The sequence below is a fragment of the Sulfuricurvum sp. genome (genome assembly GCF_049587615.1).
GTDB lineage: Bacteria > Campylobacterota > Campylobacteria > Campylobacterales > Sulfurimonadaceae > Sulfuricurvum.
In genome coordinates, this window is sequence record NZ_JBAVEF010000024.1 from 1 (window position 1) to 57,671 (window position 57,671).

55 protein-coding genes, 1 tRNA gene and 1 other RNA gene (1 of these 57 running past the window's edge) are annotated in these 57,671 nt (G+C 45.8%); 28 read left to right on the forward strand and 29 right to left on the reverse strand.

What is annotated here, in order from left to right; all coding sequences use genetic code 11:
* Positions 1-59: 59 nt before the first annotated feature.
* Positions 60-134, reverse strand: a tRNA-Gln gene (locus tag WB308_RS04320).
* Positions 135-293: 159 nt separating this feature from the next.
* On the opposite strand from WB308_RS04320, the gene WB308_RS04325 reads away from it, so the two are divergent.
* A complete protein-coding gene (locus tag WB308_RS04325) occupies positions 294-1,325 on the forward strand; it encodes a bifunctional 3,4-dihydroxy-2-butanone 4-phosphate synthase/GTP cyclohydrolase II (RefSeq protein WP_424189359.1) in 1,032 nt (343 codons plus the stop codon).
* A 101-nt stretch (positions 1,326-1,426) separates the two neighbouring features.
* Entirely contained in the window at positions 1,427-2,173 is a 747-nt protein-coding gene (locus WB308_RS04330; protein WP_424189361.1) for a complement resistance protein TraT, read from the forward strand.
* Here the strand turns inward: WB308_RS04330 and WB308_RS04335 are convergent.
* From WB308_RS04335 to flgA, 8 genes are read right to left on the reverse strand one after another with little or no spacing between them, the layout of a single operon-like run.
* Positions 2,170-2,523, reverse strand: a complete 354-nt coding sequence (locus tag WB308_RS04335; RefSeq protein WP_424189363.1) for a VanZ family protein — start codon at positions 2,521-2,523, stop codon at positions 2,170-2,172. The genes WB308_RS04330 and WB308_RS04335 overlap by 4 nt on opposite strands.
* Positions 2,520-3,221: a serine O-acetyltransferase gene (gene cysE / locus WB308_RS04340; RefSeq protein ID WP_424189364.1), complete on the reverse strand. Its 702-nt coding sequence runs from the start codon at positions 3,219-3,221 to the stop codon at positions 2,520-2,522. The genes WB308_RS04335 and cysE overlap by 4 nt, the downstream gene beginning before the upstream one ends.
* Before the next feature lie 9 nt (positions 3,222-3,230).
* Positions 3,231-5,060, reverse strand: coding sequence for a biosynthetic arginine decarboxylase (gene speA, locus WB308_RS04345; RefSeq protein WP_424189366.1), 1,830 nt, complete (start codon positions 5,058-5,060; stop codon positions 3,231-3,233).
* A gap of 10 nt (positions 5,061-5,070) precedes the next feature.
* Positions 5,071-6,288, reverse strand: coding sequence for a histidine--tRNA ligase (hisS, locus tag WB308_RS04350; RefSeq protein ID WP_424189368.1), 1,218 nt, complete (start codon positions 6,286-6,288; stop codon positions 5,071-5,073).
* Positions 6,285-6,866, reverse strand: coding sequence for a dTMP kinase (gene tmk / locus WB308_RS04355; RefSeq protein ID WP_424189370.1), 582 nt, complete (start codon positions 6,864-6,866; stop codon positions 6,285-6,287). The genes hisS and tmk overlap by 4 nt, the downstream gene beginning before the upstream one ends.
* Positions 6,851-7,342, reverse strand: coding sequence for a pantetheine-phosphate adenylyltransferase (gene coaD, locus WB308_RS04360; protein ID WP_424189372.1), 492 nt, complete (start codon positions 7,340-7,342; stop codon positions 6,851-6,853). The genes tmk and coaD overlap by 16 nt, the downstream gene beginning before the upstream one ends.
* 17 nt (positions 7,343-7,359) lie before the next feature.
* Entirely contained in the window at positions 7,360-7,884 is a 525-nt protein-coding gene (locus tag WB308_RS04365; protein WP_424189374.1) for a UbiX family flavin prenyltransferase, read from the reverse strand.
* The gene (gene flgA / locus WB308_RS04370) at positions 7,881-8,744 is read right to left on the reverse strand and encodes a flagellar basal body P-ring formation chaperone FlgA (RefSeq protein WP_424189376.1); all 864 of its coding nucleotides are present in this window, start codon (positions 8,742-8,744) and stop codon (positions 7,881-7,883) included. Before flgA ends, WB308_RS04365 begins: the two co-directional genes overlap by 4 nt.
* Before the next feature lie 86 nt (positions 8,745-8,830).
* Between flgA and WB308_RS04375 the strand changes: the two genes are divergently transcribed.
* Entirely contained in the window at positions 8,831-11,173 is a 2,343-nt protein-coding gene (locus tag WB308_RS04375) for a putative bifunctional diguanylate cyclase/phosphodiesterase (protein WP_424189378.1), read from the forward strand.
* Here WB308_RS04375 and WB308_RS04380 read toward each other — a convergent pair.
* The 5 genes from WB308_RS04380 to WB308_RS04400 all read right to left on the reverse strand — a co-directional run bounded on the left by WB308_RS04380 (position 11,139) and on the right by WB308_RS04400 (position 16,278).
* Positions 11,139-11,396: a thioredoxin family protein gene (locus WB308_RS04380; protein ID WP_424189380.1), complete on the reverse strand. Its 258-nt coding sequence runs from the start codon at positions 11,394-11,396 to the stop codon at positions 11,139-11,141. The two genes, WB308_RS04375 and WB308_RS04380, sit on opposite strands and share 35 nt — an antisense overlap.
* The gene (locus WB308_RS04385) at positions 11,393-13,063 is read right to left on the reverse strand and encodes a SulP family inorganic anion transporter (RefSeq protein ID WP_424189382.1); all 1,671 of its coding nucleotides are present in this window, start codon (positions 13,061-13,063) and stop codon (positions 11,393-11,395) included. The genes WB308_RS04380 and WB308_RS04385 overlap by 4 nt, the downstream gene beginning before the upstream one ends.
* A 102-nt stretch (positions 13,064-13,165) precedes the next feature.
* Positions 13,166-14,350: an MFS transporter gene (locus WB308_RS04390; RefSeq protein WP_424189385.1), complete on the reverse strand. Its 1,185-nt coding sequence runs from the start codon at positions 14,348-14,350 to the stop codon at positions 13,166-13,168.
* An 81-nt stretch (positions 14,351-14,431) separates the two neighbouring features.
* Positions 14,432-15,529, reverse strand: coding sequence for a SufD family Fe-S cluster assembly protein (locus WB308_RS04395; RefSeq protein ID WP_424189387.1), 1,098 nt, complete (start codon positions 15,527-15,529; stop codon positions 14,432-14,434).
* Complete coding sequence (locus WB308_RS04400) at positions 15,526-16,278, reverse strand: ABC transporter ATP-binding protein (RefSeq protein WP_424189389.1); 753 nt, start codon at positions 16,276-16,278, stop codon at positions 15,526-15,528. Before WB308_RS04400 ends, WB308_RS04395 begins: the two co-directional genes overlap by 4 nt.
* 223 nt (positions 16,279-16,501) lie before the next feature.
* On the opposite strand from WB308_RS04400, the gene nifJ reads away from it, so the two are divergent.
* Together nifJ and WB308_RS04410 are read left to right on the forward strand one after the other, a co-directional pair.
* Positions 16,502-20,065, forward strand: coding sequence for a pyruvate:ferredoxin (flavodoxin) oxidoreductase (gene nifJ, locus WB308_RS04405; RefSeq protein WP_424189391.1), 3,564 nt, complete (start codon positions 16,502-16,504; stop codon positions 20,063-20,065).
* A 2-nt stretch (positions 20,066-20,067) separates the two neighbouring features.
* Positions 20,068-21,063, forward strand: a complete 996-nt coding sequence (locus tag WB308_RS04410) for a dihydroorotate dehydrogenase-like protein (protein WP_424189393.1) — start codon at positions 20,068-20,070, stop codon at positions 21,061-21,063.
* Between the two features lie 112 nt (positions 21,064-21,175).
* Here WB308_RS04410 and WB308_RS04415 read toward each other — a convergent pair whose 3' ends face one another.
* The 7 genes from WB308_RS04415 to WB308_RS04445 all read right to left on the reverse strand — a co-directional run bounded on the left by WB308_RS04415 (position 21,176) and on the right by WB308_RS04445 (position 24,733).
* The gene (locus WB308_RS04415; protein WP_424189395.1) at positions 21,176-21,544 is read right to left on the reverse strand and encodes a thioredoxin family protein; all 369 of its coding nucleotides are present in this window, start codon (positions 21,542-21,544) and stop codon (positions 21,176-21,178) included.
* 9 nt (positions 21,545-21,553) lie between these two features.
* Complete coding sequence (locus tag WB308_RS04420) at positions 21,554-22,258, reverse strand: cytochrome c biogenesis CcdA family protein (RefSeq protein WP_424189397.1); 705 nt, start codon at positions 22,256-22,258, stop codon at positions 21,554-21,556.
* Positions 22,258-22,494: a thioredoxin family protein gene (locus WB308_RS04425; RefSeq protein WP_424189399.1), complete on the reverse strand. Its 237-nt coding sequence runs from the start codon at positions 22,492-22,494 to the stop codon at positions 22,258-22,260. Before WB308_RS04425 ends, WB308_RS04420 begins: the two co-directional genes overlap by 1 nt.
* A gap of 94 nt (positions 22,495-22,588) precedes the next feature.
* Positions 22,589-23,539, reverse strand: a complete 951-nt coding sequence (locus tag WB308_RS04430) for a permease (protein ID WP_424189401.1) — start codon at positions 23,537-23,539, stop codon at positions 22,589-22,591.
* Between the two features lie 2 nt (positions 23,540-23,541).
* Positions 23,542-23,946, reverse strand: a complete 405-nt coding sequence (locus WB308_RS04435; protein WP_424189403.1) for an arsenate reductase ArsC — start codon at positions 23,944-23,946, stop codon at positions 23,542-23,544.
* Entirely contained in the window at positions 23,943-24,266 is a 324-nt protein-coding gene (locus WB308_RS04440) for an ArsR/SmtB family transcription factor (protein WP_424189405.1), read from the reverse strand. Before WB308_RS04440 ends, WB308_RS04435 begins: the two co-directional genes overlap by 4 nt.
* 8 nt (positions 24,267-24,274) lie before the next feature.
* Positions 24,275-24,733 (reverse strand): ArsI/CadI family heavy metal resistance metalloenzyme, encoded by a 459-nt coding sequence (locus WB308_RS04445; RefSeq protein ID WP_424189407.1) that lies wholly within the window; start codon positions 24,731-24,733, stop codon positions 24,275-24,277.
* A gap of 179 nt (positions 24,734-24,912) precedes the next feature.
* Here WB308_RS04445 and WB308_RS04450 point away from each other — a divergent pair, with 179 nt between their 5' ends.
* Entirely contained in the window at positions 24,913-26,166 is a 1,254-nt protein-coding gene (locus tag WB308_RS04450) for an arsenic transporter (RefSeq protein ID WP_424189409.1), read from the forward strand.
* Here the strand turns inward: WB308_RS04450 and WB308_RS04455 are convergent.
* Positions 26,163-26,948 carry a hypothetical protein gene (locus WB308_RS04455; protein WP_424189411.1) on the reverse strand — a complete coding sequence of 262 codons (786 nt, stop codon included), beginning with the start codon at positions 26,946-26,948 and terminating at the stop codon, positions 26,163-26,165. The genes WB308_RS04450 and WB308_RS04455 overlap by 4 nt on opposite strands.
* A 107-nt stretch (positions 26,949-27,055) precedes the next feature.
* Between WB308_RS04455 and WB308_RS04460 the strand changes: the two genes are divergently transcribed.
* Positions 27,056-27,970 carry a cation diffusion facilitator family transporter gene (locus WB308_RS04460; RefSeq protein WP_424189413.1) on the forward strand — a complete coding sequence of 305 codons (915 nt, stop codon included), beginning with the start codon at positions 27,056-27,058 and terminating at the stop codon, positions 27,968-27,970.
* Between the two features lie 3 nt (positions 27,971-27,973).
* Here the strand turns inward: WB308_RS04460 and lolA are convergent, their stop codons facing one another.
* Complete coding sequence (gene lolA, locus WB308_RS04465) at positions 27,974-28,492, reverse strand: LolA-like outer membrane lipoprotein chaperone (RefSeq protein WP_424189415.1); 519 nt, start codon at positions 28,490-28,492, stop codon at positions 27,974-27,976.
* A gap of 118 nt (positions 28,493-28,610) precedes the next feature.
* Between lolA and secA the strand changes: the two genes are divergently transcribed.
* Both secA and WB308_RS04475 read left to right on the forward strand, forming a co-directional pair.
* The gene (secA, locus tag WB308_RS04470) at positions 28,611-31,178 is read left to right on the forward strand and encodes a preprotein translocase subunit SecA (protein ID WP_424189417.1); all 2,568 of its coding nucleotides are present in this window, start codon (positions 28,611-28,613) and stop codon (positions 31,176-31,178) included.
* The gene (locus tag WB308_RS04475; protein ID WP_424189419.1) at positions 31,175-32,371 is read left to right on the forward strand and encodes an ABC transporter permease; all 1,197 of its coding nucleotides are present in this window, start codon (positions 31,175-31,177) and stop codon (positions 32,369-32,371) included. The genes secA and WB308_RS04475 overlap by 4 nt, the downstream gene beginning before the upstream one ends.
* 107 nt (positions 32,372-32,478) lie before the next feature.
* Here WB308_RS04475 and WB308_RS04480 read toward each other — a convergent pair whose 3' ends face one another.
* Complete coding sequence (locus WB308_RS04480) at positions 32,479-35,655, reverse strand: AsmA-like C-terminal domain-containing protein (protein WP_424189421.1); 3,177 nt, start codon at positions 35,653-35,655, stop codon at positions 32,479-32,481.
* Between WB308_RS04480 and mltG the strand changes: the two genes are divergently transcribed.
* From mltG to WB308_RS04550, 14 genes are all read left to right on the forward strand, one after another.
* Entirely contained in the window at positions 35,654-36,529 is an 876-nt protein-coding gene (gene mltG / locus WB308_RS04485) for an endolytic transglycosylase MltG (RefSeq protein ID WP_424189423.1), read from the forward strand. The genes WB308_RS04480 and mltG overlap by 2 nt on opposite strands.
* Positions 36,530-36,629: 100 nt before the next feature.
* Positions 36,630-38,825: an NADP-dependent isocitrate dehydrogenase gene (locus WB308_RS04490; RefSeq protein ID WP_424189425.1), complete on the forward strand. Its 2,196-nt coding sequence runs from the start codon at positions 36,630-36,632 to the stop codon at positions 38,823-38,825.
* 283 nt (positions 38,826-39,108) lie between these two features.
* A complete protein-coding gene (gene mdh, locus WB308_RS04495; protein ID WP_424189427.1) occupies positions 39,109-40,068 on the forward strand; it encodes a malate dehydrogenase in 960 nt (319 codons plus the stop codon).
* The gene (gene fumC, locus WB308_RS04500; RefSeq protein ID WP_424189429.1) at positions 40,068-41,459 is read left to right on the forward strand and encodes a class II fumarate hydratase; all 1,392 of its coding nucleotides are present in this window, start codon (positions 40,068-40,070) and stop codon (positions 41,457-41,459) included. The genes mdh and fumC overlap by 1 nt, the downstream gene beginning before the upstream one ends.
* A gap of 20 nt (positions 41,460-41,479) precedes the next feature.
* Complete coding sequence (gene sucC, locus WB308_RS04505) at positions 41,480-42,649, forward strand: ADP-forming succinate--CoA ligase subunit beta (RefSeq protein ID WP_424189431.1); 1,170 nt, start codon at positions 41,480-41,482, stop codon at positions 42,647-42,649.
* Between the two features lie 3 nt (positions 42,650-42,652).
* Entirely contained in the window at positions 42,653-43,525 is an 873-nt protein-coding gene (sucD, locus tag WB308_RS04510) for a succinate--CoA ligase subunit alpha (RefSeq protein WP_424189433.1), read from the forward strand.
* The gene (locus WB308_RS04515) at positions 43,525-43,806 is read left to right on the forward strand and encodes a heavy-metal-associated domain-containing protein (protein WP_424189435.1); all 282 of its coding nucleotides are present in this window, start codon (positions 43,525-43,527) and stop codon (positions 43,804-43,806) included. The genes sucD and WB308_RS04515 overlap by 1 nt, the downstream gene beginning before the upstream one ends.
* Positions 43,807-43,829: 23 nt before the next feature.
* A complete protein-coding gene (locus WB308_RS04520; protein WP_424189437.1) occupies positions 43,830-44,147 on the forward strand; it encodes a 4Fe-4S dicluster domain-containing protein in 318 nt (105 codons plus the stop codon).
* Between the two features lie 12 nt (positions 44,148-44,159).
* Positions 44,160-45,305, forward strand: coding sequence for a 2-oxoglutarate synthase subunit alpha (locus WB308_RS04525; protein WP_424189439.1), 1,146 nt, complete (start codon positions 44,160-44,162; stop codon positions 45,303-45,305).
* Positions 45,305-46,162, forward strand: coding sequence for a 2-oxoglutarate ferredoxin oxidoreductase subunit beta (locus WB308_RS04530; protein ID WP_424189441.1), 858 nt, complete (start codon positions 45,305-45,307; stop codon positions 46,160-46,162). Before WB308_RS04525 ends, WB308_RS04530 begins: the two co-directional genes overlap by 1 nt.
* A gap of 10 nt (positions 46,163-46,172) precedes the next feature.
* Complete coding sequence (locus WB308_RS04535) at positions 46,173-46,730, forward strand: 2-oxoacid:acceptor oxidoreductase family protein (protein ID WP_424189443.1); 558 nt, start codon at positions 46,173-46,175, stop codon at positions 46,728-46,730.
* 134 nt (positions 46,731-46,864) lie between these two features.
* Positions 46,865-47,161 carry a DUF2018 family protein gene (locus WB308_RS04540; RefSeq protein WP_424189445.1) on the forward strand — a complete coding sequence of 99 codons (297 nt, stop codon included), beginning with the start codon at positions 46,865-46,867 and terminating at the stop codon, positions 47,159-47,161.
* A gap of 295 nt (positions 47,162-47,456) precedes the next feature.
* On the forward strand, positions 47,457-47,951 hold the full coding sequence (gene purE / locus WB308_RS04545; protein WP_424189447.1) for a 5-(carboxyamino)imidazole ribonucleotide mutase: 495 nt from the start codon (positions 47,457-47,459) through the stop codon (positions 47,949-47,951).
* 46 nt (positions 47,952-47,997) lie between these two features.
* The gene (locus WB308_RS04550) at positions 47,998-48,678 is read left to right on the forward strand and encodes a hypothetical protein (RefSeq protein WP_424189449.1); all 681 of its coding nucleotides are present in this window, start codon (positions 47,998-48,000) and stop codon (positions 48,676-48,678) included.
* A gap of 19 nt (positions 48,679-48,697) precedes the next feature.
* Here the strand turns inward: WB308_RS04550 and WB308_RS04555 are convergent, their stop codons facing one another.
* Positions 48,698-49,084 carry a nuclear transport factor 2 family protein gene (locus WB308_RS04555; protein WP_424189451.1) on the reverse strand — a complete coding sequence of 129 codons (387 nt, stop codon included), beginning with the start codon at positions 49,082-49,084 and terminating at the stop codon, positions 48,698-48,700.
* Positions 49,085-49,260: 176 nt separating this feature from the next.
* Here WB308_RS04555 and WB308_RS04560 point away from each other — a divergent pair, with 176 nt between their 5' ends.
* Positions 49,261-49,713, forward strand: a complete 453-nt coding sequence (locus WB308_RS04560) for a globin (protein ID WP_424189453.1) — start codon at positions 49,261-49,263, stop codon at positions 49,711-49,713.
* A 58-nt stretch (positions 49,714-49,771) separates the two neighbouring features.
* Here the strand turns inward: WB308_RS04560 and WB308_RS04565 are convergent, their stop codons facing one another.
* Positions 49,772-51,727 (reverse strand): nitrate- and nitrite sensing domain-containing protein, encoded by a 1,956-nt coding sequence (locus tag WB308_RS04565; RefSeq protein ID WP_424189455.1) that lies wholly within the window; start codon positions 51,725-51,727, stop codon positions 49,772-49,774.
* A gap of 119 nt (positions 51,728-51,846) precedes the next feature.
* Here WB308_RS04565 and rnpB point away from each other — a divergent pair.
* Positions 51,847-52,183: RNase P RNA component class A (rnpB, locus tag WB308_RS04570), an RNA gene on the forward strand.
* A gap of 49 nt (positions 52,184-52,232) precedes the next feature.
* Here the strand turns inward: rnpB and WB308_RS04575 are convergent.
* The 3 genes from WB308_RS04575 to WB308_RS04585 all read right to left on the reverse strand — a co-directional run bounded on the left by WB308_RS04575 (position 52,233) and on the right by WB308_RS04585 (position 54,850).
* Complete coding sequence (locus tag WB308_RS04575) at positions 52,233-53,120, reverse strand: cation diffusion facilitator family transporter (RefSeq protein WP_424189457.1); 888 nt, start codon at positions 53,118-53,120, stop codon at positions 52,233-52,235.
* Between the two features lie 70 nt (positions 53,121-53,190).
* On the reverse strand, positions 53,191-53,595 hold the full coding sequence (locus WB308_RS04580; RefSeq protein ID WP_424189459.1) for a DUF350 domain-containing protein: 405 nt from the start codon (positions 53,593-53,595) through the stop codon (positions 53,191-53,193).
* A gap of 64 nt (positions 53,596-53,659) precedes the next feature.
* Positions 53,660-54,850, reverse strand: coding sequence for an EAL domain-containing protein (locus tag WB308_RS04585; RefSeq protein WP_424189461.1), 1,191 nt, complete (start codon positions 54,848-54,850; stop codon positions 53,660-53,662).
* 201 nt (positions 54,851-55,051) lie between these two features.
* On the opposite strand from WB308_RS04585, the gene WB308_RS04590 reads away from it, so the two are divergent.
* The 3 genes from WB308_RS04590 to WB308_RS04600 all read left to right on the forward strand — a co-directional run.
* Positions 55,052-56,758, forward strand: coding sequence for a L,D-transpeptidase family protein (locus tag WB308_RS04590; RefSeq protein WP_424189463.1), 1,707 nt, complete (start codon positions 55,052-55,054; stop codon positions 56,756-56,758).
* 120 nt (positions 56,759-56,878) lie between these two features.
* Complete coding sequence (locus tag WB308_RS04595) at positions 56,879-57,412, forward strand: DUF882 domain-containing protein (protein ID WP_424189465.1); 534 nt, start codon at positions 56,879-56,881, stop codon at positions 57,410-57,412.
* Between the two features lie 80 nt (positions 57,413-57,492).
* Positions 57,493-57,671: the beginning of a citrate synthase gene (locus tag WB308_RS04600; RefSeq protein WP_424189467.1), read on the forward strand. 1,090 nt of this gene lie beyond the right edge of the window; 179 of the gene's 1,269 nt are visible here — the first part of the coding sequence; the start codon lies at positions 57,493-57,495; its stop codon lies off the right edge, out of view.

Sequence of the window (57,671 nt, forward strand, 5' to 3'; positions counted from 1 at the left end):
TTATGAGCCCGACGAGCTACCGGACTGCTCTATTCCGCGGTATTAAAAGTTGACAGTAGTGGATGGGGAGGAGGGATTCGAACCCCCGAATGACTGGACCAAAACCAGTTGCCTTACCGCTTGGCGACACCCCAATGTTCTCGTTAAGAGGCCGAAATTATAGACACTTTTATCAAATTTGTCAAGTGTTTCGCAAACATCGCCCTTAAAAAAGATCATTTTATGGATTGTGATAGATTTTTAATCCTTTTACCCTATAATTCTTTACTATATTAATAACAAAAGAGTATTGAATGTCAGCAGTGCAACGGGTATTGGATGCGATCGAAGAATTTAAAAAAGGGCGGATGGTCATCATGGTGGATGATGAGGATCGTGAAAATGAAGGGGATCTTGTTTACGCCTCTGTTTTCTCAACCCCTGAACATGTTAATTTTATGGCGACACATGCCAAAGGGCTTATTTGTGTTGCCATCAATCCTACGATTGCTAAACGATTGAATTTAGAACCGATGGTAAAATCCAATACCTCAATGCATGAAACGGCGTTTACCGTCTCTGTAGACGCTACAGCAGCAACAACGGGTATTTCGACAGCAGAGCGGGATATGACGATTAAAATTCTCGCGAATCCCTTATCTCAACCGACCGAATTGGTTGCGCCGGGTCATATCTTTCCCCTGATCGCAAAAGAAGGGGGAACGCTGGTACGCATCGGGCATACGGAAGGGTCAGTCGATTTGTGTCGTCTGTCGGGATTGGCCGAATCGGCGGTCATCTGTGAAATCATGAAAGAAGACGGAACGATGGCTCGTCGTGACGATTTGGATCTGTTTGCCGCTAAACATAATCTTAAAACCGTTTATATCTCTGATATTGTCGAATTTCGGTTGGCAAATGAAATGTTGGTAAAGGCGGTATCGGAAGAGGAAATCGAGTTTTTCGGTGTGCACGTCAAAAAATACGAGTTTGTGGATCATCAGGAGAACCGTCATACGGCATTGGTTTTCTACAAAGCGGGGGAAACGGCAAACGTGAAAGTCCATAACGTCGTCCCGGACATCGATTTGCTCTTAAACCAAAGCAAATACGGTCACTTGATCGATTCGATTCACTATCTTAAACACAACAGCGGTGTATTGCTCTTTATCAATAAACCGCATCATCAACACGTCAATATGAAAGAATATGGGATCGGTGCGCAGATCCTGAAATCCTTAGGGGTAAAACATATGCGTCTTATTGCCGAATCGAAAGTCTCTGATTTTGCCGGATTGAGCGGTTTCGGATTAGATGTTCTTGAAACACTCAATCCCACTGAATAACTGACCTTACGCACTTTTTTTCAAAAGAGCATGAAAGGTCAGTTTAGTCTTAAGGGGAGTTGGTTTACAATCAATCAAAGAATAAAAAAGGGGAAATGGGGATGGAATTCAAAACGATTGCAAAGTCACTTTTGATAGTGGGAATGTTCAGTATCGTCGCGATCCAGTTTACCGGATGCGGTGCTGCCCACACAGCGATAAAAAAACGCCATCTTGACGTACAGACAAAAATGTCTGAGACAATATTTTTGGAACCGACTACACCGGATAAAAAGATAATTTTTGTGGATATTCGGAATACGTCCGATATAGATATGAATGTTACCGAGACGATTTTATCTTCGCTTAAATTACGCGGTTACACGATCACCGCCAATCCGCAACAAGCCAATTTTATGCTTCAGGCTAATATTCTGCAAGTCGGAAAAAGTGATCTCCGTCAGGCACAAAGTGCTTTGGATGGAGGATTCGGAGGTGCTGTCTTAGGCGTCACAGCCGGTTATGCACTCAGCAGCGGCAACCGTGATGTAGCTGCCGCAGGTCTGATCGGAGCGGCAGTCGGTGTGGTAGCGGATGCTCTGGTGGATGATACTTACTACAGTATGGTTACCGACGTACAAATTCGTGAACGTCCCTTACTCGGCGAGGCGATTATTCAAAGCCAGACAGCGAATGTAAAGCAGGGGAGTGCAACCCATGTCAAACAAAACATCAACGGGGCGAAAGTCGAATGGAAAACCTATCGTACGCGTGTCGTAAGCACGGCCAATAAAGTCAACCTGAATTTTGAAGAGGCGCAGCCGGCATTGCAAGATGCATTGGGCAAATCCCTTTCCGGTCTTTTTTAAGAGACTCTTTTTCGCTCCCTGAGAGAGCGAAACATCTTCACTCCTGCTAATCCTGCAAGAATTCCGACACTGTCGGCAATGACATCTTCGATGGACGCAAACCGCGTCGGTAAAAAAGCCTGTACCAGTTCAATCAAAAGTCCATATCCGATCAGAGTAAGGGCAATGCGTCGGAAAGAATGGGAATAGGCAAGAGTGTAGAGGAAGCTCAGAAGGACAAATGCCGCTGCATGGTTCAGCAAATCACTTACCGATACGATAGGAGGCAGGGCATTATAATTCGGTAAGAGTGCTAGAATGGAGATCGAAAGAAGGGCACCCAAGAAAAGAAGACGATAAAAAAGGGTCAATTTTTCATAGCTTTAATAAAGGATTCGTAGATATTTTCAAGCTGCAAATCTTGCTCTAAAATCTCAGTATTGTCCTGCACCATATAGTGTTCCAGTACGGCGACCCGTCGGAGAAGATACTCGAACATCTCTTTGTTAATGTCGGGAAGTTTATTGTGGCTGAACGGATCTTTATCGCGTCCCTTTTGAATCACATGAGCCGGAATACCGATAGCGGTACTGTTATCGGGAACCTCTCGCACGACGACGGAGTTGGCTCCGATTTTGGAGTTTGCACCGATGGTGATATTCCCGAGAACTTTTGCTCCCGCACCGATAACCACACCGCTTTTGATCGTTGGATGGCGTTTTCCGGCCACCAGGCTGACCCCTCCGAGTGTTACCCCCTGGTAAATCAGGACATCGTCTTCAATGACGGCAGTTTGCCCGATAACGACGCCGAAGCCGTGATCAATAAAGACACGCCGTCCGATTGTCGCACCGGGATGGATATCGATATTGGTAACAATTTGGTTGATTCCCATCAAAGAGCGTGCAAGGGCACGGAAGCCGCTGCGATAGAGGCGGTTTGAGATGCGGTACCAAAAAATAGCCCAAACACCGGGATAGTTGAAGAGAAGTTCGATTCGTGAACTGATGGCGGGATCATTTTTATAAACGTTCGAAAAATCTTCGGCAATTTCAGAAAAAAGTCCCAAATTCAATCCTTATCGTGTGGTTCGCAGGTACCCGTTTTGGTAGAGGTACATTTCGAGTTTTTGTAGTGTATCACTTTTTTCTTCTTCTGTCCTAAACTCGCTTGAGGCAAGTTTATTTTTAAGGTTTGTCAGAAGTTTAGAGGCGTCATAGCCGATGTCTTCGAGGATATTTAGGACATTGTCGGACTCGGTAAAGTTTTCGATTTCATACCCTGTTTCGTTAATCAGAATGGTACACTCACTGGGGTGAGTGAAGAGATTGTGATTCATTCCCAATGTCTCTTGGTACGCACCGACGTTGAAAAAAGCGAGGAAATATTCCTCTTCATCCAAATCGATATCGTGCAGGTACAACGGTGTTTCGGGCTGAAATCGAATCTCACCGTCACTGTCGCAGGTGATGTCCCACAGACTTGCCGCACGGATTGCCGGAATATCGAGATGATCTAAGGGCATAATCGGAAATTGCTGCTGCAATCCCCAGTAATCCGGAATACTTTGGAAAATAGAGCTGTTGATCAAATAGCGCTCCTGGAGTTTTACCTGAAGCCGCTCGATCTCCGGCATCGGATTGTCCTGAGAGAGATAGAGTGATTTTTTGATAATCTGATGGACCAAAATCTCGGCGTTGGAACGGTCTTGGAGGTCGATATGTCCGAGATTGAACAAGGTGAGTAATGACTCCATATGATCCAGAGCATCATGCATGTATTCGATGCAGGTGCGCGGAGAAAGGAGGGAGTTCAGTTCACGCAGCTCCTCAATCAACGGCGGATTGTTATCTTTGAGTTTGAGCGATTTGGCTTGATAGTCATGGCTGAAAAGTTCTAAGACCGGTGCGATCAGTACTGAGTGGGAAGCAACGATAAAGCGGCCCGATTCCGTGAAAATATCGGGATGGGCTACCCCTTTGGCATTCATGATTTCACGAATCAGGAAAACAACGCTGTTGGAAAACTCCTCCAAGGTATAGTTACGCATCCGCGTCGAGGTATGTTGAGAATATTCCACCGCCAATCCCCCGCCGATATTGATAGCATGGAGATTGTCAGCGCCCATTTTTTTCAGTTCGGCGTAGATATTTCCCGCTTCGCGCAATACCCGTTTCAGGGTTGCGATCTCTTGCATTTGGCTTCCGACATGGAAATGGATCATATAAAAATGTTCCAGCATGTTGTTCTCTTGGAGCATCGACATCGCTTCAATAAGCTCAGTCGAGGTAAGGCCGAATTTGGCATTGAGTCCGCTGCTTTTTGCCCAAATACCGCTCCCCTCCGACTGTAATCGGACGCGGATACCGATTTTAGGGACTTTTAGACCGCACGATTGGGCAACGTCGATAATCCATTCGAGTTCACCCAACCCTTCAATCGTAATGGTGATATCATGACCCATCTGCGCTGCCATGAATCCCAAGGTGACCATCTCTTCGTCTTTAAACCCGTTGACGGTGATCGGAGAGCCGATAGGGGTCTTCGCCATTGCCAATGCGAGCTCCGCTTTTGAACCCGCTTCGAGTCCGTAGCTGTATCTTTCTCCGTGTTCGACAATCGCATCGACTGCTTCGGGGAACTGGTTGACTTTGAGAGGGAAAACGGCATGAAATTTTCCGGTGTAGTCGTTCTCGAATATGGCTCGGCGAAAGTTAGAATACAGTGCATCGATCTGCTTCCCGATCAGGTGGGGAAAACGGAGGATGAGCGGTCCGCGCAGGTTTGTTTTACGCACTTTTTGGGTGATTTCGAGCAAAGAGGGGGAGCTTTTATAATTAACTTTGATCTTCCCTTGGTCGATCATAAAGTTGTTTTCGCCCCAAATGTCTATTCCGTATGTTTTCACATCATCTCCCTTATACAAAAAAATCATTTAACGGGATCAAAGACTCGGTTTTTTCAACCAAATCTTTGACCCAGATACTGTTTTGCGCGAGTTCATTTTCACCGATGACGGCGCAATATCGGGCATTAATACGATCCGCCCCTTTGAGATGGGCCTTGAGACTGCGCGGTTCATACTCGACGACCGCTTTTCCGCTGCGGCGGATTTTTTCAGCCGCTAAAAGAACGGGGACAATCGCCTCGCTGTCCATTGCCCCGAGATAATACCCTTCTCGAACACTTTCCGGCATCACGATCAGTTCCATAAGCCGCTCGATTCCGAGGGCAAAACCGACCGCCGGAGTCGGCTTCCCGTCGAGAAATTCGATGAGGCGGTCGTAGCGTCCTCCTCCGGCGATCGCACTTTGGCTCCCGATGTCATCACTCACGAACTCAAACGCCGTTTTGGAATAATAATCCAACCCCCGTACGAGGTTGGTATCGATTTCATAGGCGATCGAGTGCTGATCGAGAATCGTTTTTAACGTTTCGAAATCGTTTTCGCACCCCTCACACAGGTGATTAATCAATTTTGGAGCGTCGCTATAGAGGTTTTGGCATTGGTCGTTTTTGCAATCCAATACACGTATCGGATTGGTCAACTTACGACGTTCACAGTCGCCGCATATTTTATCGCCGCAGCTTTCGATAAAGGTGATGAGCTTTTGGCGGTATGCGGGCATACAGTGCTGATCGCCCAGGGAGTTGAGTTTGAGTCGGTATCCGATTCCGAGTGCTTTGAGGATGTCGGCAATCATCATAATCATCAAACCGTCTTCATAAACCGAATCAACACCGAAGCTTTCTACACCGAACTGATGGAATTCGCGTAGGCGGCCCTTTTGGGGGCGCTCATAGCGAAACATCGGACCGTGATAGTAAAAGCGGTGGATCCCCCCTTTTTTATCGAGTTTGTGCTGGATAAACGCACGGACAACTCCGGCAGTCCCTTCGGGGCGGAGGCATACATCGTTTTCCCCTTTGTCGGTGAACTGATACATCTCTTTGCCGACGATATCGCTCGATTCGCCGACGGAGCGTTTGAACAGTGCTGTCTCTTCGAGTAGGGGAGTTTCGATGTAATGAAACCCGTACCGCTTGGCGATGGTGGATGCCGTGGCTAAAAAGTATTCGAAACGTTCATACTCTTCGGAAAGGATATCGTTCATTCCGCGCAAAGATTGGATCATAAGGCTCCTTTGATAAAGGTGGTAATTTCTTCTGTAATGGTATCGATGGATTGTGTCGCATCGATTACGACGGTTTGGATTCCCAGGGCATAGGCTGAGGCGATCAGGGCATCTTGGATCTGAAGCAGATAATCGATGCCGCGTGACTCGATGACATCGTGCTCTTTTTGGCTCAGGCGGCGGGAGAGCTCTTCGGATGTCAATTGGAGAATAAACACCGTATCAGGCAGGACACCGTTGGTGGCGAGACGATTCAACGATACTAGTGTCGATTCGTCGCAGAGGTTTTGGACACCTGCGTAGGCCATTCCCGATACAGCGGATCGGTCACTGATAATGAGTTTATTCATATTGGGCAATATAATTTCTTCGGTATGTTCGGCACGATCGGCTAAAAAGAGTAAAATCTCAGCCATTTTGCTTTTTAAATTCCCGAATAAAACCATATTTCGGATTTCAACACCTGCGGGGGTTCCACCCGGTTCTTTCGTGATGAGTGCATCGGGGAAGAGGGAACGAAGTGCTTCGATCTGGGTACTTTTTCCCGCGGTGTCTATCCCTTCTATCGCAACGTACATGATTTCATACTCCCGATAACATTTTGAACCGGTTCAGGAAGCAAATGAACCGTTTTGCCATTGAATTTGAGGAGATTGCGAACAATGGAGGAACTGATAAACGCGTGTTTGAGTTTGGGCATCAGATAGACCGTTTCGATATTGGGATCGAGGGAGTTGTTAAGATACCCCAGTTGAAGTTCAAATTCAAAATCACTCACCGCACGAAGTCCGCGAATAAGAACGGTAGCTCCGAGTGTGTTGGCGAGCTCGACCGTGAGATTGTCAAATCCGACAACCTGAACCCGTTCAAGGTCTCTAACTGCCAATTTAACCATATCAACCCGTTCTTGCAACGTGAACATCGGCTTTTTTTCATGAGAATCGGCGACGGCGATGATCACTTCGTCGAAGAGTTTGATCCCCCTCTCGATAATGTCAAAATGACCGTTGGTGATCGGATCGAAGGTTCCGGGGTAAAGGGCAATTTTATGCATAATAAGCCGTATTCATGTTATTTGTCATCCCATCGTTTGTAAAGATCATTTTTGATACCGAGAAGATCGAACCATTTGCCGATCATAAAGTTTTCCATAGACTCCAAATCCTCTTGATCCCCGTAGTAGGCAAGGACGGGAGGGGCAATGATGACCCCCATCATGGAAAGTTTGTGCATATTTTCCAATGCGATGGGGGAGAATGGGATTTCACGCGGTGCGAGCACTAAGGTGCGGCGTTCTTTGATCATAACGGCCGCGGCACGGGTGATGAGATTATCAGCAATTCCACACGCTATTTTGGCGAGGGTATTCATGCTGCACGGAGTGATGATCATCGTATCGGCACCGTACGATCCGGATGCAACGGAGGCCCAAATTTCGTTATTTTGGTGGACGGTGAGATTTTCTTCTTTCTCTAAGACGATTTGGGCATGCTCGGATAAAATGAGGTGCTTGTGTATCTCTGAGGGGAGGGCATGCAACAGCTTCAGGCCCAAATTGGCACCGCTGGCACCGCTGATCCCGACGACGATTTTCATTGCAATTCCACCCGATTTTCTCCGATCACTTTCGCTTTGGCCCGTTTGCCGTCGCTTTTTTGAATTGTAATAATATCATAGAGTAGCCCCTCTTGCGTTGCCGTAGCCACAAACTCCACTACAACGCTCTCATTTCGTACCTCGACAATCACTTTTTCATTTTTCAAAACGAGGGGAACGGTCTCGATATTTCGCAGGGTTAAGGGGTGGCCGGGTTTTAGATTTGAGCGAAATCGTGAAGGGTCATGGGGGAGGGCGGTGAGCGGTTTGTCTTTGAAGGATACAAATGGGATGGGTTTAAGCAGGGTATTAAAACCGTTGAGACGCTCACGACGGGTGATTTTTTGGGTTGTATGGAGAACACTGAGGGTTGCGCGAACGGAGTAATCAAGGTAACGTCTAAGCCCCTGGCCATCGACAATATAGAATGTTCCGGATGGATGCTGATAAAAACGATCGTCAAATACTCCCCGCACTTCTTTAGGCAAAGAGGAAAGATAGCCTCGGGGGATGATGGTAATCTCCTCGATACGGATCGAAGGGTAATATTCACGCAGCATGGTTTCCAACTGTGTTTTGAGCGGGGTAAAATCGACGGGGCTATGCTTCGTAAAATTGACATAGCGCGTTTTGGAGATATCGAGGGTTATGCCGTTTAATTCGAATGTTTTGGCAATAACCTGTGCATCAACACGGTAGTGCTCTTTATCGGAAGGAATTTTTAGAATTTCAAATTTTTGGGAGATCTCGGGAAATAAATCGGTGGAATGGACGAGCGTGTTTTTATACGAATAATTTTCAGCCAATTCATAGCCGTTTAGATTTACGAAAAAAGCAAGCGAGAACAAAAACTTATACATTGCAGAATTGTAACATAACAGAATTTGTTTTTCATCTCTCTTACGTTATTCTATGAACAATATTTTATAAATCAAGTAGATGTTGTATGACTTTTAAAAGAAACAAATTTTCATCGGAATTGGATAGTGCAGCGGCTGAACAGGTTCATACTGAACAGGTAGCTATAGCCTATCGTAACATGCGACTCTCTTCTATGGCCGTTTTATTAAATTCAACAATTCTGACCTATGTTTTTTGGAATGTGAGCAATCCGAATGTACTTCTGAGCTGGTTTCTCCTTCAGTTAAGCATCATCGGATTGAGATGGTATTTTTGTCGTGAATATCGATTAAATGCCCCTCATCGAACGGTTGATCAGTGGCAAATCATCTTTATGGCAGGAATGATTTTGTCGGCTATGGCGTGGGGTTTGGCCGCTATAGTGTTATTTCCGGTCGGCAGTCCCCTTTATTTGAGCTTTTTGGTCATCATTTTAGCCGGTATGAGTGCCGGAGCCGTTAGTTCGCTCACTTCATTGCGGTATGCCGCTCAGATTTATCTATCCATTCTTATTCTTCCTCTTGCCATCATGTTGCTCTTGCAAAGCGGGGGCATTTACTTCTATTTGGCAGTACTGATCCTTTTTTATGGCTTTGTACTCTTTGTCGTCGCTCATCGTATTCATGAAAATATTGCTACCGCATTGAAAACACGTATTTTACATGAGCAGGCACTATCTGAGCTCCAGATTACGGAAGAGCGCTTTGAGACGATTTTCAAAGATGCCCCCGCCGGTATTTTCTATTATAACACCGATTTGATCGTCGTTGAAACGAATAATGAGATGCTCCAAATTCTCAAAATCAGTCGTGAAGAAATGATCGGTTTGGATTTGAAAAATCTTGCGGATAGTTGTTTGTATGAGGCATTGAGTACTTCGATTCGTGGAGAAAAAGGGTTGTATGAAGGCCCTTACACCACCATGATTCAACAACTGAGTCTCTGGATCAATTTGCGAACCTCTCCTATTTACGATGCAAAGCGGCAGATTATCGGAGGGGTAGGAATCGTTTCGGATATCACAGAACGGGTCCTTGCGGAAGAGAAGATGAAGCATCAGGCTTTTTTTGATGCCCTGACCGATATTCCCAATCGTGTGCTGCTCAAAGACCGGATAGAACAATCTTTAGCCCATTACCGTCGTCATCGCAGTCTTATCGCCATTATGTTCTTGGATCTGGACCATTTCAAAAGTGTCAATGACTCGTTGGGACATTATGTCGGGGATGCCCTGCTTATTGAAACGGCGGTTCGTCTCAAATCGATTTGCCGGGAGGGGGATACCATTGCCCGTTTGGGTGGGGATGAGTTTGTCATTTTACTCAATGATCTCGGTAATGATCCCCATGTGGCGGCAACGCATGCGGAGATCGTAGCTGAAAAAATTCATGATCTACTTTCTCACCCTTTTCATGTGGGGCAGGCAGAGGCGATTATGACGAGTTCCAGTATCGGAATAGCCATTGTCAGCAGTGATGAACACACTGCCGATGATTTGCTCAAATTTGCCGATACCGCAATGTATCAAGCCAAAAAAGAGGGGAGAAACACGACCCGATTTTATCAAGAGCAAATGGACCAATGGATCAAAAAACGGCTGTTTATCGAAAATGCGCTGCGTCATGCGATCAAGAACGGTGAATTGGAACTTTATTATCAGCCCGTGATTGAGATTGAGACGAAAAAAATTGTGGGTGCAGAGGCATTGTTACGGTGGAATCATCCTGAAATGGGGTTGGTCATGCCCGATGAGATGATCGATGTCGCCGAAGAGAGCGGGCTGATCGTCGGAATCGGGGAATGGGTGTTACGAGAAGCGTGTACGCAGTTTGTAGCATGGAAAACACGCCACCCCAAAGGTTCTAAAATAGAACGGATTGCGATTAACGTCAGCGCACTGCAATTTCGACAGAAAGATTTTGTAGAGAAGGTGACGCAGATCGTTACCGAGTCCGGCATCGAACCTTCCATGGTTGAAATTGAACTGACGGAATCGATGATTATTGATAAAATGGATACCGTTATCGAGAAGATGATGCAGTTGCGAGAGTTTGGAATCGGTATTTCAATGGATGATTTCGGTACCGGGTATTCGTCGTTAGCCTATCTCAAGCGGCTCCCTTTTACAACGCTCAAAATTGATCGCAGTTTTGTACGGGACATTATGAGCGATGCGGATGATGCCGTGCTGGTCGAGACGATATTGACAATGGCATCGATTTTTAATCTGGACGTCATCGCCGAAGGGGTTGAGACGATTGAACAGTTTACCTTTTTAGAGCATCACAAATGCCGCTATTTTCAAGGGTATCTGTGCAGTAAACCGGTACAGGCAGCGACGTTTGAAGAGTTGCTCAGTTACGATATTCAGAGCTGCCGATCGCATTGATAAAGGCGAGGATGTCGTCGAGACTCAGATGCTCAGAGACGGAAATGATCTGATCATTGATGACGACCGAAGGGGTGCTTTTGATCCCATAAGAGAGCATTTGGTGAAGATCGGATCTCTTTTCAAACGTAATGTTGTAATCCACCATCCGCATGGCCGTTTCGATATTGTGGGCGATTTCGCGGCATGAATCGCATCCGGTGCCGAATAAAATAATCTTCATGACTCTTTTTCTCCGACAATTTCGTTGGCTCTTAGAATCGCTTTATCGATATGATCGACGATATTTTCAGCCCCGATAAGGATATCAATTCGGGAGAGGGTAATAAAACGATGGACTTCCGGGTTAACCCCTGAGAGGATGAGCTGTGTATGGTGGTGAGCGAGCCGTTCGTGTAAAACTTCCAGCGCATGCAGACCTGCCGCATCGATAAGGGGAACGTAACGCATACGCAAAATAAAGATCTTCGGCGGAGTTTCAAAGAGCATCAAAGTATCGACGAGTTTTTCGGCAACACCGAAAAAGAGGGGACCTTGAATTTCATACACTTCTACACCCTGCGGTATGATCTTGTTCGCTGTTGAATCCGGATCGTTCTCTTCACTCTCCACAGCCCGAATCTGGGTGGCTTTCATCATCTGATCAATAAACAAAATCGATGCGAGTGCAATACCTGCTTGAATCGCGAAATTGAGATCAACCAATACCGTCAGGAAAAAGGTCATAATAAGGACAATCCGGTCGGTTCTCGGCGCCTTCATGATCTCTTTCACATGTTTGATTTCCGACATATTCCACGCAACGACCATCAAAATTGCGGCCAAAGCCGCCAGCGGGACCTTGATAATGAGCGGAGAAAGGAGAAGCATAAAAAGAAAGAGCCAGACGGCGTGCATCATCCCCGCAATCGGTGTACGGGCTCCTGCTTTGATGTTCGTAGCGGTACGGGCGATGGCTCCGGTCGCGGGAAGACCGCCGAAAATACCGGATGCCACATTGGCAATCCCCTGTCCCAAAAGTTCAGCATTGGATTTATGGCGGGTTCCGGTCATCCCATCGGCGACTACGGCAGAGAGGAGCGATTCGATGGCGGCGAGGGTGGCAATGGTAATGGCATCGGGGAGGAGCAAGCGAAGTTTTTCGAAGGTGATTTCCGGCCACACGGGAGTAGGAAGCATGGACGGTATGGCACCGAAACGGCTTTCAATCGTCTCAACCGGCAAATTTAGAGCCCAAACGGCCAGGGCACTCAGTGTGACCACGATGATGGGACCGGGAATGCGGGGAATATGACGTTTAGCGAGGAGGATAACACCGATGGACGCTATAGCTAGGATAACCGCGATAAAGTTTGTTTCATGCAAATGGGCAAGATAAACGTAAAGTTTGTCAATAAAATCGGGGGGGACGGCAGTGATCGAGAGACCGAAGAAATCACGTATCTGTGAAAAGGCGATGAGCAGAGCAATCCCGGAGGTGAAACCGACGATGACGGGATAAGGGATAAATTTGATCAGTTCACCGGCTCGGACGAATGCCATAATCATTAAAATAATTCCTGCCATGATCGTAGCAAGAACCAGCCCCTCATAGCCATGCTTCATTGCGACGGTTGCCACCGTGACGATAAATGCCGCTGTCGGTCCTCCGATTTGATAGCGGCTGCCACCGTGGGCTGAAATCAGAAAACCTGCGACAATAGCCGTAAATAATCCCCGTTCTGGCGGGAGGTTGGAAGCGATTGCAATGGCCATGGCCAGAGGGAGGGCAACGATCGCGACAGCAAGTCCGGCAATAGCATCGGCCATAAAGTCGCTGCGCGAATATCCTTGGTGTTTAAATAGGGTGACAATTTTCGGTTCAAGCGAATCGTGTATTGAGCGGAACATAGGGACACTTTTATCAGATATTTATAGAGTGCGTTAGTGTAGCACTTTTAAATCCCGATAGGATAAGTTTTAGAGGAAAATTCGTCTGCTTTCAAGTTTTTACTATGGTTGTTTTCTCAAGATCGGGTCTAAACGGCGGCGCATGCCAAAAAGGGCAACCGCTAAAACCGATGCCGCCATTCCCGCCATCCCAAAAGGGGTAGTACTTCCGAACCGATCCCAGAGCCAGCCGGCCATGACGAGCGAACCGAGTGTCGAAATACCGACCGCGGTGTAATAGACCCCGTATGCCGTCGCTTTCAGTTCGGCCGGTGCGGTATCGGAGATAATCGCCTTGGCCAGTGCATTGAACCCTCCGGCAAAAAAGCCGTATATCCCAAAACCGATCCAAGCCCCCCATACCGAACCCGAAGCCATAGCCACGGCACCCAGAGCGAAAGCGAGATAGACGAAAGCGAGAAGCATGGGCTTGCCGAAGCGGTCGGCAAGGCGGCCGATCGGTATCGCAAAAAAAGCCTGTGTCAAATTGTAAAAGGCGTAGGCGAGAGGGATCATCGCCAGAGCCACTCCGTTGTCACCCGCTTTGAGAATCATAAACGAGTAGTTCATCGCAAAGAGGCTAAAGAGGGATTGGAAAAGGACGAGGATGTAAAATGGTTTCGGAAGCGCTTCGGGACGGAACCGCTTTGCCGGTGTGGGGGTAAATGGGGCGTCCGTGATGAGAAATATCAGAATCGCCATGGAGATGAGTCCCGGGATCAGACTCAGGGCGAAGATAAGGCGAAACGTCTCCTCGCTCTCGTCCAGTGCCCACAAAAGGGCAAACGTTGCCAAGGAGCCCGCCAACGCTCCCGCACCGTCCATCATCTTGTGAAAACCGAATACAAATCCGCTCGAGGCGTTGGGAGTAGAGGCACTGATGAGGGCATCTCGGGGAGCTACCCGTACCCCTTTGGCCAGACGGTCTCCGATACGGATCGTTGCGATCATCGTGGCGCTTTGGGCAAAAAAGGCGAGGGGCTTGATCAGATTGGAGAGGCCGTATCCGAAAACAACGATCCCTTTGCGCCGTCCGATACGATCCGAATAAAATCCCGAGAGGGCTATGAGCAGTGCGACGGAGAGTTCCGCAAACCCTTCGATTAGACCGATCTGCGTTTTGGTCGCATGCAAAAAGCGCTCGAGAAAAATAGGGAGGAGGGGAAGAATCATCTCCGTCGAAAAATCGGTGAAAAAACTGTTGGCTCCGAGGGCGACAATGTTTTTGTTAAGCGGCGAACCTTTCATCGTATCCCTTGGCACATGTCGTCACATTTTACCATGTTTCGGATGAGAGGTTTTTAAGGCGATCTCGTCTTGTGCCTGATGTTATAGCGTATCCAATACTTTTGTCTCTTTGACGAGGGTATTGATCTGGCGCTGAAGATACTCGGGAAGGGAGGGGATATGGAGATCTAAAAACCCCTCGATGATGAGTGATTTGGCCTTCTCTTCTTCGATTCCCGATGCCATCAGGTAGGCGAGTTCCTCTTTGGAGATCATCCCGACACTTGCTTCGTGGGAAAGTTCCAGATGGGGATTTTTTCCCACCAGCTCGGGGATGGCATGAATCATCCCCTTTTCGCTGAGCAAAAGGCCGTTGCAGGCCATCGTCCCCATTCCGCCCGATTTTTCCCCGATAATTTTCCCCCGGGTGAGGACATTACCGCCGTTTGACACGACGCGGCTGATCATTTGAGTTGAAGCCCCTTCGCCGTTTAACAACGCCGTCGAACCGACATCGAACGTCGAACCTTCCGGTGCGTAAATGACCGAGTAAAATTCTCCGAGACCTCCCTCTTCGATGATGGACAGAGGGTCCATTTGGACACTCTTGACACTCCCCAGAGTGACATAACTCGAGACAAATTTGCCGTTTTTGCCGATGTATGCGGCGGTACGGGGAAAAACGTCGACTTCTTTGCCCCAGCTGTGGACCATCGTAGAGGTGACGACGGCATTTTCACGGATAAAAAATTCGGTTACGCCGATATGGCGGCCCGATTCGACATGGACATTGCTGGTACAGCCGCTGATGAGGTGAAATTCGGATCCCTCTTCGGCAATGACGATATTATGCGTGCATTGGGTAAAGCGGCTGCTGTCAATCAGATAGCAGGTGTAGATCGGCAGGATCACTTTTTCTCCTGCTTTAACACGGATAAAATAGCCCAGATGGGCTTGATTTTCGGCGACCTCTTTGACATAGGGGTCTTTATCGGAGGGGACCAGCGTATAGCTGAGTTCCCGAAGCCATTCGTATTTTTCCAATGCGATGGAGAGGGGGAGGATTTCGATGGCAGTGTGCGTGGAAGAAGAATCGACTATCTGGGTGTCTCGGGCAAAAAATCCGGCAGATTTTTCTTCTCCGAGGGTGTAGGCGACGTTTTTTAATGCCTGCAGGGTACTCTCATCGTAGGTGTTCATTGGTTATCCTTTTTGTTTTCGAGACATGCTACACACCCTGCAAAACCGTATTTTTTGATATCATCCATGAGATCAAGAGGATTCCCGCTGCAGACAATTTTGCCGTCCATAAAGACATGTCCGACGTCGGCGTGGATTGTGTTCAGAATGTTTCCGGTATGGGTAATGATGAGTGCGGAGCGTTCACGTGAGGCCACCGGTGATTCTTTTTGGAGCATACCGTTGATTGCCTGAGAGATGACGGCGATGTTTTCGATATCGACACCCGATTCCGGTTCATCGATGAGGAGAAGGTCAGGGTTTTGAGCGTATAGTTTTAAAATCTCGGCTCTTTTGAGCTCCCCTCCTGAAAATCCGACATTGAGTTCCCTCTCAAGAAACGGTTCCATATGCAAGGAGGCAATGGGAAGGCTCAAATTCTTGTCGTGGCTGATGGTTTCCAGAAAACGGTTTAGCGTGACCCCTTTGATCCTCGGCGGATACTGAAACGACATGCCGACACCGAGATTAGCGATGGCATCGGTGGTCAGCCCAGCGGTATCGGTGCCGCGGACCCAAACACTTCCCGACCTCAGCGTGTACCCCGGTAATTGCATAATGGCACACAATAGGGTCGATTTTCCCGAGCCGTTCGGACCGAAGAGGACGTGAACTTCCCCTTTTTTGATGATCAGATCAACCCCTTTGATAATCTCTTTATCGCCAACGGTGACATGCAGGCCCCTGATATCCAGTACGTTTGTATCCATGACACTACTCCTCTCAAGCATAGCCTGTTCGCATTATACACCCAAAAATGAAACGTAAAAAAGAGGGGGATCAGGCTGATGATTGATTCTAAAAATAACGGATTAACGTAGAGAGGAGATTACAATTGTTCGTATTTCGGATTCTTTTTCATCTCTTGTAAAAGGTTTGTTGTACAATAGTATTTTTCATGTAAACAGTTTTAAAAAGTGAGGAAATGTCACTATGCATCAATCTACAACCATTACCGTCGACGGAAACGAAGCCGTTGCCCTTGTCGCCCATAAAATCAACGAAGTGATCGCTATCTACCCCATCACCCCCTCCTCAGCAATGGGGGAGTTTAGTGATCTATACAGTGCCAAGGGGCAAAAAAACATCTTCGGCACGGTCCCTGAAGTGTTTGAGATGCAAAGTGAAGGGGGAGCCAGCGGTACGGTACACGGCTCGCTTCAAAGCGGTGCATTGACGACAACCTTTACCGCATCACAAGGTTTATTGCTGATGATCCCGAATATGTACAAAATAGCCGGGGAACTCAATGCAACGGTATTCCACGTCGCTTCCCGCTCACTTGCCGCTCAGGGCCTCTCGATTTTCGGAGATCATCAGGACGTCATGGGAATTCGGCAGACAGGTTTTGCACTGCTTGCATCCAATTCTGTACAGGAAGCACACGATTTTGCCTTAATCTCCCAAGCGGCGACGCTGCGTTCACGCATACCGTTCGTACATTTTTTTGACGGTTTTAGAACGTCGCACGAGGTGAATCGAATTGAGAAGCTTAGCGATGATATTCTCATTGCAATGATGGATGCCGATCTGATCACCGCCCATCGGAATCGGGGATTAACCCCTGATCACCCTGTTTTACGGGGTACGTCGCAAAACCCCGATGTCTACTTTCAAGGACGTGAGAGCGTAAACCGTTACTATCAGCTTCTCCCTTCCATATTGCAAGGGGAAATGGACCATTTTGGACGCCTAAGCGGAAGAAATTACCGCCTTTTTGAGTATGTCGGTGCGGAAAATGCGGAGCGTGTGATTGTTTTGATGGGTTCAGGTGCCGAAGCGGTGGAAGAGAGTGTCCGGTATCTGAATGCACAGGGGAAAAGGGTAGGGGTTCTCAAAGTGCGTCTGGCATTGCCGTTTGCTAAAGAGTCTTTTGTTGCGGCACTTCCGGCATCGGTCAAAGCGATCGCGGTATTGGACCGCACCAAAGAGCCCGGCAGTTTGGGCGAACCGCTGTATCACGACGTGCTGACAACACTTTTCGAATATCGAAATGAACTTCCTTTTGAGATGCCCGGTGTCATCGGGGGCCGGTATGGCCTCTCTTCTAAAGAGTTCACTCCGGCGATGATCGCCGCGGTTTTTGAAGAACTCGGCAAAACCGCTCCGAAAAACCACTTTACGATCGGGATTGATGATGATGTGACGTTTACGTCACTGACCTACGACCATGATTTCGTTTTGGAAAACCCTAATCAGTTTCAAGCCGTCTTTTACGGGCTCGGCTCCGACGGTACGGTCGGAGCCAACAAAAATACGATCAAAATCATCGGGACCGAAACGGAGTATTATGCCCAAGGGTATTTTGTTTACGATTCGAAAAAATCAGGTTCGATGACGATATCGCATCTTCGATTCGGACGTGAACCGATAAAATCGAGCTACCTGATTCAAAAAGCCGATTTTGTCGCGGTGCATCAGGCTGTTTTTCTCGAAAAACTTGATTTACTAGAAATCGCCAAGCCCGGAGCGATCTTTTTACTCAACACCCCCTATCCGAAAGAAGAAGTATGGGATAGGCTCCCCAGAACGACGCAGGTGCAAATGATTGAGAAGAAAATAGAATTTTATGCCATCGATGCGTATCGCGTAGCTCAGGCTTCAAACATGGGACGTCGGATCAATACGGTGATGCAGACGTGCTTTTTCGCGATTAGCGGTATTCTGGACAAAGAGGAAGCCATAGAAAAAATCAAAGCCTCCATCCAGAAAACTTACGGTTCCAAGGGGGATGTGATTGTTCAGATGAACTATGCCGCCGTAGATGCGACGCTTGAACATCTTTATAAAATCGACGTGCCGGCAGCTGTAAACAGTGAGCGTGAGCTCGTGGCTAGCCTGAAAGGGGAGATGAATCCATTCGTGTCCGAGGTGATCGGAAAAATCGCCGCGTTCAAAGGGGATCAAATCCGGGTCTCACAAATGCCGGATGATGGTACCTGGCCGACGGGGACGACCCAATATGAGAAACGCAACATCGCCCATGAGGTTCCGCTTTGGGACCCGGACACCTGCATTCAGTGCAATAAATGTGTTGCAGCCTGCCCCCATTCGGTGATCCGTTCTACCATTTTTGATCTCTCCTATCTGCAAGGAGCCCCCGAAGGGTTCAGCTCCAAACCGGCAAAAGGGAAAAGTTTCGGTGATAACGACCACTTTGCCATTTCCGTTGCCGTTGAAGATTGTACGGGATGCGCCCTGTGCGTCGAGGTATGTCCTGCTAAAAACAAATCCCAAACCTCACTCAAAGCGATCAATATGATGCCGCAGCTTCCGCTTCGCGAGAGCGGGATGGCCCAGTGGGACTTTTTTCTCTCGCTTCCTAAAATGGACCGTAAGAGCCTGGAGCACGATAATCTCAAAGAGTCGCAATTTTTGGAACCGCTGTTTGAATTCAGCGGTGCGTGCCCCGGATGCGGAGAGACCCCTTATATCAAACTCGCTTCGCAGCTTTTTGGAGACCGGATGGTGATTGCCAATGCGACTGGGTGCAGCTCGATTTACGGCGGGAATCTCCCGACGACACCATGGCGTAAAAACGCAGAGGGGAGAGGACCTGCATGGTCGAATTCCCTGTTTGAGGACAATGCTGAATTCGGACTTGGATTTCGTCTTGCGATCGATGCGCATGAGATGCATGCCAAAGAGCTCCTTTCTACGTTGAAACACTCTCTCGATCCGCAATTGGTCGAAGAGATTATGACGGCAGATCAGCACGAAGAGGCGCAGATAGATGCACAGCGAGAAAGGGTTGAAAAACTCAAAGAAGCTTTGGGTAAATTGCCAAACAGCGAAGCAAAAACGTTGATTGAGGTGAGTGACTATCTGGTTAAAAAATCAGTATGGATTATCGGGGGGGACGGATGGGCCTACGATATCGGTTACGGCGGACTTGATCATGTACTCGCCAGCGGCAAAAATGTCAACATCCTCGTCCTCGACACGCAGGTTTATTCCAACACCGGAGGGCAGCAATCCAAGGCGACGTTTACCGGCGCGGTGGCGAAATTTGCTGCCGGAGGCAAAGCGGGGCTCCCTAAAGATCTCGCCGCGATGGCCATCAATTATGAAAATGTCTATGTTGCCAAAGTCTCGATGGGCGCCAACGATAACGCAACCCTCAAAGCATTTATGGAAGCTGAACGGTATGACGGCCCATCCATCATTATCGCTTATGCCCATTGTGTTGCACACGGCTATGATCTGCGTTATGGGTTTGATCAGCAAAAACGGGCTGTTGACAGTGGCTTGTGGCCGATATTTAGATTTAATCCTGATAAAATCAAAGCGGGGGAAAATCCGATGACCCTTGATTACAAGGGGCCTAAAATCGATGTGAAAGATTTTATGTACCGTGAAACGAGGTTCAAAATGGTCGAAAAAATGAATGCTGTTTCGGCGGAGAACTTTCTCAAGACAGCGGCGCATACGGCGGAGTCACTTTATGAACGCTATCAAAATCTGCATGCATACTATCAACCACATACGGAGGTTTAATAATGGATATTTCTACCGATTTTTTAGGTTTCAAACTCCAAAATCCCCTGATTGCCAGTGCTTCGCCGCTAACGGCTTCTTTGGACAGCATTAAAAAATTGGAGGATAACGGCATTTCTGCGGTCATCATGCACTCCCTTTTTGAAGAGGAAATTAACCACGAGATAGATCAAATAGACCATTTTTTGCATCTTCACAGCGATTCTAACGCCGAAGCAATCACCTATCTCCCGAGTGAAGTTGATTTTGGGAACCTGCAGGCTGATCATTACCTCGAAGAGATCCGCCGCGTGAAAGCGGCTGTCCAAATCCCGGTGATTGCCAGCCTCAACGGCGTTTCGGCCGGAGGATGGGTCAACTATGCGACCAAACTGCAAGAAGCCGGTGCCGATGCGCTGGAACTCAATATAACCTATATCCCTACCTCAATAGATATGAGAGGGGACGAGGTGGAGCGGATGTACATCGATACCGTTTCAATGGTGGCACAGCATATTTCCATACCGCTGAACATCAAAATGAATCCCTATTTCTCAAATCCTGCCAATATGGCGAAGCGATTCGTTGATGCGGGAGCAAAGGGATTGAGTATTTTTGACAATCCGACTCGGGTCGATATCGATCTGGAATTGCTAAGTCCCTTGCGCAAAGCCAATATTACGACCTCTGCAAACGTGAGTGAAACACTTCGGTGGTGCGCGATTCTCTACCGAAAACTCTCATGCTCGATTTGTGCCAATACCGGCATTCACAGCGGTACAGATGTCCTTAAGTGTGTGATGAGCGGAGCGGATGCGGCGGCATTGGCATCGGTATTGCTCATAAAGGGTGAAAGTGAAATCAAAAAGATATTAGTTAATATTAGAGAGTGGATGGAGAAGCATGAATACGAATCAATTCTCCAGATGAAAGGGAGCATCTCGCTTTCCCACACGGATAATCCCTCGGCGTATGAACGAAACTCTTACATGTACGCATTGCAGCATTATCATCGTTAACCTGATGTCGAAGGGGAGAAAGAGGCGAATCGTTTGAGATAGGAATCAATACTTTCTCCTTGCAAAGAAAGAGTAAGTCATAAGGATAATAAAATCGGTTTTATCGCTTTGCCTAAATCTTGTGTTTCGCTAAAAACCGTTTAAGACCCTCAGTGGTAAATCCGCCGATATGACGGTCGATCTCTTTACCGTTTTTATCGTACACGATCTGCGTCGGGATCATTTGGACTTTCATGGCTCTGGCGGCATCACGCTCTTCGCCGACGTTGACGAAATAGATTTTGCGTTTGGGGTTGATCTTCATCTCGGAATAGAGCAGTTCTCCCATCTCTTTGCACGCACTGCACATCGTCGAACCGGCTTCGACCATGACGACTTGACCTTTACCGATCTCTTGTTTGACAAGTGCATAAGGGCGCGGTTGTAATTCGGCGGAATAGAGTGATGCACACAGTGCAACCAAAGAAATAAATTTAAACATGCTGATCCTTTAGAGTTGTTGATACGCTAAGGTGAAAAAATAGAATCCGATGGCGATGAGGACAAAAGAAAAAAGTTTTGTCATCCATCCGGTGATAAATGCTATTTTTGAGCTGGAAGCAACCCTTTGGGCAAATCCGATCGATACCCCCGCCGCCAACAATAATAATGAATGTCCCAGCGCGAAGGTGAGGACAAGGGAAGCGGCATACCAATCAGGAGCATTGGCAGCAACGGTGATAATGGCTACCAAAGGAGCAGAGGCACACGGCGTGGAGACGAGCCCGAAGAGCATCCCGATCAGATATGCCCCCACATAGCGCAGCGTGATAAGCCGACTCATCCAGCGCGATTTATCGATCACTTCGGGTAAGTATCCCAATGAATACAGAGCGATTGCGATAGCGGCAATCCCCCCTGCGATATACGCTTCCAGCGGTGCAATCGAGAAAAAGTATCCCATTTTTGCCACCATATAAGCGAGGATGGAGAAACTCACCGCCACACCCAGCGCAAACAGCGAAGCGAAGATATAGGTAAAGTGTACCCGTTCACGGGGAGAGAGGTGCGAACTCATCCCCAGTGCGCTCCCCACCAACAAGGGAACGGAGACGATGGAACAGGGGGCGAGAGAGGTGAGTGCTCCGATACTAAACGCTCCGGTAAAGACCCATGCCCCATGCAATTCGAGCAACCCTAAAAGGAAGCTTTCCATCAGTGTGCTTTAATCAGCTCAACGATCTCATTAACACTGAGTAGTTTTCCGGTACTGACTACTTTCCCGTCGATGACAAGCCCAGGGGTACTCATGACATTGTATTCCATAATCTTCATAATGTCTTCCACTTTTTCGATCTGGGCAAATTGGCCACTCTGTGCCACCGCTTGTTTCGTTGCCTCTTCGAGGGCTTTGCATTTGGAACACCCTGTTCCTAAAATTTCAATTTTCATATTATCTCCAATGATATATTTCTGCCTCGGTAGAGGCAAGCTTCAGTGCCATAGCGGCCAGCGTAGCTGAGGGGGTTTTACTCCGTCAGCGTTCTCATAATAGTGCGTTAAACAGATACCCGACACCGATTATACCCAGTGTCACCGTACCGAAAAAGATGGCGATGAGTTTGAGGCTCATCACCCGCTTGAGAATCATCGCTTCGGGGAGGGAGAGTGCGGTGATCGCCATCATAAACGACAATGCCGTCCCCATCAGCATCCCTTTGGAAGTTAGCACTTCGATGAGCGGCATGACACCCGCCGCATTGGAGTACATCGGTATCCCCAGCAATGTCGCGACTGGGACGGCAAAAGGATTGTCCGCCCCCGCGACAGTGGTGATAAACTCAGTCGGCACGTAGCCGTGGATAAAGGCACCTGCACCGACACCGATCAAAACATAGAGCCAGATTTTACGGAGGATATCGAAGGTGTAATCCCATGCGTCACTCAGACGTGTTTTAAACGCTATCACCTGATTTTCGGCACGAATCTCCCCCTCAATCGGTTTGACTTCAATGAGGATCTCTTTTTCCAGTCCGAGCCGTCCGATGATGATTCCGCCGATAATAGCGACGAGAAGACCGAATCCGACATACAGCGCCGCCACTTTCCATCCGAACATGGACAGCAGCATCGCAATCGCAATCTCATTGTTCAGCGGTGCAGAGATGAGATAGCTAAACGTCACCCCAAGCGGTATCCGTGCCTGTAAAAAACCTAAAAAGAGGGGAATTGCCGAACACGAGCAAAACGGAGTGATAATTCCAAACAGTGCGGCGAGGACATTTCCCGTATATTCATGTCGACGACTGAGATATTCCCGTACTTTTTCGGTGGAGAAGTACGAACGCAGAAGCGTAACCGCGTAAATAATCGTGGTAAGGAGAAAGAGAATTTTTACTGTATCATAGATAAAAAAGTTGAGGGCATCCGAGAGTTTATCCCCTTCAGGCATTTTCAGCCACTCATAGACGAGGACGTTGACGCTCTCCTGCCACATGATCAGTCACACAATTCGGATTTGATGATCGGCAAAAGTGTTTCTTCGATAAGTGCCAATGTCTTAGCGTACTCTTCGACTTCTTTACCGCTCGGGTCTTCGAATGCCACATGGATCGTTTTCACCGCTTTTGGAAACATCGGGCAGGTCTCGTGAGCATGATCGCAGACGGTAACGACGAGGTCAAACGGGGTATCGATCACCGTGTCGATCACTTTAGAATGGTATTCTTCTCTCCAGTACCCTTTCTCTTCGAGAAGTGCTTGAGCATTCGGGTTTACTTTTCCGCTGGCTTTGACACCGGAGCTTTGCGCATACACGCAATCTCCCATTTTGGCATTAATAAGGGCTTCACCCATGATCGAGCGGCAGCTGTTGCCGGTACAGAGGATTAACACATTTTTCATATTTTACATTCTCCAGTTTGCGATGGTTTGATGAGTGGGGGAAGTTCAATTCCCAACATAGTGATTTCCATGAGGGCTTCACTTCGAAAACGATCCTGTGGGGAACGGATGGAATAATAGGCCCAGGTGCCCTGACGATCAACCCGTAAAAATCCGGCATCTTTGAGGATTTTCAGATGACGTGACAAACGCGACTGGATCATCCCGAAACTTTCCTGCAAATCACAGACGCACAGCGGTCCGTATTGATTCAAAAATGCCAAAAGCCTGATACGCGTTTCGTCATTCAGCGCGGATACGGTTTGTAAAAATATTTCCATAGATGACCTTAGTTACAGCTGCCGCCGGTTGACCATTTTCCGTTTTGTGAAAAACTTGGGGTACAGCATCCGACACCGCCGGTAAAACTGTCGCCGCCGAATACTTCGATTTGTTCCATGGTATGGTAGTTTTCCCAGATGATGTTTTGCGGATCTTCAACCCAGTATTTTTTGCTTGAAGCATAACAGCACTGCGCTACCTCTTGTTTCTCTCCCATGATATTGCCGGCAATAAGACGCTGTTCGATTGCTTCAAGCGCTTCATCGCTTTCAACTTGCAATCCTAAATGGTTCAGTCCGGTTGTTGCACGGCCTGTTGAGATGGCGAAATTGATATAGGGATCATCGAGGAGCCATTGGATGTAATCCTCTTTGACTTTTGTCGGTTCACTTCCAAACAATGTGGTGTAAAATTGACGGTTTTTTTCGAGGTCATTGACGCTGATATGAAGATGTAAACGTTTCATAAGGACTCCTTGGTTTTGTGAAAGTGTAGCAAAATAAAAATAATATATCAAGATATGTTGATATTATGATACAATGCTCATTACAAAATCGTCATTCCCGTGAAGGCGGGAATCCAGCTTTATTAATATATGGGGATGGATCCCCGGGTCAAGCCCGAGGATGACAGAAAAGGGAGACTATGCTTTTAGCTAGTGCAATTTTTTTAGTGACCTTGGTATTGATTATATGGCAGCCGCGAGGGTTGCAGATCGGGACGACGGCTGTCGTCGGTGCCATTACGGCAGTAGTGCTCGGTGTCGTCACACTCGCTGATGTATGGACGGTTACCTCAATCGTCTGGGATGCGACGTTAGCATTTATCGGGATCATTCTCCTCTCGATGGTTCTCGATGAGATCGGCTTTTTCGAGTGGTCGGCACTGAAAATGGTTCGACTCTCAGGCGGAAACGGCCATCTGATGTTTGTTTATATGATGATCCTCGGTGCATTGGTAGCGGCATTTTTCGCCAATGACGGGGCGGCGTTGATCCTCACCCCGATCATTTTGGCCAAGATGAAATATCTCAAGCTCAATCCCGTCGCGATGTTCGCGTTTTTAATGGCGGGGGGATTTATCGGCGATAGCGCCTCAAATCCGCTCGTCATCTCCAACCTTACCAACATCGTGACGGCGGGATACTTTCAAATAGGTTTTTGGGAATACGCACGGACGATGTTCCTCCCCAACCTTCTCAGCATTATCGCCTCCATCGTCGTATTGTGGTTGTTTTTTCGCAAAGATATTCCGACCCATATTGATGTCGAAAATTTAGCATCACCCGAATCGGCTATCAAAAACATGACGATGTTCCGCCTCAGCTGGTGGTTCTTGGGATTACTCATGGTTGGGTATTTTATCGGAGATGCGTACCATCTCCCCATCTCAGTATTTGCCCTCGGCGGTGCTTTGGTATTTCTCGCCATTGCGACTTATTTCAAAGCGACGAAACCGATCATGACGATCAAAGCGGCACCGTGGCAGGTGGTGTGGTTCAGTATCGGACTCTACGTCGTCGTCTACGGCCTTAAAAACGGCGGTCTTACGACCTATCTTGCAGGCATTATTAGTGAACTTCAGAGTATGGGAAATGTGTATGCCATCATCGGCACGGGTTTTCTCTCCGCCATCCTCAGCTCGGTGATGAACAACATGCCGACCATCATGGTGATGGATATCGCGATTGCCGAAGCGGGAAACAGTGCATTGGCGTACGCCAACATCATTGGATGTAATCTCGGGCCTAAAATGACTCCGATTGGATCGTTAGCGACCTTGCTATGGCTTCATGTTTTGGCGCAAAAAGGGGTCAATATCGGGTGGGGCGAATACATGAAAGTAGGGCTGGTGATTACGCCACCGGTGTTGTTGGTGGCGTTGGTAGGGTTACTTTAAAACCAGAATTTCAATCCGGCAGAGAGGGTCTTATTTTTCGTTTCGCTGTCGGGTTCGTACCATCCGTCAACTACGTTGGAAGCGCCGATATTCCAGTATTCATAGTTGTAGTGAAAAAAGAGGTTCAGTGAGTCGCTCAAGGCAACCTCAAGGGGAACCGTGATTTTGTATCCGTACACATTATTGAGCGCAAAGGTATCGCCGTGCAGGTTTTCGTACATTTGGGCATTGAAGGCTTGTTGATAGCTGGCATCGACCCCTAACATCGCAGTGGGTGAAATGGCAAAATGCAAACCGATGCCGATATCGACGTATCCCCAATCGTACGTTTCATTAACGCCTGAGACGTCATAGGTACCCAGAATGTTTCGTTGCCATTCACGATAGCCTAATCCCAGTTTAAACGGCATCTCTAACTCTCCGTATTGATCCAGGACGGTAATGGATTTGAACCCGGCACTGTAGTCAAGAATAGTGTTTTGGGTCGTTGTCCGAAATGAACCATAGGTGGGATCGACATCCGTTCCGCCGATGTAGTCTGTATTTCCGCTGCTGTAGCTTGTTGTGAGATAAAATCCTTGATAACCGGGCTCAAGAGAGAGGGTAAAACCGCCGATGTCGCCGAAATCATTCGTTTCGGTATCGAGTAATTGACCCAATTCGGTTTCGGCATAATCAAACTGTGTCGTATCCGCACTGATTGACAATGAGTAAGATGAGGCATAAACAGATGTCCCGATCGCCAGTGAAAGCGGGAAAGATAAAAGTGGATGAATACGCATTCTGTCTCCCTTTATTTTTTTATATTGTACACCATAAAATGTGTACGGAGGTATAGATGTAAGTTTCTCTATGATAAAACGTCATTATCCTAATTGAGGAAAAAATTTTGGAACATCACCATCATCATCACCATGATCATTCGATCAGCGGAGGAAAACTTCTCTTCAGCGTTATCCTCAACCTCATTATAACGGCCGCGCAGTTTATCGGGGGGCTTGTATCCGGATCTTTAGCATTGCTAAGTGATGCCCTCCATAACTTTAGCGATGTGATGAGTCTTATCATCAGCTATTACGCACACCGCCTTTCTCACCGTCCCCAAAATATCCGCCAAACCTTCGGATTTAAACGGGCTGAAATCCTTGCGGCCCTCTTTAACGCGTCGGTCTTGATCGCGGTTTCCGTGTATTTGATCCTGGAATCGCTCCAGCGTTTTATCACACCTCACGAGGTGGAATCAACATGGGTTATGGCGTTGGCGGGATTGGGTATCGTGGTAAACGGTCTCTCGGCATGGCTTCTGCACCGTGATGCGGATCATAATCTTAATATCCGCTCCGCGTATCTGCATCTGATGGGGGATCTGATGACGTCGTTTGCCGTATTGGCAGGCGGTGTGATGATCTACTTTTACGGATGGTACTGGATTGATCCGCTATTGTCGTTACTGATCTCCTTTTACCTTATCCGATCATCGTTCGGGATCGTTCGCGAATCTACCCGCATGCTGATGCAGTTTTCGCCGGCGCATATTTCGCTCGATGCCATTGTCGAAAAAGTGAAGGGTTTTGAGGCAATAGAGAGCATTCATCATATCCATTTATGGCAGTTGGACGACGAGACGGTATTTTTGGAAGCACGGCTCAACTTTTATGAGGATTTGACGTTGAGTGCGGCGAATACGGTACTCCATGATCTGACCCATGCCCTCGAAGAGATCGGTATCAATCATACGACCTTTCAGTGTGAGACGGGTAAAAACGGTCGGGAAAGAGTCTTAGAGAGATGTGAGCATCATTAAAAATCAGCGATCTCGAATCACGTCGAAATCTTCCGGGATGACCGGTTTGAATTTACCCGATTCAATCGGTTTGTTCTGCGTCGGATTGCTAAAGAGGATCGTCACACGGTTGTCAAATCCGTCGGTGTAGCCGATAGAGCTGAGGAGATCATTTTTAAAAGTGACGCTGTAGGTTTGTCCTTTTACCGTAGCACTGTATTTGTCATTGTCGATTTTTTTGGCTTTTTGGATAATCTGTAAAAAATCGATCTCATCATCAAGGCTGCGAAGAGTGACCTGTTCGATCACGGGCTCGATGACAGTGATTTTTTGTGCGCTGATGTAAACACTTTTTTGGACCGGTTTATAATAGACCCAGAGGGCATTTTGAGGCTTGGTTGCCCAAAGTTCGCCGGTATAAACGATTTTCTTTCCATTGTCGTCAATGATCGTCTGTACAAATTTGCTGTTGAAAGAGTTGATCTCTTTGGGGGAAGCCGCAAGGGTAAGCGTCAGGGCAAAAAGAAGTGGTAAAAAACGCACATAAAATCCTTGAATAGTGTGATTATGACATTGTACCCTATGCCTATTAATCCAAACAATAGATTTCGTATGCTAAAATCAGTGACTTTTTCAATACTGTTCATAATGAAGGTTTTTAATGCTCCAATCGCTTGTCGGGAAAATTTTCGGTACTAAAAACGATCGAGAAGTCAAAAAATATCGTAAAAATGTTGCGGCGATTAACGCCCGAGAATCTTATTTTAGCGCCATGAGCGATGAAGAGCTCCAAAGTGCGTTCCAAGGACTCAAAGAATCGGTCCTCAGCGGCAGTAAATCCTTGGATGATGTTTTGGTTGATTCGTTTGCTATTACGCGTGAGGCGAGTAAACGTGTTTTAGGAATGCGTCATTTTGACGTTCAGCTCATTGGAGGGATGGTTCTTCATGAGGGGCGCATCGCCGAGATGAAAACAGGGGAGGGGAAAACCCTCGTTGCGACATTGCCGGTCGTGTTGAATGCGATGTTGGGCCGCGGAGTACATGTCGTTACGGTCAATGACTACCTCGCAAGCCGTGACGGCACACAAATGTCCGAACTCTACGCATTTTTGGGATACAGCACGGGGATATTGGTTGAAAGCGGCTATAACCCGGCATCCAAGCGTGAACAATACGGCTGCGATATTACCTACGGTACGAACAATGAATTCGGATTTGATTACCTCCGTGACAATATGACCTACAGTAAAGAGCACATGGTTCAGCGCGGCCATTCGTACGTTATCGTCGATGAGGTCGACTCGATTTTGATCGATGAAGCTAGGACGCCGCTCATTATATCCGGGCCTACAAACCGCACGCTGGAAAACTATACCCGTGCCGATGCGGTAGCCAAAGCCCTCGTCAAAGAGGAACACTTTACAATCGATGAAAAAGACCGTCTCATCCTTATTACCGAAGAGGGGATCGAACGTGCGGAAGAGCTTTTCGGCGTTGGCAATATTTACAGCATCGAAAACTCGGCACTCTCTCACCACCTCGACCAAGCGTTGAAAGCGAACTATATTTTTGAAGCCGATGTCGATTACGTGATCCAAGAGGGACAAATCGTTATCGTTGACGAGTTTACCGGACGCCTCAGCGAGGGGCGCCGTTATTCTGAGGGACTCCACCAGGCATTGGAAGCCAAAGAGGGGGTCATTATCAAAGAAGAGACCCAAACCCTCGCCGACATCACCTACCAAAACTATTTTCGTATGTACGACAAAATCGGCGGTATGACCGGTACGGCACAAACCGAGGCGACCGAGTTTGCCCAGATTTACAATCTCGACGTTATTTCGATTCCGACCAATGTCCCGGTGATCCGTCAAGATTTGAATGACTTGATTTATAAAACTGAAGCGGAGAAATTCGCCGCCGTTATTATAAAAGTAAAAGAACTTCATGCCAAAGGTCAGCCGATCCTGATCGGTACCGCATCGATTGAAAAATCGGAAAAACTCCATCTTCTGATCAAAGCCGAAAAAATACCGCATACGGTTTTGAATGCGAAAAATCATACGCAAGAGTCTGAGATCATTAAAAACGCGGGTGAAAAAGGGGCGGTAACCATCGCAACCAACATGGCCGGGCGCGGGGTCGATATCAAAGTGAGCGATGAGATCAAAGCCCTCGGAGGTCTTTATATCCTCGGAACCGAGCGTCATGAAAACCGCCGTATCGATAACCAGCTTCGCGGCCGTGCGGGACGTCAGGGTGATCCGGGGACAAGCCAGTTTTACCTTTCACTCGAAGACAACCTTCTCCGTATTTTCGGCTCTGACAAGATTAAATCGATCATGGAGCGTCTGGGCGTAGAAGACGGCGAATACATCGAATCGGCGATGGTAACCCGTGCGGTCGAGAAAGCACAGAAAAAAGTAGAAAACATGCACTTCGAAGGGCGTAAACACATCGTTGAATACGATGATGTCGCCAACGAACAGCGTAAGATCGTATATAAATTCCGCGGCGAACTACTCGATCCTGAATTTCATATCGCCGATAAAATCGATCTTATCCGCAGTGACTATGTCGATCGTACGTTGGCATTCTGCGGTATTTTTGAGGGGATTCCCGAGGAAGAGATTGATCTTGAGCGTTTGGTATTGACTCTCCAAGAGGAGATGAATGCCGAGGTGGATCGTTCCATTTTCACCGATATGCATGTAGAATCTATCCGAACCTCTCTTCTGAATGCCCTTAAAGCTGAATATGACGAAAAAATGTCGGTAGTGGATGATAAACTCCGCAGCGAAATCGAGCGGGAGATTTATCTCAAAACACTTGATACTGCATGGAGAGAACACCTTTACCAAATGGACAGCATGAAAACAGGTATCCGTCTGCGTGCGTACAACCAAAAAGATCCTTTGGTCGAGTACAAAAAAGAGAGTTACAACCTCTTTAGCGAACTGGTCGAGACAATCAAATACGATACGATAAAAACCCTTCATGTGATCCGTTTCAAAGTCGAAAGTGCGGAAGAAGAAGCCGAAGCATTCGCCCGCCAAATGGAATTGGAGAAAAAACAGGAGGCTTTCCGTATGAGCCTGAATCATCAAGAGCATGAAGGTGAAGAGAAAAAAATTGCACGGAATGATGATTGTCCTTGTGGAAGCGGCCTCAAATACAAAAACTGCTGCGGCAAGTCAGGACCAAAAAAAGGGGTATTTGCCTCTTGAATATCGTCTCCTACCTTGTCAAACGATTTTTGCGCTTTGACAAAGAGCAGCCTTTTATCTTCCTCTCCGCACTCCTCGCATTCTCCGGAATCGCGCTGGGAGTGATGGTTCTTATCATCGCGATGGCCCTCATGAACGGTTTTGACAACGAGTTCAAGAAAAAGCTTACCGTGATGAATTATCCCCTCACCATTCAACCCAAATTTTTCGGTACGGTCGATACGACATTACTCGAAAATCTTCGCACCCGCTTCCCCGATCTCGCCTTCAGCCCTTACGTCACCTCGGCCGTATTGTCCCGCAGCGGGGATCAGATGGAGGGGGGATATCTCTTCGGTGTCGATTTTGCCCAAGAAGCAAAAGTGAACCGCATTGTGGCAGAAGGGCTGCAAGAGGGAACACCGGATAAATTTGAGGTTATGGTGGGACAAACGCTCAAAGAACAGTTCCTCCTCAAAGAGGGGGATAAACTTACCTATATTTTTACCCAAATGGAACCGGGGGGATTAGCCCTCACTCCGAAAATCAAACGCTTCGAAGTGGTTTCGACGTTCAACTCGGGGCTCAGTGCGTATGACAAAGGGTTCTCGTACACTTCGATCGCATCGCTTCAGCGTATTTTGGGAATTCCTGAAAATCTTTATGACGGCATCCATATCCACACCCCGAATCCCGAAGCCGATATCTCCCGTATCGCGGCCGTTTTGCCCAATACGGTATCGATCCGCGGATGGTGGGAAGACAACGGCAACTTTTTTGCCGCGTTGAAGATGGAGAAAATGTCGCTCTTTATCGTCCTGATGCTCATTATCCTCATTGCCGCTATCAATATCATCTCCTCACTGCTGATGACGGTGATGAACCGCCGCAGCGAAATCGCCCTCCTGATCTCTCTGGGAGCGTCGAAGCAAGAGGTTAAAAAAATCTTTTTGATCCTCGGAATTGTGATCGGTATTTTGGGGATTACGACGGGGGCGATATTGGGCTTTTTGGGGATGTGGGTCCTAGGAACCTTTGAGATCATCTCCCTCCCAGCCGACGTCTATCCCACCTCGACACTGCCGCTTGATCTGAGTGTGATCGATTTCTTCTCGATTATTATCGGAGCCTTTGTAATCGTATTGCTTTCCGCATGGTATCCGGCGAAAAAAGCCTCTGAAGTGGATGTACTGACTGTTTTACGGAACGAATAGCGATTATCTACCAGCTTGAATTACCATCTCTCGTTCCCACTTTTCAAGTGGGAACGGAGTCTGACACTATACACTCCCACTCAGGAGAGTGGGAGCTAGTTCGGTATCTACTTTTTTTTCTCATCCGGTATCATCCACAAAAACGGATAAACCAACGTTCGCTTGAGAATGTTGAAGGGTGCGGTAACGATCTCTTCTGCAATCGCTGTCTTTACTTTGGGGTCATCGATTTTACCGCTGAGGGTAAGGGTAGTGGAAATAGATCCGTCATCACCAAAGAGGATATATCCCACCATCGGTACTTTTCCGAGTGCTGAACCGAGATCGGTTTTGAGGGTGAGGGTACCCTCTAGAGTTTGTGATTTTAGATCGGCACGCCCCTCTCCGAGTATTTTGATTTCCGGTGAGTTTAGGGTGAAGTTATCGACGTTCACCAATCCTTTATTGTAAGAAAAATGAGCATAGCCTTCTTTGACCGGAAGTCCCTGGGTATTGTAATTTGGGAGTGAGAACGTCGCCAAAGAGGGGACGGTATTGACAAAGGCCAGGACGTTATTGAGAAATTTGTAGTCTTTGAGTATCGTATTTTCGACCCGCATGATCCCATCAAATGTATCGGCTTCCCCTTTGGCTTGAAAAGAAAACTTCCCTCCGCTGAAATCGCTCATGGCAAAGAGATGATCCATAAATTTGTCATTGAATCCGTTTCCGTCAATGAAAAAAAGGCCGTTGCGTATTTTGAGATCTGCTGATCCCCCCATGTGGTACAGCGAGGCATCCAAGTCGTAATCGTTCAAGGTCGCTTCCATACGATCAGCGACGATTTTCCGACCTTTCATCAGGTAAAGATAGGTGTTGAATATATGGATACGTATGGGATATCTATCCCTCTCCTCTTTTCCCGTGCTCTCTTTCGTCTCTTGATGCGCGGAGAGGAAGTGAAAGAGTTGGGGAACGTTGATACCGATATTTTTAGCATTGACGTCGATCTGATCATTGGAACGGTTGATGACGAGACGGTTGTTGACCCGAATATTGGAATGGCCTTCTTGGTAGGTGCCGCTAAAATGATAGTGGTTGATCGGCTTTTCATTGATCATCATCAGCGAATAAGGATATTCGATGACACCGCTGTAGGTATAGCGTCCGTTTTTCGGAGTATAGAAAAGATTGAGATTGCCGTTCTCCACATGGTATCGCCGCAGGATCGGAGAGTGTTTGGAGAGCAGAGCAATGTCATCCAGTGAAATTTTCCATCCGTCCGGAATGGTCGTAAAATGGGATTTGAGTACCGGGGCATCCAAAACAATTTCATCCTCGGAAGCATCGACTTTCAGCTGAAGTGACTCTTGGGCGTCGACAAGGGGCGATAGTTTCGGGCTAAGGGGAACCATATCATCGAGACGAATCGATCCTTTGAGCGTCTCCAGAGAAAAGTTTCCGGTGAGTTTAGCTTTGAGGAGATCTCCTAAAAGTGTTTCAATGTCCTCAAAGGTGATTTCATCACCTCGTAAGGTTGCACGAAAAGGGGAGAGGAGAAGGGGGAGCTGATGGATACTCCATGCTGAAGCGGTATTGCTCTGCAGCGTTGAACGGTTATTGTCGTAATGAATATCGATTGTAAACGGGGCATGAGTGAGCTGTAGTTCTCCCAATTTAAAATCTTTGAGTTCGATTTGAAGGTCGGTTTGTTGTTTGGCCCCGTTAAACACGGCATTGATCTTCCCGTGGATGGTTTCGGAGATGCTAAAGGGGACAGATGCCGCGGCGCTGGAGGCGTTGTGATAATCATAAGGAGCCTGAAATGCTTCAATGCGCAGTTTTTCACCCGATACATACCATTCAGACGGCATGACATTGAGTGTGTCCCCTTTGGGTGAAATGATATAGTTAACGCGGAGCGGTTCGCGCGAATCCACTAGTCTTAAATGCTTTTTGTTGGCCAAAGGGGTAACTTCATAGGCATTGATGGATACAAAACCGTGACCGGACGCGGCATCATATTCCCCTTGGACACGGGCATGGGCAATATTATTGTAATGGGCCGTAAAATGATCGAAACGGACGCGGGCATTATCGAGCGTAACGATTCCCCCTTCCGAACGCAGTGGAATTTTCTCAAGTAAAAGCTCTGATACGGAAGGTCGAAATACCCCTTTTGCTGTTGTATCCAAGGTATGCAGGTTAACGGTGAGATCCAGATTGACATCGCAGACTCCGGCCGTTTGTTTGATGGGAATCGTAATGTCATAAAAACGTAATAGGGACAAGATAGGATCATTGAGCATGGCGTGACGTGTTTGAATATGGATATCCAACAGGGTATGCGGCGTTGTAAAATCGATTGAGAGACGGCTTTGTTCGGTCGGAAGTTTATAAAAAGTTCCATTGATGGGGAGAATGTGGAGTTTTCCGCGGACAAAGGTGAGATCGACTTGAGGGGCAATGATGGGCATATATCCCTGTGCAAAGGTATACTCAGCGTTGGTGACGGTTGCATCGGCACGCAGGGCTGTGAGCAGCTCTTCGGGATTATCATAATGGAATTTCCCTTTTAAACGGTGAAGCGTGACGAAAGAGGCTTTTGCGTATTGGGTAATCCACGGTTGGACGTCGGAGTCAAGATCGAAAAATTCAACGATCGGCTGGATGGTGGTAAAAGGTCGGTCGGCATGGATATCAAAACTAAGAGTATCGGTATCCCCTGATGCTCGGATGAACAGGGTAGGGGTTTGGGGAAAATTCATTTGCGCATTGATAAACAAACGCTGTTGCGCAAGATGTACCGTTAATTTTCCGTTAAGAAGAGCATTCTTGATGGTACATTGCGGCAACGATAAGTCAAACGTCTCTTCATTAAGGGTAAAAGTACCGTTACAGGTCTCCGTTCCACTCCTCAGACGTATTTGTCCAGGGAGGTTTTCGCGATAGTGGAGAGAAGCGGTAATGTTATCATATTGAATAGTATTAATATCGATCTGCTTCACCCAGCGCTGCAGATTGCGTATAAAAGGGGGAAGCTTTCCTAAAGGTTTTAAGGTAACGGGAAGATTATCCGTTTTCAGGGCGCTTAAATCTATTTTTGAGGCTTTGATAAGGAATGAATTTTCCCATTTGAGATATAATTTCTCGATTATGACGCCCTTGAACGTCAAATGATCGATCTTAATACCTTCTAATAAAGCGATAAACGTGAAAAAACCTAGAAAAAAAGTAAAAATCAAACCAAAAAGAATGTATCTATGGGTTTTCGGGATAATATTGGTGATGAGTGTCTCTTTCATGACCTACCTATTTTCTACTGTCACATCCCCAAAAATCGTCTACATACCGCAAGGTTCCGTCTTTAAAAGTATAGCACACCTCCAAGAGGAGGGGGTAAATGTCCATACGATTGATGCTTTTATCCTACGCCTGCTCGGACAGCCTCAGCAAGGGTGGATCGATCTTAAAGAAGAGAAAATGAGCCGTATCGAGTATCTTTACAAACTGACGACGGCGAAAGCAGCAACACGCCAGATTACCCTGATTCCGGGAGAGACAACGGTTGTTTTTTTACGTCAGCTGAGTGATGAACTCTCACTTGATAGGAAAGCGCTTCAAGATGCCTATGCACAGCATGCTCCGTTTAAGGAGGGGAGTTTTGTCCCTGACACGTACAGTATTCCGAATAAAATCAGTGAAAAAGAATTGATCGTTCACCTTTTAAACGAATCGGATAAAAAGATGAGAAGCTGGGCCGATGAGTATAAGCAGCCGTTTAGTAAAGAGAAATGGTTACAAATTGTAACAAAAGCATCGGTTATTCAAAAAGAGGCTTCTTCGGTATCGGATATGCCGTTTGTCAGTTCCGTCATTGATAATCGGATCAAAAAAGGGATGCGTCTTCAGATGGATGGGACTTTGAATTACGGTGAATACTCCCATCAAAAAGTAACGGCCAAGAGAATCCGAACCGATAGAACCCCCTATAATACGTATAAAAACAAAGGTTTGCCGCTGTACCCCGTTTGTAATGTCTCCAAAGATGCAATAGAAGCCGCTATCCATCCGAAGCGTACCGATTACCTTTATTTCGTTCGAGGTAAAAATGGGGAGCATATTTACAGTAGTTACTTTTCTACACACCGCAAAAACATAGTAAATGCTACAAAATGAAACATATTGAGAACTTTTTATCCGCTTTAGGGAGCCAAATAACAAAAACGCCAAACTAAGTGTTATCATGCTTTCATAAAAAAAATAACAGGAGAACCTGATGGCAAAAATCATTTGGTCAGTAATTGATGAAGCTCCGGCATTAGCGACATACTCGCTACTTCCAATCGTAAATGCATTCACACAAGCAGCAGGCGTAGAAGTCGTAACAAGTGATATTTCACTTGCAGGTCGTGTTATTGCAACTTTCCCGGAAAGAATGACAGACGCTCAGCGTATTCCCGATAATCTTGCAGAATTGGGCGTTATCGCAACACAACCCGATGGTAACATCATTAAACTTCCAAATATCTCCGCTTCAATCCCACAGCTTAAAGCGTGTATTGAAGAGCTTCAAGGTCAAGGTTATGATCTTCCAAATTATCCGGAAGAGCCTAAAACAGATGAAGAAAAAGAGATTTTTGCACGTTACGCAACCTGTCTCGGTTCTGCGGTTAATCCGGTTCTTCGTGAAGGTAACTCGGATCGTCGTGCAGCGGTAGCCGTTAAAAACTTTGCAAAGAAAAATCCTCATAAACTTCGTGCATGGGATGAAGGTTCAAAAACCCGTGTAGCTCACATGAACAGCGGTGATTTCTTCGCTAATGAGCAATCTATCACTAAAAAAGGTGACGGTAAAGTAACAATCGCACTAAACGGGAACGTATTGAAAGAGATCAATGCGGTTGATAAAGAAGTTCTAGACGGTACTTTCATGAGCGCTAAAGCACTTCGTGCGTTCTTGGCGGAATCGATTGCCGAAGCAAAAGAGAAAAATATTCTTTGGTCGATCCACCTCAAAGCGACCATGATGAAAGTATCCGATCCTATTATGTTCGGTCACGCTGTTGGCGTATTCTTCAAAGACGTATTTGAAAAATATGCGGCAGATTTCAAAGAGATCGGTGTTAACCCGAATCTTGGTCTTGGTGATTTGTACAAAAAATTGGCAAAACTTCCTGCAGATAAAAAAGCGGAGATCGAAGCGGCTATTATGGCAGTGTATCCGACTCAACCGGCAATGGCTATGGTTGATTCCGATAAAGGGATCACTAACCTACACGCGTCAAATGACGTGATTATCGATGCATCATTGCCGGTTGTTGTACGTGACGGCGGTAAAATGTGGAATCCGGCAGGAAAAGTAGAGCAGTGTGTAGTGACGATTCCGGATCGCTGTTACGCTACTATGTACTCTGAAATCATCGAAGATTGTAAGAAAAACGGTCAATTCGATGTAACCACTATGGGCTCAGTCTCTAACGTCGGTTTGATGGCTCAAAAAGCCGAAGAGTACGGCTCTCACCCTACAACTTTTGAAATTGCTGAAGACGGTGTTGTTACGGTAACGGATGACAGCGGTGTATTGATGACTTTCAATGTTGAGAAAGGTGATATCTGGCGTATGTCTCGTGCGAAAGATATCCCGATCAAAGACTGGGTACGTCTTGCGGTTGAGCGTGCAGAGATCGAAAACGTTCCGGTAGTATTTTGGTTGGATGAAAACCGTGCACATGATGCTGAAATCATCAAAAAAGTGAACGAATATCTTCCTGAATTCAACAAAGCAGGAATTGAGTATCATATCTTGGCACCAGAAAAAGCGATGGCATTTTCTTTGAAACGTGTACGTGCGGGTCAAAACACCATCTCTGCAACGGGTAACGTTCTTCGTGACTACTTGACTGACTTGTTCCCAATCCTTGAGCTTGGAACGTCAGCTAAAATGCTCTCAATCGTTCCTCTTCTTGCAGGTGGGGGATTGTTTGAAACAGGTGCGGGCGGATCGGCTCCTAAGCACGTTGAGCAATTCGTAAACGAGGGTCACCTTCGTTGGGATTCATTGGGTGAGTTCTTGGCTCTTGCTGAGTCACTACGTCACATCAATAAAACGAAAAAAGACAACAAATTGAGCGCTCTTACAGCGGCTCTGGATGTTGCAAACGCGGCCTATTTGGATAACAACAAAGAGCCTTCACGTAAAGCGGGTGAGCCTGATAACAAAGCGAGCCACTTCTTTTTGGCACAATACTGGGCAAAAGCGCTTGCTGAGCAAACAGCTGATGCAGAGCTTGCAGCTCGTTTTGCTCCGGTTGCTGCGTCGCTTAGCGAAAATGAAGCTAAAATTATGGAAGAGCTTCTTGCTGTTGAAGGGAAACCTCAAGATATCGGTGGATACTTCCACCCGGACAATGCAAAAGCTACGGCGGCAATGCGTCCAAGTGCTACACTTAACGCGATTATCGCATCGATTTAATGATTAGAACGCCAAAGGAATAGATCCCTTTGGCTACGCTTGCCGCTATGGCACATGTAGCGAAGCGGAAAGCTTAGCAAAGCGCTAGCAAACGCTTGCCTCTTCGAGGCAGAGTTATAAAATTCGTTTTTTATCTGTAGAGTTGCTCTATAGATAAAAGACGATGACCTCGTCTTTTTATTGTCCTCTCAACGTGTATGCTTATAGATATTTTCAGTGGAAAATAGTAATGAGCATAGTGCAATCAAGAGGATGATAATGATATGACACCAGGAGTACGAAAATGGTAAAAGGAAAACGTGTCGGAATCGTAGGGGCAGGAAATGTCGGTTCGACTATTGCTTATTCACTCGCGATGCTTGGCTCATGCCATGAAATTATTTTACGCGACAACAAAATCGAAATTGCAAAAGGCAAAGCACTCGATATGTCCCAGGCCGCTGCTGCAGTGCGTTCTCACTCAACCGTTACGGTTGCTGAGACAATGGCGGATTTGACGGATTGTGATGTTGTCGTTATTACAGCGGGTAGCCCACGTTTGCCGGGCATGAGCCGTGATGATTTGCTGATGATCAATGCCAAGGTAACCCGTGAAGTAATCGAAGGGGTAGCCAAATATTCTCCGAATGCGATTGTTATCATGGTTTCAAATCCATTGGATGCCATGACCTATGTTGCACTCAAAGAGAGCGGATTTGACCGCAGCCGTGTTATTGGTATGGCCGGTGTTTTGGACAGCGCCCGTATGGCAGCGTTTATTCAGGAAAAACTCGGTTACGGCGGCGGGCAAATCCGTGCCTCTGTTATGGGCGGTCATGGAGATGACATGGTTCCACTTCCACGCTATTCGACCGTCGCCGGGGTTCCGCTCTCAGATGTTCTGAGTGCGGATGAGATCGATGAAATTGTTCAGCGTACCCGAAAAGGGGGAGCAGAAATCGTGGCACTCCTCCAAACAGGATCAGCCTATTACGCTCCGGCAAAAGCAACCGCTATTATGGTCGAAGCGATTTTAAGAGATACAAAACAGATTCATCCATGTGCTGTTTACCTCGAAGGTGAATACGGATTTCATGACGTCGTAAGCGGTGTTCCCGTTATGCTGGGTGCTAACGGTGCGGAAAAGATTATCGAAGTAACCCTTGATGAGAGTGAAAAAGAGATGTTTGCCCGTTCATGTGCATCGGTACAATCTCTTATTGACACACTTAATGCTAATAAATTTTTTGAAGGAGCCAAATAATGAGTTATCGCGTCGAAAAAGATACGATGGGTGAAGTTCGCGTACCGAACGATACCTACTGGGGGGCGCAAACACAGCGCTCTTTGGAAAACTTCCAAATCGGTGAAGAGAAAATGCCGTATGAAATTACACGAGCATTTTCCTACTTGAAAAAAGCGGTTGCATTGGTTAACTGCGATCTTGGGATGCTATCACGTGAGAAAGCCGATGCGATTGCACAGGCAGCGGATGAAATGTTGGCCGGAAAATTGGATGCACACTATCCGTTGGTCGTTTGGCAAACGGGTTCAGGTACACAGTCGAATATGAACAACAATGAAGTATTGGCTAGCCGTGCGACCGAAATCCTCGGCGGCGATTTCCGTACTCAAAAATTGGTTCATCCGAATGATGATGTTAATAAATCACAAAGTTCAAACGATACCTATCCGACCGCGTTGCACGTAGCATCAGTTATCGCGGTAGAAACGCGTTTGCTTCCGGCTATCGCACATTTGCGCAAAACATTGCAAGAAAAGTCGGAAAACTTTAACGACATCGTTAAAATCGGACGTACTCACTTGCAAGACGCAACCCCGTTAACCCTTGGTCAAGAGATCAGCGGATGGGTAGAGATGCTTAACAAATGTGAAAAAATGGCGAAAGATTCTCTTGAAGCGGTACGTGAGCTTGCCCTCGGCGGTACAGCGGTAGGGACTGGATTAAACGCTCATCCTGAATTGGGAACGCGTGTTGCGGCAAAATTGACCGAGCTTACCGGTCACCAGTTTGTGACTGCTCCGAACAAATTTCACGCATTAACAAGCCATGATGCGTTGGTATACGCTCACGGTGCTTTGAAAGCATTGGCTGCGGACATGATGAAAATCGCGAACGACGTACGTTGGTTGGCTTCAGGTCCACGTTGTGGAATCGGTGAGATTACTATCCCTGAAAATGAGCCGGGTTCTTCGATCATGCCGGGTAAAGTCAATCCGACACAAAGTGAAGCGGTTACAATGGTAGCATGCCAAGTTATGGGGAACGATGCAACTATTGGTTTTGCGGCAAGTCAGGGTAATTTCGAACTGAACGTATTTAAACCGGTCATCGCCTATAACTTTTTACAATCGGTCCGTTTATTGGCAGATTCAATTGTTTCGTTTAACGATAACTGTGCGGTGGGAATTGAGCCGGTACGCGATCAGATCGATGCCTATTTGAAAAATTCATTGATGCTGGTAACGGCATTGAATCCGTACATCGGATATGAAAATGCGGCAAAAATTGCGAAAACAGCACACAAAGAAAACTCCACTCTCAAAGCGACCGCGGTAAAACTCGGTTTGCTAAGCGAGGAAGAGTTCGATAAATATGTCATCCCTGAAGAGATGACAAGACCAATAGCGTAAACTTACAACAGGAGGAATGGATGAATATTCACGAATATCAAGCAAAAGAATTATTCAAAAAGTACAATGTACCGACACTGCGCGGGCACATTGCATTTACACCCGACGAGGCGGTTAAAGCGGCTCAAGAACTGGGCGGAAATATTTGGGTAGTAAAAGCTCAAATCCATGCCGGCGGACGTGGTTTAGGGGGCGGTGTTAAGCTTGCTAAATCAACTTCTGAAGTACGCGAAATGGCTAGCCAAATTTTGGGTATGCAATTGGTAACGCACCAGACAGGTCCTGAGGGAAAACTCGTTCAAAAGGTTTACATAGAAGAGGGTGCCGATATTAAAAAAGAGTACTATCTTGGACTCTTGCTTGACCGTGCACTTGAAATGCCGATCATGATGGCATCAACAGAGGGTGGTATGGCGATCGAAGAGGTTGCCCACAATACCCCTGAAAAAATCATCAAAGTCTCTATCGATCCGTTGACAGGATTCCAATCATTCCATGGCCGTAAATTGGCGTTTGGTTTGGGCCTTCCGGTTGAAGAGATCAATACCTTTATCAAATTTGCAGCTGCGCTTTACCGTGTTTACATGGATCACGATGCAGAGATGATTGAAATCAATCCGTTGGTTAAAACGGGTGACGCTAAATTCTTGGCACTGGATGCGAAAATGGGCTTTGACAACAACGCTCTTTATCGCCAAAACCAAGTCAACGAAATGCGTGACTTGAGCGAAGAAGAACCGACGGAAATCGAAGCGGATAAATACGGTCTTAGCTACATCAAACTCGATGGAAACGTTGGTTGTATGGTTAACGGTGCCGGTCTTGCTATGGGTACGATGGACACCATCAACTACGAAGGTGGAAAACCGGCAAACTTCCTCGATGTCGGCGGTTCTGCGAGTGCAGAAACAGTGGCAAAAGGGTTTGATATTATCCTCAAAGATCCAAATGTCAAAGCGATCTTCGTCAACATCTTCGGTGGAATTGTCCGTTGTGATCGTGTTGCTAACGGTATTATCGAAGCGACAAAAATCACCAATGTAAACGTACCGGTTATTGTACGTCTTGATGGTACCAACGCTATTGAAGCGGCAGAGATTTTAAAAAATGCCGGTATCGCTAATATCGTAGCGGCAACCGATCTTGCAGACGGTGCTCGTAAAGCCGTTGCAGCAGCTAAGGGAGAGTAATTAATGTCTATTTTGGTTAACAAAGATACAAAAGTTATCGTTCAAGGTTTCACAGGTAAAGAGGGGACATTCCATGCAGAGCAATGTATGGCGTACGGTACTCAGATCGTCGGTGGTGTTACACCGGGTAAAGGGGGGCAAGAGCATCTCGGTCAACCGGTATTCAACACAGTATCTGAAGCAGTCGCTGCAACGGGTGCTACGGTTTCTATGATCTTCGTTCCACCGGCTTTCGTGTCCGATGCCGTTATGGAAGCAGCAGATGCAGGGATTGATCTTGCGGTTATCATTACCGAAGGTGCTCCGGTCAAAGACATGATGTTCGCAAAAGCGTACGCTGTTAAGAAAAACATGAAAACCATCGGACCGAACTGTCCGGGTATTATTACTGCTGAAGAGTGTAAGATTGGTATCATGCCGGGTTTCATTTTCAAAAAAGGGCATGTCGGTCTTATCTCTAAATCAGGGACGTTGACGTATGAGTCTGCAAACCAAGTGGTTAAAGAGGGATTCGGTATTACTACAGCCGTCGGTATCGGCGGTGACCCGATCATCGGTTTGAGCTACAAGCAATTGTTGCCGATGTTTGAAGCCGATCCTGAAACGCATGCGATTGTCATGATCGGTGAGATCGGCGGTGATTTGGAGATCCAAGCAGCAGCTTACATCAAAGAACATATCACTAAACCGGTGGTTGCATTCATCGCGGGACAAACGGCTCCAGCGGGCAAACGTATGGGACATGCAGGGGCAATTATCTCAGGCGGTGCCGGTACAGCAGCTGAGAAAATGGCAGCTCTCGAAGCGGCTGGGGTAAAAGTTGTTGTTTCTCCGGCGGATATCGGTAAAGCACTTGCTGAAGTGATGAAAAAATAATGATCAGTGTCTTTGAGGTTGCTAATATTCGTTGTAGCGGGTGTGCCAATACGATTACTTCATCTCTCAAAGACGCTGGATTTGAACAGGTCAGTGTTGATCTGTCGTGCGAGCCTCGCAAAGTAACAGCAGAAATTGCCGATGAGGCGCAATTAGCACATTTTAAGGCTACATTAAGAAGCCTCGGATATCCTCTAGCCACTGATGAGAGAGGATTTAGCGAAGATACGATTCTAAAAGCTAAAAGCTTTGTTTCGTGTGCACTCGGTAAAATAAAATAGTTTAACTTAATCAAGGAGAAGGAATGTCAATAATTAAAGCGCCAGAAAACACTCCGGTGTGGGTTGATGAAGCAAGATGTAAAGCTTGTGATATCTGTGTATCAGTGTGTCCGGCAGGAGTCTTAGCGATGAGACTTGAGCCAACATCAACATTGGGAGCTATGATTGAAATTATTGCCCCTGAGTCTTGCATTGGCTGTAATGACTGTGAATTGAACTGTCCTGACTTTGCAATTTTTGTTTCTGATAAATCTGAATTCAAATTTGCAAAACTTTCAGATCAAGCTAAAGAGCGTCAAGTAGCAATCAAAAACAATAAATATATGAAACTTAGCGCTTAAAAGGAGCAAAATATGGAATTGAGAGAAATAATTTCAACCGGTAACGATTTGGCTGCAGAAGCGGCTGTCGATGCAGGATGTATGTTTTTTGGGGGGTATCCGATTACTCCATCATCTGAAGTTATGCATACCATTTCAGACCTTTTGCCTGAAGTGGGCGGAACATGTATTCAGATGGAAGATGAGATTGCAGGTATCGCTGCAGCAGTAGGTGCAGGTATGGCCGGTGTTCGTACCATGACCGCAACATCAGGCCCAGGGGTTTCACTTAAAGCTGAAAACCTAGGTCTTGCACAAATGGCAGAAGTTCCTTTGGTACTTGTAAACGTTATGCGTGGTGGTCCATCAACGGGTCTTCCAACACGTGTATCCCAAGGTGACGTGCGTCAAGCACGTAATCCATCACACGGTGACTATCGCTCTATCACCCTTTGTGCCGGAAACTTGGCGGAATGCTATACTGAAACCGTTCGCGCATTCAACCTAGCAGACCGTTTTATGCAGCCGGTTATCGTTTTATTGGACGAAACTATCGGTCACATGCACGGTAAAGCAATGATTCCAACGGTAGAAGAAGTTAAAAAAGGGATCGTTCCTCGTAAAACATTTACCGGAGCTCCTGAAGATTACCGCCCATACGGTGTCGGTGCTGATGAGCCAGCGGTACTTAATCCGATGTTCGAAGGGTATCGTTACCACTTTACCGGGCTTCACCATGATGCAAAAGGTTTCCCGACTGAAGAGATCGAAACCTGCCGTAAATTGATTCAACGTCTTGAAGACAAAGTTATGATGCACACCGATGAGCTTGAGTTAAACGAAGAGTATATGTGTGATGATTTGGAAGAAAACGATGTATTGATCATCGCGTACGGTTCAGTATCATTGGCGGCAAAAGAGTCGATTCGTCACCTTCGCGCAGCGGGAATCAAAGCGGGTCTTTTCCGTCCGATTACCCTTTGGCCGAGTCCGGCGACACGTATCAAACATTTCACGGATAAAGTGAAAAATGTCCTTTGTGTTGAACTGAATATCCGTCAATATACGGAAGAAGTTGAGCGTGTTTCAAGCCGTCTTGATATTCACGGCTTGTATAAAGTTAACGGGCGAGCTATCTCTCCGTACGAAATCGTTAACAAAGTGAAGGAGATAATCTAATGGCTTTCAATTATGACCAATATTTACGTTTAGAAAAAATGCCGACACTATGGTGTTGGGGATGTGGTGACGGTGTTATCTTGAAAGCCGTTATTCGTGCAATCGAGACATGCGGATGGGATCAAAATGAAGTATGTGTCGTCTCCGGTATCGGATGTTCTGGCCGTTTTTCATCATACGTTGATTTCAATACCGTTCACACGACGCATGGTCGTACAGTAGCATTTGCTACGGGTATCAAATTGGCATTCCCGGATAAAAAAGTTATCTGTGTTGCGGGTGACGGTGATGCATTGGCAATCGGTGGTAATCACACGATTCACGCATGTCGCCGTAACATCGACATCAAATTTATCGTTATTAATAACTTTATCTATGGATTGACAAACTCTCAGACCTCTCCAACTACTCCGCAGGGTATGTGGACGGTGAGCCAAAAATCGGGTAATATCGATCCAACGTTCGATGCGTGTAACCTTGCAATCGCTTCAGGTGCTTCATTCGTAGCGCGTGAAACGATGCTTGATCCGAAAAAACTCGAAAAAGTTTTGGTAAAAGGATTCCAACACAACGGATTTGCATTCTTTGATATTATGTCAAACTGTCATATCAACCTTGGCCGTAAAAATAAAATGGCGAGTGCGATGGAAAATCTTGAGTGGATCGACAGTATTACGACTCCATTGAAAAAATGGGAAGCGCTACCGGAAGAGGAGAAAATGAATAAATTCCCTACGGGAGTTTTGAAACACGACGAAAATGCTCGTGAATACTGCGATATGTACAAAGAGGTACAAGCATTCCACCAAGGTAAACGTAAAACGATTACCCAAGACGATTTCGAGAAGAAAATTTAAGGAGAACACGATGGCTAGAACATTAATGAGATTTACAGGTGTTGGCGGACAGGGTGTTCTTCTTGCGGGAGAAATTTTCGCTGCGGCAAAAATCAAAGAGGGTGGACACGGTCTTAAAACGGCTACCTATACATCACAAGTTCGTGGTGGACCGACCGTTGTTGATATCACTTTGGACGATGAAGAGATTTTCTATCCGTATGCAAATGACGGTGAAATCGATTTCATGCTCTCTGTTGCACAAGCGAGCTACAACCTTTTCAAAAATGGTGTATCTGAGGGTGGAACTATCGTTGTTGAGCCAAACTTGGTTCACCCGACGGATGAAGATCGAAAAAGATGGAATATCGTTGAGATTCCTATCATTACCATCGCAAAAGATGAAATCGGAAATGTTATTACCCAATCGGTTGTCGCTTTGGCGATTGCCAACACATTTATGAAAGCATTGGATGATGAATTGCTTCGTAGTGTTATGCTCTCAAAAGTACCGGCAAAAGTACACGATGTTAATAACAAAGCGTACGATCTCGGTAAAAAATACGCTCTCGAAGCTATGGCTTCTTAATTTTCCGCTTTGGCGGGAAATTCCCCCGATCCACTAATTTTTCCCTTTCTTAATAAAATTGTTTTAATCTCTAAAGAAAGCATCACACTTAATCAATAGTTTGATACGCTGTCACAACACAAAAGGAGTTCATTATGTCAAGATTTGAAGCACTATTCGAAGACGAAGACGATATTTTCAGCGGTTCACCGCAATCGAAGTATTGGGATATCGCAAAACAAGTGAGTGAAGATTTATATCAGTACGATTTTGATGAAATTATCACAAAAATCGCTGTGATGGAAAAGATGCTGATGCAGCAACACGATGAAGACGATCTCAATCGTATCGTGGAGAGTTATGCTTTGATGAACCAAGAGGAGATTGAAATCCATAAAAAAAGTCTCTATATGGAGTATGCAGGACGTTTGATTTATAAACTTTCTGATTAATTACAAAGTTTTTTGTTTTATATGCGGTTAAAACCGCATATCATTTTCCATCATCAATCAAAGTCTTTTCTAAACCTTTTCGTACGTCTCCTCAATTGTACTTTTTTCTAATCTTTGTGTTTTGAATTTTAGAAGGCAATAGTTATCCCAAAATGATACCATTTTATACATATTAAAAATTTATTATATATATAAATATAATATATGAATTGAATTTATTTATTCTGAAGTATACTATAAAAAATCTAAATATCTGTAAGGCTCTGATCGAGCAGATAATTACTAAAGGGTTCTGATGAAATTTGTTTCTATTGTGATGGGAAGTAAAAGCGATTATAGTGTGATGAAATCTTGTGCGGATACATTGGAGTCATTTGACGTTCCTTATGAGCTCATCATCTCTTCGGCACATCGTTCACCTGAACGAACCAAAAATTATATTCTAGAGGCAGAGCAAAAAGGGGCTCAAATTTTTATTGCAGCAGCCGGAATGGCAGCCCATTTAGCAGGTGTTTTAGCTTCTAAAACGACCAAACCTATTATCGGTGTTCCGATGAGTGCATCAGCACTAGGCGGAATTGATGCTCTCTTATCTACGGTTCAGATGCCGGCTGGAATGCCGGTGGCTACGGTCGCTATCGGTCAAGCCGGTGCTATAAACTCTGCATATTTGGCACTGCAAATTCTGGCACTTGATAATAAAGAATTGCATGAGAAGCTGCTTAAAGATAGAGTTTCCAAGGCTCAAAAAGTGGAGTCAGATTCATCAGAGATAGAAACACTTTTATAAAATTTCGTGAGAATAGCGTTAATATCCAAAAAATGAAAGGTCGAGAATGTTCAATAATTTTTCAGCTCCGGAAAATGATACGATCGATTCGATCGAGATTTTTTTGAAGTCCAATGCAAAAAATAGAATCAAACCAGCTCTATTAAGAGATGTAAAGACAGAAGCTTTGTTGGTCTTTGCCCGAACGGCGTTGGAAAGATATTTCTTACAAATGGAAGAATCCGGTTATAAACCGTCTATGGGTACGCCCCAAGATACTGCTTATGTTTATGGTACATTAACGGCATTACGGGATAAGCTTCAAGAGTGTGTTGTTAATGCGGATTATTTGATTGCCGTTGTCAAAAGTGCACAAAAATATCCAAGCTTTAGGCATGTAGCTAAATATGAAGCACCGTTGATCTGTTATTACAATGCCATGGCTCAAAAAGTGGCCAACCACTTTTATAATAAGTTTGCATCTTTACCCGAATTTTTAGTGATTTGTGTGCTGAGTCATTGGATATTAGAAGAAGAAAAATCTATCCATCTGTATCCTTTTTTGAAAGATATTGATTTTATGTCGTTGATTGATAAATTTGAAATGAATAGGGAAAGTTTTCAAAAAGACAATGAATGCATTATTTCAGATATACATGCCGTTGCTGTTGATATCGTTGAAAAACTCAAAGAGAAAAAATTTAAAGTGAGCAGTGATAGAATTTCGAAAACAAGAAAGAAAAAGTAGATAGCGTGCGATGCGCTATCTAACATACCATTCGAGGAATTTGAGAAGAGTGATGGTGGATTATGGGTCTTGATTTGGTGAGATCGAAAATATAACTGAATCTGGCTTCAAAATTCAGTAATTCTCCATCCACATCAAAGCGCCAATTGTAGATACCGCTCAATACCCAGACCTCATCTTTTATCTGTTGAACCTGCAAGGTTTTTTCATGCAAAGCGATACTGAGTTCCTCGCGAGTGCCGAGTTTTTCAAAATATTCTCGAAGTTTTTCAGGTGAGTTAATCTGCTTGTTTGAGAAAGTCGGTATGAGAACAGCATCTTTATCATAAAGAGCAAGCAGGCCTTCAACATCTCCATTGTTAACAGCATTCATCCATGCCGTCAGAATACTTTGCGGTGTTTTCATCTGATTGACCTTTTAACTAATATTTTGAAATTTAGAACACTGAATAAATTATGTTTTAATAATACAAATTATTAGCTAAATTAAAATTAAATGTATCAAAAACAGGAACTTTTTAAGTTTTTAAAGATAAATTTTTATACATACACAACGTACATAAAAAAGAGAAGGGAGAATTAATGAATCTTGTCATTTCAGATGGAACTTTGGGAAATGAATATTCCACAATCACAAAACCCATCCCAGAATTTTTCCAACAAGTGGGGGAAAAACGATTTCGTAAACTGGTGAATGATCATTACGAGTTGATTCGTCAGACGCCCATCGCTTTCATGTTCCCGATTGATTACGAAGAAGATTTTGAAAAGGTTAAAAAACATGCAGCTGATTTTTTGATTCAGATATGCGGAGGACCTGATTACTATGCAAAGACACGAGGAGATCCAAGGATGCTCGCTCGTCATGCTCGTTTTCGGATTGATGAAAAAGGACGTAGAATATGGCTGGAATGTTATGCCGCGTTATTACCTAAACTGGAATCTGAAGGGGTTTCAACAGAAAATATCGAATCGTTTTGGAACTACCTCGATACCTTTTCAAAAGTATTGGTGAACACAGAAAATTATCTTTAAACGTTTGTGAAAAATCTTCAGCCTGATCTTCTATTTAAAATACTTTCTATGGTTATTCTCAAGGTATAGGGGATTCAGGATATTTTTCACTGTAAGCGTTGCGTATAGCCATAAATTTATCCAGATGGTCGAAGAAGAGATCAATCAATAGGGGATCGAAATGTTTCCCTTTTTCTCCTCTTAGATGATTGAGTATACGTTCAATTTCCCACGCCTTTTTGTAGCATCGGTCGCTTCCCAGTGCATCGAAGACATCTGCAATAGCCGTAATACGCCCGAAAATATGTATATTTTCCCCTTTGAGCCCTCTGGGATAGCCTGAACCATCAAATTTTTCATGGTGCTCATGAGAGATGATCGACGCGGCTTTGAGGAGGGGGCGTTCCGAATCTCTGAAAAGGTCATAGCCGATTTTGCAGTGGGTCCGCATGATCTCCCATTCATCGGACGTTAATGCTCCGGGTTTGTTGAGGATATGATCAGGTATGCCCACTTTTCCGATATCATGCATCGGACTGGCATTGGCCAGTATCGAGCACTCTTCTTCGTTCAATCCGTATATTGTGGCCAGAAGTCGGGAATATTCAGCAACACGACGGACATGGTATCCGGTTTCACGGCTGCGTGTTTCACCGATTTCTCCGATCCGTGAGATCATCTCCTGCTGCGTCTGCTCAAGCTCTTCGTGCAGCTGGATGGTTTTGGTGATGTCGCTGCGGATGGCGATGAATTCTTCAATATTACCTTGGTGGTCGAGAATCGGATTGATCGTTACGTCAACCCAATAATGTGAACCGTTTTTGCTTTGATTCTTTACAACACCATGCCACGGGTTCCCCTGTAGGATCGTTTTCCACATCGTCTTGAATGTCTCTTTGGGCATCTCTTTGTGCCGGACGATATTATGAGTACTCCCTAGCAACTCTTCTCTCGTGTATCCTGAGATGGCGCAGAATTGATCGTTCGTATAGGTTATGCGCCCTTTTCGGTCAGTTTTGGAGACGATGCTGCTGCGATCTACGGCATTTTTGTATTCGTCCAAAAGTTTGATATGCCAGCGGATGCTTTCCGAAATTCGGTACCCCAGCCAAAAAATGATAGCGATGGTCAAAGAAAGGATCAAGGCTACGATAAGAAGATGTTCTTGAGCTTCGATAATCCGTTCATTGAGGGTATTTTCAATAATATCAAAATTGTGTTTTTCGACGAGTTGGAGTTTGTCGATCGTGATCGTGGAGAGTTCAAACCAGCTAGCTGCTCCCATCTTCAGCCAATTTTCATGACCTGATATAGCCGCATGAATGTTCTGATAGGCCGTATCCACTTCGGGGCCGTAGAACGTTCGGTGATAAAGGTTTTTGATCTCAGAGGAGGCGATAACTTCAAAACGTCCTAATGCCGTATCGTGTTCCCCTTTGGCAAGGATAAGCTGAATATAGAGTGCTTGATCCATCTCTTTCTGGGCAAAAGCTGCGTTCATATTCGCCTGCATTTGCCCCAGTGTCTCTTTGATTGCCATGAGGTTTGTGTAGGCCTGAAAATCGTTGCGAAGCGAGATGTCACTGACCGTTAGGACGATTGCGAGATAGTCGCTGCGCATTTGCCCGATAAGGCGGGTATAGTAAGTGAAGGAGTCGGTTGATTTGATGTGCATTCCGTCTATTTTTTTGCGTTGAATCTTTAGGGTGTCGAGTTCTTTTAAATGGGGAACATCAGCCGATAGGGCGTAAAGCTTTTCGAGTGCAGAATCGACTTTTTCCCTTTGAAGCGGAAGCAAGTCGTGGTAAATGGTTCCATTGCCGGCCAAAAATCCGCTGCTAAGTCCCCGTTCCTGCTGAAGTTCGTGGATCAATGCGGCGACATGCCGGATTTCTTTTACTTGATCGCTCAGGCTGTGAAGGGAACCCAGTTTGGTGTAAAGATGGTTTCCGTAATACAAAGAACCGAATAAAATGATCAGTATCGGAAAGGTGAGTAATAGGCGTAATCGGTTAATAATACTGATGGAGGTCATACGTCTGCTTTAGTGGCTCATTTTTTGTTGCAATTCTAGCGGATTATGTATTGTCGGAGTTGAAATGGTTTTATTAATCGACTAATTCGCTTCTAATCGATTTTCCTCTATAATTACAAAAGGTACAACGGGTGATGGCTTGGAACTAGTAATCCCAAGAGGAAAGTCCGGGCTGCCGTAGGACACGGTTCCATCTAACGGATGGCCATGGTAACATGAGGGACAGTGCAACAGAGAGGAAACCGCCAAAACGCAGGTTTTGGTAAGGGTGAAACGGCGGGGTAAGAGCCCACCAGTCTTCTAGGCAACTAGGAGAGCTATGTAAACCCAACCGCGCAGCAAGAAACAGATGGTTAGCGTCCTACATCGCTATTGTTTCGCTAGAGGCTTAGAGTGATCTAAGCAGTAGATTAATTATCACCGTCTACAGAACCCGGCTTACGTTGTACCTACTTCTCCTCACTATACACAAATCGGTTGTTTCGTTTACTATCTCTAAAATAGTCTAAAACTCAAACACATCGATATAAATATCAAGTTTGTGTTCTTTAAGCATCTTTTGAATTTTATATTTCAATTCTTTGATGTCTTGCTCGATTTCATATCCCAGCTTGTTATCTTTGACATTCATCGATATAACCAATAAAACTTCGTCTGACCCTATAAACATACTTCGTACTGAATTAATATGGACAAGTACATTCGACTCTTCTTTCAGCAGGTTTTTTATTTGTCTGATTGTCTCTCGATCCAAACTTTCACCAACGATCAGTTTCTTGAGTTCGACAAACAAAAGAGTAGAAAGGGATAGGAGTAAAATTCCGATCATGAGTGCCGCTATCCCATCAAAAACAGGGTGTACGTACAAAGAGAGTACAAGTCCGATTGCTAAAAAGAATAATCCGACCAATGCACCCGAATCTTCAATTAATACAACTAAAATATGAGAGGATGAACTTTTTTCAATTGTTTTAAATATATCTTTGAGTTTCGTACCGCTCTCTTTCAACGCAACCTTCAATGCGCCGCCTTCGAGGATAACGGCAAGAATAATAATCCCTACGATCAGCCACGGATTTTGAATTTCTTCGGGATGCATGATTTTTTGGATACCTTCGTAAACCGAAAATAATCCGCCAAGTGAAAACAGTACCACGGCTACAACAAACGACCAAAAAAAGTTGGCTTTTCCTTGACCAAAGGAGTGGGCTTCGGATTTACCTCGTGCAGCTTGTTTCTGACCTACTAAGACGAGAGCCTGATTGCCGCAATCAGCGGTACTGTGTATGGCTTCAGCCATCATTGATGCTGAACCTGTAAAAAAGGCTGCAACTCCTTTAGCCACAGCGATAATTCCATTGGCGAGCAAAGCCGCCTTGACACTTTTTGACATTAATAAGAACCATGGAATGATAGGAAGTTTGTGAAAGAAGCGTTGGTTGGAAAAGATATCCTGTCCATTGTTAATAACTCATTGAACCGGCATTGATCAGACCGATAGAGATGGATATAAAAGCCATAAAAGCACCCACAGAAAGATCACCGTTTTGAATGTGTTTTTCAACTGAAAATTTGCCGCCGAATCGGGTAAGGATAAAGGCTAAAATGAGTTGAACTGAGATGGCTACACCTGCCCACATGAGAAAATCGATATAAGAGACACAATGAACCAGCGCGCTATACAGAGGGATACTGAGTCCCAAAATAGCGCCGCCGAATCCAAAAGCCGCAGCCGTGTTATTTTCACCAAAGATCATCTGGTAATCATCATAGGGAGTTACTTTGGCGTACAAAAAGAGGAAAATTCCGAAAATAGCCATAGCACTCAGGAAAAAAAGACCGAACGAGAGAAAATATTCTAAAAACATAACACCCCTTTATTTGTGGCAATAGTATCCAAAAAATATTAATGGATAACCCGTAGGATCCATCTTACCGTATAAAATCGATGCACAAGATGTAAGGATTTTCCTCCATCTCTATTTTCCTCGCATACGTACAGCATAAATTTCCGGTTGCCAGTGAAACGTAGTTACCGGTCAGATGAAAACTGTTCATCGAATCGATTGTACGGGAATAGTACTCTTTGCGTGAGTGGTCGCAACCCTCACGCATAGGCTCGAAAAATGAGCGGGTTTTTCTCAGCAGGAGGGTAGGGCCAACCTGTCTGGCCGAAGAGTTGATCAGGTAGAGCGCTTCGATGTTGGATTCGTTCTCCAGCATCGGTTTTATCAATTTTTCCCAAGAGACAAGATCGTCCAAAGAGGTGATCTGTTCTCTGAACCGTGTACACACCGATTCGGCTTGATGACGCAGACCCTCATCATGAGTATGCAGTTCTGATTGCAAGGCATCGGAATGGGATTTGATGCGGTCTATTTTGTCTTTAAAGTTATCGCACACCGGATGGACTGTGGGTCTCGAAGTCCAAAATCCCTGAATCAGCGTCACGCCCAAATGCTGAGCATAGCCGGCTTCTTCAAGTCTCTCTATCCCTTCTGCGAGGGCAATGGCCCCGATATTGGTGCTCATACGGCAGATCGCACGGACGATTTCCTGATGAATGTAATGGGTATCGATGTCAGTGACCAAAGAGCGGTCGATCTTGATAATGTCGGGACGAACAACGCCGAGGCGGTCGAAGCTGGAACTTCCTATACCGAAGTCATCCAGCGCAATATTGAAGCCGAGGTTGCGGTAATGGGTGCAGAACTCTTGGAGTCGTTCCGTATCGTTTACTTCATCCTCTTTGATCTCCAGAACAATGTTGCTAAAGGGGATACCGTAATGGCTCAGGAGACCGTCGAAGAGGTAACGCCCCGGCTCAAAGGAATCGATCAGCTTCGATTCAAAATTGACGAAAAGAAGGAGTCTCTTATTTTGCTGCCACAACGGAAAAAAGGCTTCGATCGCAAGATGGCGGGCAAGCCGGTCGAGTTCGACGTTCAACCCTGCCTTAGTAGCTTCCTGAAAGAGCCAGCTCGGAGGTAAAATTGTATCGTCTGAGGCAATACCGCGTACCAGTGCTTCCACTCCGAAAAAAGTTCTTCCGCGCACCGAGAGGATCGGCTGAAAATGAATGACCAGCCGTTTATCCGCCAAAATCTCCTGAATGCGTTCCATCGTTCCCTTTCCGTATCTTTTTGAGAACGAGATGATATCGTTTTGTTTTTCCCATATGATTTTTGGAGTGATTAAAAAATAGACATTGCCAAAAGCTTCCTTTACAAGGGAATGATTCGATGAACGGTGAATATTCAACCTTTTTGGATACAATGGAGTGATCAATGGAAATCACGTCAGGTACGTGAAAAGGGATAGTTTATGGAGAACAAAAGAAGGATACAGCGGGTTCCCATTTTCTTGATTGTTCTTTCAGTTTTAGCCATGGCGGCATACCCGATCCCATCTTCCTCTATACCAGTTTCCAACCATTCCGGCACTTCAGTGGATGCAGAGATTTGCCGGTCATTGCAAGATACAGAAGCATCGTTTCAAATCGGTCCATTGTCGGAAACGACGTCAGCGGGTGAGGAACTGAAGCGGTTTTATGCAGATATTCAGTGCCATCCGGTTTGGAGCGACGACAAGGGTGTTGATTCTCGGGCACTTTTTGTGATCCGTGCGATCAAGCAGGCGGAAGAGGACGGTTTAGAGAGTTACGATCCGGCCTATAACCTCGAGGCTATTGTTGTATTAATGGATAGGATCTCATCCGATCCCTCTTTCAAGAAAAGTCCTGTTCTTTTGGCACAGCTGGATATTTTACTCACCGATGCCTATATGATGTTGGGAAAACATCTCTACGACGGTATTGTACCGCATACGGAGCGTTCATCCTTATGGAAAATGGCTCCTAAAAAAACAGTCGATATGCCCCTTAATCTCAGACAAGCACTCCGAAATAATACGCTCTTGGAATCACTGGGTCGGCTTGCCCCTTCCTATCCCGAATATAAGGTGCTAAAAACAATTTTAGTGAGATATCTACGAATACAAGAAAACGGCGGGTGGAAAACGATCGAATCTGCCTCAACAGATCCCAAAGAGATTGAGCGTGCTTTGGGAGAAGAGATCAAAGAACGGTTACGAACCGAAGGGGAGCTTGCTCCTGAAGATAATTCCATAGAGGGATACCGGGATGCTCTCAAAAATTTCCAAAAAAGACATGGAATTTATCCGGATGGAAAGGTAGGAAACACGACCCTCTCGAAACTGAACATTTCCGTGGAAGAGAAAATTTTAGCGATCCGGTTGAATCTGGAACGATGGCGTTGGATGCCAGAGAAGAGGGAAGAGACCTACATTGCGGTTAATATCCCTGATTTCTCCCTGAGTGTCGTTGAGGGCAATGCAAGACTCATGAAGATGAGAGCCATACTCGGAAAAGAGGAGCGGGAAACCCCGATTTTTAGTGCAGAGATGAGGTATTTCGTCGTCAATCCCTACTGGCATATCCCCTCAACGATTCTTTGGAAAGATATCCTTCCAAAAGTACGCGAAAATATCCGCTATCTCAAAAAAGAGAGGATTCGAATTTTTAAACAGGGGGATGAGAGCGGGAAAAAGGAGATCAAACCGGCGAGTATTAATTGGAAAAAAGCCAACGCAGCTGCTTTTCCCTATATTCTCAGACAGGATCCCGGTGCAAAAAATGTGTTGGGACGCCTCAAATTTATTTTTCCGAACCCCTACGATATTTATATCCATGATACCCCAAGCAAATATCTTTTTGAGAGAGAGGAGCGGAATTTCAGCTCCGGCTGCATTCGGATCGAGGAACCGGTTAAACTAGCAAACTATCTGTTGGAGAATGCCAGTAACACAGGGGATGATACCAATATTTCCGATATGATTGCCAGAGGGAAGAACAAAAAAATCCCCCTTTCCAAGCCTATGAAGGTGTATATCAATTATTGGACGGTTTTTACGGATGATGAAGGGAGGGAAAATTTTCGTGACGATGTTTACGGCTACGACGGGGAGTTGGCGGATATTTTGGGATGGTCTCCGGAGAGGCCGACACGGTAAAATGAATTGTATTTCCATATTTAAGGGCAAAATTAATATGGTTAGACAAGAAAAGTGTTTATTAAAGAACGGTATAATTGAATAATAATTATAAAAATAACGTTGAAAAAAGGGGAGAGATTGGATCGCAGAAATTTTTTAAAAATGGCGGGAATGGTATCGGCTGTCTCACTTTTTCCGAATCTTGGGTTGGCCAATACGACATTTCCCTACAAGAAATCGCTCTCTTTTTACAATACCCATACCGGCGAAAAACTGGATACGACCTTCTGGGCTGAAGGGGTGTATATTCCTGAAGGTTTGGCGGAGATCAACTATTTACTCAGAGATCATAGAAATAATGCCGTCACAGAGATGGATATCGAGCTTTTTGATCTGCTGCATTCCCTTCGTACCAAGCTGGATAGTCGCGAACCTTTTCATGTTATCTCAGGCTATCGTTCACCCGAAACAAACGCAAAGCTAAGAAGTAATTCTACGGGAGTGGCCAAAAAAAGCCTTCATATGGAAGGAAAAGCAATCGATATCAATCTACCCGGGCGCAATCTTTCCGATCTTAGAAAAGTTGCTATGGGGCTAGCTCAGGGGGGAGTCGGGTATTACCCCGCTTCCAACTTTGTACATGTCGATAGGGGACGCGTTCGAAGCTGGTAAACGAAACATGTGTTATTCCTCATCATAATTATTTGAATAATCAGGTATAGTAGTACGATCTATTTTTAGGAGTGGTTCCTATGGATACCGTTACCCTGACTGATAACCGTACCGGAAAAAGTTATACCTTCTCCATTTTGAACTCAACCGTCGGTCCTGATGTCATTGATGTACGGACTCTCTACAAAGAGAGCGGAATGTTTAGCTATGATCCCGGATTTACCTCAACGGCGAGTTGCACCTCTTCGATCACCTACAT

Excerpts from the sequence above, each read along its gene's own strand:
- WB308_RS04325 (WP_424189359.1), top strand. The coding sequence starts at position 294 with ATGTCAGCAGTGCAACGGGTATTGGATGCGATCGAAGAATTTAAAAAA.
- WB308_RS04330 (WP_424189361.1), top strand. The coding sequence starts at position 1,427 with ATGGAATTCAAAACGATTGCAAAGTCACTTTTGATAGTGGGAATGTTC.
- hisS (WP_424189368.1), bottom strand. The coding sequence starts at position 6,288 with ATGATCCAATCTTTGCGCGGAATGAACGATATCCTTTCCGAAGAGTAT.
- tmk (WP_424189370.1), bottom strand. The coding sequence starts at position 6,866 with ATGTACGTTGCGATAGAAGGGATAGACACCGCGGGAAAAAGTACCCAG.
- coaD (WP_424189372.1), bottom strand. The coding sequence starts at position 7,342 with ATGCATAAAATTGCCCTTTACCCCGGAACCTTCGATCCGATCACCAAC.
- WB308_RS04365 (WP_424189374.1), bottom strand. The coding sequence starts at position 7,884 with ATGAAAATCGTCGTCGGGATCAGCGGTGCCAGCGGTGCCAATTTGGGC.
- flgA (WP_424189376.1), bottom strand. The coding sequence starts at position 8,744 with ATGTATAAGTTTTTGTTCTCGCTTGCTTTTTTCGTAAATCTAAACGGC.
- WB308_RS04375 (WP_424189378.1), top strand. The coding sequence starts at position 8,831 with ATGACTTTTAAAAGAAACAAATTTTCATCGGAATTGGATAGTGCAGCG.
- WB308_RS04380 (WP_424189380.1), bottom strand. The coding sequence starts at position 11,396 with ATGAAGATTATTTTATTCGGCACCGGATGCGATTCATGCCGCGAAATC.
- WB308_RS04385 (WP_424189382.1), bottom strand. The coding sequence starts at position 13,063 with ATGTTCCGCTCAATACACGATTCGCTTGAACCGAAAATTGTCACCCTA.
- WB308_RS04390 (WP_424189385.1), bottom strand. The coding sequence starts at position 14,350 with ATGAAAGGTTCGCCGCTTAACAAAAACATTGTCGCCCTCGGAGCCAAC.
- WB308_RS04395 (WP_424189387.1), bottom strand. The coding sequence starts at position 15,529 with ATGAACACCTACGATGAGAGTACCCTGCAGGCATTAAAAAACGTCGCC.
- WB308_RS04400 (WP_424189389.1), bottom strand. The coding sequence starts at position 16,278 with ATGGATACAAACGTACTGGATATCAGGGGCCTGCATGTCACCGTTGGC.
- nifJ (WP_424189391.1), top strand. The coding sequence starts at position 16,502 with ATGCATCAATCTACAACCATTACCGTCGACGGAAACGAAGCCGTTGCC.
- WB308_RS04410 (WP_424189393.1), top strand. The coding sequence starts at position 20,068 with ATGGATATTTCTACCGATTTTTTAGGTTTCAAACTCCAAAATCCCCTG.
- WB308_RS04415 (WP_424189395.1), bottom strand. The coding sequence starts at position 21,544 with ATGTTTAAATTTATTTCTTTGGTTGCACTGTGTGCATCACTCTATTCC.
- WB308_RS04420 (WP_424189397.1), bottom strand. The coding sequence starts at position 22,258 with ATGGAAAGCTTCCTTTTAGGGTTGCTCGAATTGCATGGGGCATGGGTC.
- WB308_RS04425 (WP_424189399.1), bottom strand. The coding sequence starts at position 22,494 with ATGAAAATTGAAATTTTAGGAACAGGGTGTTCCAAATGCAAAGCCCTC.
- WB308_RS04430 (WP_424189401.1), bottom strand. The coding sequence starts at position 23,539 with ATGTGGCAGGAGAGCGTCAACGTCCTCGTCTATGAGTGGCTGAAAATG.
- WB308_RS04435 (WP_424189403.1), bottom strand. The coding sequence starts at position 23,946 with ATGAAAAATGTGTTAATCCTCTGTACCGGCAACAGCTGCCGCTCGATC.
- WB308_RS04440 (WP_424189405.1), bottom strand. The coding sequence starts at position 24,266 with ATGGAAATATTTTTACAAACCGTATCCGCGCTGAATGACGAAACGCGT.
- WB308_RS04445 (WP_424189407.1), bottom strand. The coding sequence starts at position 24,733 with ATGAAACGTTTACATCTTCATATCAGCGTCAATGACCTCGAAAAAAAC.
- WB308_RS04450 (WP_424189409.1), top strand. The coding sequence starts at position 24,913 with ATGCTTTTAGCTAGTGCAATTTTTTTAGTGACCTTGGTATTGATTATA.
- WB308_RS04455 (WP_424189411.1), bottom strand. The coding sequence starts at position 26,948 with ATGCGTATTCATCCACTTTTATCTTTCCCGCTTTCACTGGCGATCGGG.
- secA (WP_424189417.1), top strand. The coding sequence starts at position 28,611 with ATGCTCCAATCGCTTGTCGGGAAAATTTTCGGTACTAAAAACGATCGA.
- mltG (WP_424189423.1), top strand. The coding sequence starts at position 35,654 with ATGACCTACCTATTTTCTACTGTCACATCCCCAAAAATCGTCTACATA.
- WB308_RS04480 (WP_424189421.1), bottom strand. The coding sequence starts at position 35,655 with ATGAAAGAGACACTCATCACCAATATTATCCCGAAAACCCATAGATAC.
- WB308_RS04490 (WP_424189425.1), top strand. The coding sequence starts at position 36,630 with ATGGCAAAAATCATTTGGTCAGTAATTGATGAAGCTCCGGCATTAGCG.
- mdh (WP_424189427.1), top strand. The coding sequence starts at position 39,109 with ATGGTAAAAGGAAAACGTGTCGGAATCGTAGGGGCAGGAAATGTCGGT.
- fumC (WP_424189429.1), top strand. The coding sequence starts at position 40,068 with ATGAGTTATCGCGTCGAAAAAGATACGATGGGTGAAGTTCGCGTACCG.
- sucC (WP_424189431.1), top strand. The coding sequence starts at position 41,480 with ATGAATATTCACGAATATCAAGCAAAAGAATTATTCAAAAAGTACAAT.
- sucD (WP_424189433.1), top strand. The coding sequence starts at position 42,653 with ATGTCTATTTTGGTTAACAAAGATACAAAAGTTATCGTTCAAGGTTTC.
- WB308_RS04515 (WP_424189435.1), top strand. The coding sequence starts at position 43,525 with ATGATCAGTGTCTTTGAGGTTGCTAATATTCGTTGTAGCGGGTGTGCC.
- WB308_RS04520 (WP_424189437.1), top strand. The coding sequence starts at position 43,830 with ATGTCAATAATTAAAGCGCCAGAAAACACTCCGGTGTGGGTTGATGAA.
- WB308_RS04525 (WP_424189439.1), top strand. The coding sequence starts at position 44,160 with ATGGAATTGAGAGAAATAATTTCAACCGGTAACGATTTGGCTGCAGAA.
- WB308_RS04530 (WP_424189441.1), top strand. The coding sequence starts at position 45,305 with ATGGCTTTCAATTATGACCAATATTTACGTTTAGAAAAAATGCCGACA.
- WB308_RS04535 (WP_424189443.1), top strand. The coding sequence starts at position 46,173 with ATGGCTAGAACATTAATGAGATTTACAGGTGTTGGCGGACAGGGTGTT.
- WB308_RS04540 (WP_424189445.1), top strand. The coding sequence starts at position 46,865 with ATGTCAAGATTTGAAGCACTATTCGAAGACGAAGACGATATTTTCAGC.
- purE (WP_424189447.1), top strand. The coding sequence starts at position 47,457 with ATGAAATTTGTTTCTATTGTGATGGGAAGTAAAAGCGATTATAGTGTG.
- WB308_RS04550 (WP_424189449.1), top strand. The coding sequence starts at position 47,998 with ATGTTCAATAATTTTTCAGCTCCGGAAAATGATACGATCGATTCGATC.
- WB308_RS04555 (WP_424189451.1), bottom strand. The coding sequence starts at position 49,084 with ATGAAAACACCGCAAAGTATTCTGACGGCATGGATGAATGCTGTTAAC.
- WB308_RS04560 (WP_424189453.1), top strand. The coding sequence starts at position 49,261 with ATGAATCTTGTCATTTCAGATGGAACTTTGGGAAATGAATATTCCACA.
- WB308_RS04565 (WP_424189455.1), bottom strand. The coding sequence starts at position 51,727 with ATGACCTCCATCAGTATTATTAACCGATTACGCCTATTACTCACCTTT.
- WB308_RS04575 (WP_424189457.1), bottom strand. The coding sequence starts at position 53,120 with ATGTCAAAAAGTGTCAAGGCGGCTTTGCTCGCCAATGGAATTATCGCT.
- WB308_RS04580 (WP_424189459.1), bottom strand. The coding sequence starts at position 53,595 with ATGTTTTTAGAATATTTTCTCTCGTTCGGTCTTTTTTTCCTGAGTGCT.
- WB308_RS04585 (WP_424189461.1), bottom strand. The coding sequence starts at position 54,850 with ATGGAACGCATTCAGGAGATTTTGGCGGATAAACGGCTGGTCATTCAT.
- WB308_RS04590 (WP_424189463.1), top strand. The coding sequence starts at position 55,052 with ATGGAGAACAAAAGAAGGATACAGCGGGTTCCCATTTTCTTGATTGTT.